The sequence below is a fragment of the Pseudomonas sp. I8001 genome, from assembly GCF_013385345.1.
Lineage (GTDB): Bacteria > Pseudomonadota > Gammaproteobacteria > Pseudomonadales > Pseudomonadaceae > Aquipseudomonas.
This window is the reverse complement of sequence record NZ_JACAQC010000024.1, coordinates 16,227-70,954: the sequence shown is the minus strand read 5'-3', so window position 1 is coordinate 70,954 and position 54,728 is coordinate 16,227. Positions and strand designations below refer to the sequence as shown.

59 protein-coding genes (1 of these 59 only partly in view) are annotated in these 54,728 nt (G+C 60.9%); 28 read left to right on the top strand and 31 right to left on the bottom strand.

What is annotated here, in order from left to right; genetic code table 11:
* Together HX839_RS16865 and HX839_RS16860 are read left to right on the top strand one after the other, a co-directional pair.
* Nucleotides 1-633 carry the 3' portion of an AzlC family ABC transporter permease gene (locus HX839_RS16865; protein ID WP_003212602.1) on the top strand. The gene continues 63 nt to the left of window position 1, outside the view, so only the last 633 of its 696 coding nucleotides appear in the window; its start codon lies off the left edge, out of view; the stop codon is at nucleotides 631-633.
* A complete protein-coding gene (locus HX839_RS16860; RefSeq protein WP_008432487.1) occupies nucleotides 630-941 on the top strand; it encodes an AzlD domain-containing protein in 312 nt (103 codons plus the stop codon). Before HX839_RS16865 ends, HX839_RS16860 begins: the two co-directional genes overlap by 4 nt.
* Nucleotides 942-1,093: 152 nt before the next feature.
* Here HX839_RS16860 and HX839_RS16855 read toward each other — a convergent pair whose 3' ends face one another.
* Nucleotides 1,094-1,354 carry a hypothetical protein gene (locus tag HX839_RS16855; RefSeq protein WP_003212600.1) on the bottom strand — a complete coding sequence of 87 codons (261 nt, stop codon included), beginning with the start codon at nucleotides 1,352-1,354 and terminating at the stop codon, nucleotides 1,094-1,096.
* A gap of 109 nt (nucleotides 1,355-1,463) precedes the next feature.
* Here HX839_RS16855 and HX839_RS16850 point away from each other — a divergent pair, with 109 nt between their 5' ends.
* Complete coding sequence (locus HX839_RS16850; RefSeq protein WP_087693907.1) at nucleotides 1,464-1,817, top strand: hypothetical protein; 354 nt, start codon at nucleotides 1,464-1,466, stop codon at nucleotides 1,815-1,817.
* Between the two features lie 141 nt (nucleotides 1,818-1,958).
* Here HX839_RS16850 and HX839_RS16845 read toward each other — a convergent pair whose 3' ends face one another.
* The 7 genes from HX839_RS16845 to HX839_RS16815 form a co-directional block, all read right to left on the bottom strand.
* Nucleotides 1,959-2,663: a YoaK family protein gene (locus HX839_RS16845; protein WP_177067374.1), complete on the bottom strand. Its 705-nt coding sequence runs from the start codon at nucleotides 2,661-2,663 to the stop codon at nucleotides 1,959-1,961.
* A 77-nt stretch (nucleotides 2,664-2,740) separates the two neighbouring features.
* Nucleotides 2,741-3,769 (bottom strand): DNA topoisomerase IB, encoded by a 1,029-nt coding sequence (locus HX839_RS16840; protein WP_008432490.1) that lies wholly within the window; start codon nucleotides 3,767-3,769, stop codon nucleotides 2,741-2,743.
* Between the two features lie 91 nt (nucleotides 3,770-3,860).
* Nucleotides 3,861-4,946 carry a molybdenum ABC transporter ATP-binding protein gene (gene modC / locus HX839_RS16835; protein ID WP_177067373.1) on the bottom strand — a complete coding sequence of 362 codons (1,086 nt, stop codon included), beginning with the start codon at nucleotides 4,944-4,946 and terminating at the stop codon, nucleotides 3,861-3,863.
* Nucleotides 4,946-5,626, bottom strand: a complete 681-nt coding sequence (modB, locus tag HX839_RS16830; RefSeq protein ID WP_003212595.1) for a molybdate ABC transporter permease subunit — start codon at nucleotides 5,624-5,626, stop codon at nucleotides 4,946-4,948. Before modB ends, modC begins: the two co-directional genes overlap by 1 nt.
* On the bottom strand, nucleotides 5,627-6,394 hold the full coding sequence (gene modA / locus HX839_RS16825; protein WP_003212594.1) for a molybdate ABC transporter substrate-binding protein: 768 nt from the start codon (nucleotides 6,392-6,394) through the stop codon (nucleotides 5,627-5,629). It abuts the gene before it with no gap.
* Nucleotides 6,395-6,511: 117 nt separating this feature from the next.
* On the bottom strand, nucleotides 6,512-7,576 hold the full coding sequence (locus tag HX839_RS16820) for a nitronate monooxygenase family protein (protein WP_177067372.1): 1,065 nt from the start codon (nucleotides 7,574-7,576) through the stop codon (nucleotides 6,512-6,514).
* Nucleotides 7,577-7,686: 110 nt separating this feature from the next.
* Nucleotides 7,687-8,565: an alpha/beta fold hydrolase gene (locus tag HX839_RS16815; protein ID WP_177020091.1), complete on the bottom strand. Its 879-nt coding sequence runs from the start codon at nucleotides 8,563-8,565 to the stop codon at nucleotides 7,687-7,689.
* Nucleotides 8,566-8,741: 176 nt separating this feature from the next.
* Here HX839_RS16815 and HX839_RS16810 point away from each other — a divergent pair, with 176 nt between their 5' ends.
* Nucleotides 8,742-9,326, top strand: coding sequence for an ABATE domain-containing protein (locus tag HX839_RS16810; RefSeq protein WP_177067371.1), 585 nt, complete (start codon nucleotides 8,742-8,744; stop codon nucleotides 9,324-9,326).
* Between the two features lie 6 nt (nucleotides 9,327-9,332).
* On the opposite strand, the gene ada is transcribed toward HX839_RS16810, so the two are convergent.
* From ada to HX839_RS16785, 5 genes are all read right to left on the bottom strand, one after another.
* Nucleotides 9,333-10,397, bottom strand: coding sequence for a bifunctional DNA-binding transcriptional regulator/O6-methylguanine-DNA methyltransferase Ada (gene ada / locus HX839_RS16805; protein ID WP_008432501.1), 1,065 nt, complete (start codon nucleotides 10,395-10,397; stop codon nucleotides 9,333-9,335).
* Nucleotides 10,398-10,473: 76 nt separating this feature from the next.
* Nucleotides 10,474-11,154 carry a DNA oxidative demethylase AlkB gene (gene alkB / locus HX839_RS16800; protein WP_087693902.1) on the bottom strand — a complete coding sequence of 227 codons (681 nt, stop codon included), beginning with the start codon at nucleotides 11,152-11,154 and terminating at the stop codon, nucleotides 10,474-10,476.
* On the bottom strand, nucleotides 11,144-11,860 hold the full coding sequence (locus HX839_RS16795) for a 2OG-Fe(II) oxygenase (RefSeq protein ID WP_177067370.1): 717 nt from the start codon (nucleotides 11,858-11,860) through the stop codon (nucleotides 11,144-11,146). Before HX839_RS16795 ends, alkB begins: the two co-directional genes overlap by 11 nt.
* 82 nt (nucleotides 11,861-11,942) lie before the next feature.
* Nucleotides 11,943-12,107 (bottom strand): hypothetical protein, encoded by a 165-nt coding sequence (locus HX839_RS16790; RefSeq protein ID WP_177019849.1) that lies wholly within the window; start codon nucleotides 12,105-12,107, stop codon nucleotides 11,943-11,945.
* A gap of 11 nt (nucleotides 12,108-12,118) precedes the next feature.
* Complete coding sequence (locus HX839_RS16785) at nucleotides 12,119-12,421, bottom strand: DUF1883 domain-containing protein (RefSeq protein ID WP_003212586.1); 303 nt, start codon at nucleotides 12,419-12,421, stop codon at nucleotides 12,119-12,121.
* Nucleotides 12,422-12,633: 212 nt separating this feature from the next.
* Here HX839_RS16785 and HX839_RS16780 point away from each other — a divergent pair, with 212 nt between their 5' ends.
* The 4 genes from HX839_RS16780 (at nucleotide 12,634) to HX839_RS16765 (ending at nucleotide 15,043) form a co-directional block, all read left to right on the top strand.
* Nucleotides 12,634-12,984, top strand: coding sequence for a hypothetical protein (locus HX839_RS16780; protein WP_003212585.1), 351 nt, complete (start codon nucleotides 12,634-12,636; stop codon nucleotides 12,982-12,984).
* A 194-nt stretch (nucleotides 12,985-13,178) separates the two neighbouring features.
* Entirely contained in the window at nucleotides 13,179-13,829 is a 651-nt protein-coding gene (locus tag HX839_RS16775; RefSeq protein ID WP_134326569.1) for a c-type cytochrome, read from the top strand.
* Complete coding sequence (locus HX839_RS16770; protein ID WP_003212583.1) at nucleotides 13,826-14,749, top strand: c-type cytochrome; 924 nt, start codon at nucleotides 13,826-13,828, stop codon at nucleotides 14,747-14,749. The genes HX839_RS16775 and HX839_RS16770 overlap by 4 nt, the downstream gene beginning before the upstream one ends.
* Nucleotides 14,750-14,812: 63 nt before the next feature.
* The gene (locus tag HX839_RS16765; protein ID WP_003212582.1) at nucleotides 14,813-15,043 is read left to right on the top strand and encodes a hypothetical protein; all 231 of its coding nucleotides are present in this window, start codon (nucleotides 14,813-14,815) and stop codon (nucleotides 15,041-15,043) included.
* Here HX839_RS16765 and HX839_RS16760 read toward each other — a convergent pair whose 3' ends face one another.
* On the bottom strand, nucleotides 15,044-15,328 hold the full coding sequence (locus HX839_RS16760; protein WP_003212581.1) for a hypothetical protein: 285 nt from the start codon (nucleotides 15,326-15,328) through the stop codon (nucleotides 15,044-15,046). It lies immediately after the preceding gene.
* Nucleotides 15,329-15,472: 144 nt separating this feature from the next.
* Entirely contained in the window at nucleotides 15,473-15,658 is a 186-nt protein-coding gene (locus HX839_RS16755) for a hypothetical protein (protein ID WP_003212580.1), read from the bottom strand.
* Nucleotides 15,659-15,965: 307 nt separating this feature from the next.
* Between HX839_RS16755 and galU the strand changes: the two genes are divergently transcribed.
* Nucleotides 15,966-16,805, top strand: coding sequence for a UTP--glucose-1-phosphate uridylyltransferase GalU (galU, locus tag HX839_RS16750; protein ID WP_003212579.1), 840 nt, complete (start codon nucleotides 15,966-15,968; stop codon nucleotides 16,803-16,805).
* Nucleotides 16,806-16,860: 55 nt separating this feature from the next.
* On the opposite strand, the gene HX839_RS16745 is transcribed toward galU, so the two are convergent.
* Nucleotides 16,861-17,628, bottom strand: a complete 768-nt coding sequence (locus tag HX839_RS16745; protein WP_102369013.1) for a helix-turn-helix domain-containing protein — start codon at nucleotides 17,626-17,628, stop codon at nucleotides 16,861-16,863.
* A gap of 133 nt (nucleotides 17,629-17,761) precedes the next feature.
* On the opposite strand from HX839_RS16745, the gene HX839_RS16740 reads away from it, so the two are divergent.
* Entirely contained in the window at nucleotides 17,762-19,900 is a 2,139-nt protein-coding gene (locus HX839_RS16740) for a TonB-dependent siderophore receptor (RefSeq protein WP_177067369.1), read from the top strand.
* 56 nt (nucleotides 19,901-19,956) lie between these two features.
* Nucleotides 19,957-21,315, top strand: coding sequence for a glutathione-disulfide reductase (gorA, locus tag HX839_RS16735; RefSeq protein ID WP_102369015.1), 1,359 nt, complete (start codon nucleotides 19,957-19,959; stop codon nucleotides 21,313-21,315).
* On the opposite strand, the gene HX839_RS16730 is transcribed toward gorA, so the two are convergent.
* Nucleotides 21,316-22,323, bottom strand: coding sequence for a DNA-binding protein (locus HX839_RS16730; protein ID WP_177067368.1), 1,008 nt, complete (start codon nucleotides 22,321-22,323; stop codon nucleotides 21,316-21,318).
* Nucleotides 22,324-22,484: 161 nt separating this feature from the next.
* Between HX839_RS16730 and HX839_RS16725 the strand changes: the two genes are divergently transcribed.
* The 3 genes from HX839_RS16725 to ahpF all read left to right on the top strand — a co-directional run bounded on the left by HX839_RS16725 (nucleotide 22,485) and on the right by ahpF (nucleotide 25,817).
* Complete coding sequence (locus tag HX839_RS16725) at nucleotides 22,485-23,411, top strand: site-specific integrase (protein WP_177067367.1); 927 nt, start codon at nucleotides 22,485-22,487, stop codon at nucleotides 23,409-23,411.
* A 149-nt stretch (nucleotides 23,412-23,560) separates the two neighbouring features.
* The gene (gene ahpC, locus HX839_RS16720) at nucleotides 23,561-24,124 is read left to right on the top strand and encodes an alkyl hydroperoxide reductase subunit C (protein WP_003173835.1); all 564 of its coding nucleotides are present in this window, start codon (nucleotides 23,561-23,563) and stop codon (nucleotides 24,122-24,124) included.
* 127 nt (nucleotides 24,125-24,251) lie between these two features.
* A complete protein-coding gene (gene ahpF / locus HX839_RS16715) occupies nucleotides 24,252-25,817 on the top strand; it encodes an alkyl hydroperoxide reductase subunit F (protein WP_177067366.1) in 1,566 nt (521 codons plus the stop codon).
* 63 nt (nucleotides 25,818-25,880) lie between these two features.
* On the opposite strand, the gene gloA is transcribed toward ahpF, so the two are convergent.
* Nucleotides 25,881-26,402 carry a lactoylglutathione lyase gene (gene gloA, locus HX839_RS16710; RefSeq protein ID WP_008432524.1) on the bottom strand — a complete coding sequence of 174 codons (522 nt, stop codon included), beginning with the start codon at nucleotides 26,400-26,402 and terminating at the stop codon, nucleotides 25,881-25,883.
* A 193-nt stretch (nucleotides 26,403-26,595) separates the two neighbouring features.
* Between gloA and HX839_RS16705 the strand changes: the two genes are divergently transcribed.
* Complete coding sequence (locus HX839_RS16705; RefSeq protein WP_177067365.1) at nucleotides 26,596-27,132, top strand: DUF4946 domain-containing protein; 537 nt, start codon at nucleotides 26,596-26,598, stop codon at nucleotides 27,130-27,132.
* A 170-nt stretch (nucleotides 27,133-27,302) separates the two neighbouring features.
* Here the strand turns inward: HX839_RS16705 and HX839_RS16700 are convergent, their stop codons facing one another.
* From HX839_RS16700 to HX839_RS16690, 3 genes are all read right to left on the bottom strand, one after another.
* Entirely contained in the window at nucleotides 27,303-27,668 is a 366-nt protein-coding gene (locus HX839_RS16700; protein ID WP_003212570.1) for a histone-like nucleoid-structuring protein, MvaT/MvaU family, read from the bottom strand.
* A gap of 196 nt (nucleotides 27,669-27,864) precedes the next feature.
* Nucleotides 27,865-29,409, bottom strand: a complete 1,545-nt coding sequence (locus HX839_RS16695) for an EAL domain-containing protein (protein WP_177067364.1) — start codon at nucleotides 29,407-29,409, stop codon at nucleotides 27,865-27,867.
* A gap of 124 nt (nucleotides 29,410-29,533) precedes the next feature.
* The gene (locus HX839_RS16690; protein WP_177067363.1) at nucleotides 29,534-30,406 is read right to left on the bottom strand and encodes a LysR family transcriptional regulator; all 873 of its coding nucleotides are present in this window, start codon (nucleotides 30,404-30,406) and stop codon (nucleotides 29,534-29,536) included.
* A gap of 77 nt (nucleotides 30,407-30,483) precedes the next feature.
* Here HX839_RS16690 and HX839_RS16685 point away from each other — a divergent pair, with 77 nt between their 5' ends.
* The 3 genes from HX839_RS16685 to HX839_RS16675 all read left to right on the top strand — a co-directional run bounded on the left by HX839_RS16685 (nucleotide 30,484) and on the right by HX839_RS16675 (nucleotide 34,124).
* Nucleotides 30,484-31,407: a DMT family transporter gene (locus HX839_RS16685; protein ID WP_087693894.1), complete on the top strand. Its 924-nt coding sequence runs from the start codon at nucleotides 30,484-30,486 to the stop codon at nucleotides 31,405-31,407.
* Between the two features lie 249 nt (nucleotides 31,408-31,656).
* Entirely contained in the window at nucleotides 31,657-32,733 is a 1,077-nt protein-coding gene (gene hppD / locus HX839_RS16680) for a 4-hydroxyphenylpyruvate dioxygenase (protein WP_003212566.1), read from the top strand.
* A 158-nt stretch (nucleotides 32,734-32,891) separates the two neighbouring features.
* Nucleotides 32,892-34,124, top strand: a complete 1,233-nt coding sequence (locus HX839_RS16675; RefSeq protein ID WP_256344718.1) for a dermonecrotic toxin domain-containing protein — start codon at nucleotides 32,892-32,894, stop codon at nucleotides 34,122-34,124.
* Here the strand turns inward: HX839_RS16675 and rarD are convergent.
* The 3 genes from rarD to HX839_RS16660 all read right to left on the bottom strand — a co-directional run bounded on the left by rarD (nucleotide 34,093) and on the right by HX839_RS16660 (nucleotide 37,101).
* A complete protein-coding gene (rarD, locus tag HX839_RS16670; RefSeq protein WP_023658818.1) occupies nucleotides 34,093-34,974 on the bottom strand; it encodes an EamA family transporter RarD in 882 nt (293 codons plus the stop codon). The genes HX839_RS16675 and rarD overlap by 32 nt on opposite strands.
* A gap of 137 nt (nucleotides 34,975-35,111) precedes the next feature.
* The gene (locus HX839_RS16665; protein WP_003212563.1) at nucleotides 35,112-36,122 is read right to left on the bottom strand and encodes an aldo/keto reductase; all 1,011 of its coding nucleotides are present in this window, start codon (nucleotides 36,120-36,122) and stop codon (nucleotides 35,112-35,114) included.
* 76 nt (nucleotides 36,123-36,198) lie between these two features.
* Nucleotides 36,199-37,101, bottom strand: coding sequence for a LysR family transcriptional regulator (locus HX839_RS16660; RefSeq protein WP_003212562.1), 903 nt, complete (start codon nucleotides 37,099-37,101; stop codon nucleotides 36,199-36,201).
* Nucleotides 37,102-37,201: 100 nt separating this feature from the next.
* Between HX839_RS16660 and HX839_RS16655 the strand changes: the two genes are divergently transcribed.
* Entirely contained in the window at nucleotides 37,202-37,906 is a 705-nt protein-coding gene (locus HX839_RS16655) for an SDR family oxidoreductase (protein ID WP_003212561.1), read from the top strand.
* A gap of 65 nt (nucleotides 37,907-37,971) precedes the next feature.
* Here the strand turns inward: HX839_RS16655 and HX839_RS16650 are convergent, their stop codons facing one another.
* Nucleotides 37,972-38,325 (bottom strand): hypothetical protein, encoded by a 354-nt coding sequence (locus HX839_RS16650; RefSeq protein ID WP_023658819.1) that lies wholly within the window; start codon nucleotides 38,323-38,325, stop codon nucleotides 37,972-37,974.
* On the opposite strand from HX839_RS16650, the gene HX839_RS16645 reads away from it, so the two are divergent.
* Nucleotides 38,291-38,578, top strand: coding sequence for a hypothetical protein (locus HX839_RS16645; RefSeq protein WP_177067362.1), 288 nt, complete (start codon nucleotides 38,291-38,293; stop codon nucleotides 38,576-38,578). The two genes, HX839_RS16650 and HX839_RS16645, sit on opposite strands and share 35 nt — an antisense overlap.
* Before the next feature lies 1 nt (nucleotide 38,579).
* Here HX839_RS16645 and HX839_RS16640 read toward each other — a convergent pair whose 3' ends face one another.
* Nucleotides 38,580-39,890, bottom strand: a complete 1,311-nt coding sequence (locus HX839_RS16640) for an MFS transporter (RefSeq protein WP_003212559.1) — start codon at nucleotides 39,888-39,890, stop codon at nucleotides 38,580-38,582.
* Between the two features lie 161 nt (nucleotides 39,891-40,051).
* On the opposite strand from HX839_RS16640, the gene HX839_RS16635 reads away from it, so the two are divergent.
* The 3 genes from HX839_RS16635 to HX839_RS16625 all read left to right on the top strand — a co-directional run bounded on the left by HX839_RS16635 (nucleotide 40,052) and on the right by HX839_RS16625 (nucleotide 42,986).
* Nucleotides 40,052-41,158, top strand: a complete 1,107-nt coding sequence (locus HX839_RS16635; RefSeq protein ID WP_003212558.1) for a sugar diacid recognition domain-containing protein — start codon at nucleotides 40,052-40,054, stop codon at nucleotides 41,156-41,158.
* A gap of 91 nt (nucleotides 41,159-41,249) precedes the next feature.
* Entirely contained in the window at nucleotides 41,250-42,395 is a 1,146-nt protein-coding gene (locus tag HX839_RS16630) for a glycerate kinase (RefSeq protein ID WP_177067361.1), read from the top strand.
* A gap of 78 nt (nucleotides 42,396-42,473) precedes the next feature.
* A complete protein-coding gene (locus HX839_RS16625) occupies nucleotides 42,474-42,986 on the top strand; it encodes a GNAT family N-acetyltransferase (protein ID WP_003212556.1) in 513 nt (170 codons plus the stop codon).
* Here the strand turns inward: HX839_RS16625 and HX839_RS16620 are convergent.
* Nucleotides 42,983-43,678, bottom strand: a complete 696-nt coding sequence (locus HX839_RS16620) for an aspartate/glutamate racemase family protein (protein ID WP_177067360.1) — start codon at nucleotides 43,676-43,678, stop codon at nucleotides 42,983-42,985. The genes HX839_RS16625 and HX839_RS16620 overlap by 4 nt on opposite strands.
* 126 nt (nucleotides 43,679-43,804) lie before the next feature.
* Between HX839_RS16620 and HX839_RS16615 the strand changes: the two genes are divergently transcribed.
* Nucleotides 43,805-44,299 carry a hypothetical protein gene (locus HX839_RS16615; RefSeq protein ID WP_003212554.1) on the top strand — a complete coding sequence of 165 codons (495 nt, stop codon included), beginning with the start codon at nucleotides 43,805-43,807 and terminating at the stop codon, nucleotides 44,297-44,299.
* A gap of 110 nt (nucleotides 44,300-44,409) precedes the next feature.
* Here the strand turns inward: HX839_RS16615 and HX839_RS16610 are convergent, their stop codons facing one another.
* Complete coding sequence (locus HX839_RS16610; protein WP_177067359.1) at nucleotides 44,410-44,631, bottom strand: cbb3-type cytochrome c oxidase subunit 3; 222 nt, start codon at nucleotides 44,629-44,631, stop codon at nucleotides 44,410-44,412.
* A complete protein-coding gene (ccoN, locus tag HX839_RS16605; protein ID WP_177067358.1) occupies nucleotides 44,631-46,058 on the bottom strand; it encodes a cytochrome-c oxidase, cbb3-type subunit I in 1,428 nt (475 codons plus the stop codon). The genes HX839_RS16610 and ccoN overlap by 1 nt, the downstream gene beginning before the upstream one ends.
* 208 nt (nucleotides 46,059-46,266) lie before the next feature.
* On the opposite strand from ccoN, the gene aldA reads away from it, so the two are divergent.
* The 4 genes from aldA (at nucleotide 46,267) to HX839_RS16585 (ending at nucleotide 51,935) form a co-directional block, all read left to right on the top strand.
* Nucleotides 46,267-47,691, top strand: coding sequence for an aldehyde dehydrogenase (gene aldA / locus HX839_RS16600; RefSeq protein WP_177008514.1), 1,425 nt, complete (start codon nucleotides 46,267-46,269; stop codon nucleotides 47,689-47,691).
* Nucleotides 47,692-47,767: 76 nt separating this feature from the next.
* On the top strand, nucleotides 47,768-49,078 hold the full coding sequence (locus tag HX839_RS16595) for a nitrate/nitrite transporter (protein WP_003212550.1): 1,311 nt from the start codon (nucleotides 47,768-47,770) through the stop codon (nucleotides 49,076-49,078).
* A gap of 1 nt (nucleotide 49,079) precedes the next feature.
* Complete coding sequence (locus HX839_RS16590; RefSeq protein WP_008432553.1) at nucleotides 49,080-50,297, top strand: mandelate racemase/muconate lactonizing enzyme family protein; 1,218 nt, start codon at nucleotides 49,080-49,082, stop codon at nucleotides 50,295-50,297.
* Nucleotides 50,298-50,324: 27 nt separating this feature from the next.
* Complete coding sequence (locus tag HX839_RS16585) at nucleotides 50,325-51,935, top strand: GMC family oxidoreductase (protein WP_177039956.1); 1,611 nt, start codon at nucleotides 50,325-50,327, stop codon at nucleotides 51,933-51,935.
* 114 nt (nucleotides 51,936-52,049) lie between these two features.
* Here HX839_RS16585 and HX839_RS16580 read toward each other — a convergent pair whose 3' ends face one another.
* Nucleotides 52,050-52,976, bottom strand: coding sequence for a pyridoxal-phosphate dependent enzyme (locus tag HX839_RS16580; protein WP_177027866.1), 927 nt, complete (start codon nucleotides 52,974-52,976; stop codon nucleotides 52,050-52,052).
* A 37-nt stretch (nucleotides 52,977-53,013) separates the two neighbouring features.
* Nucleotides 53,014-54,417 carry a sodium:solute symporter family protein gene (locus HX839_RS16575; RefSeq protein WP_008432557.1) on the bottom strand — a complete coding sequence of 468 codons (1,404 nt, stop codon included), beginning with the start codon at nucleotides 54,415-54,417 and terminating at the stop codon, nucleotides 53,014-53,016.
* Nucleotides 54,418-54,728: the final 311 nt, after the last annotated feature.

The following is a 54,728-nucleotide window of genomic DNA, read 5'->3' as shown; positions in this document are numbered from 1 at the left end:
CTGGCGTGTGCGCCGTGGGGATTGCTGGCCGGTTCGACTGCAATTGATGCCCAATTCACGCCACTGGAAGCCCAGGGGCTGTCGACCATCGTGTTTGCCGGTGCCGCACAATTGGTGGCCATCGGCATGGTCAAGAGCGGCGCCAGCCTGATTTCGATCCTGCTGACCACCTTGCTGCTGACCTCCCAGCATTTGCTCTACGGCATGCACATGCGTCCCACGCTGTCGCCGCTCAAGCCACGGTGGCGCATGAGCCTGGGCTTTTTGCTGACCGACGAATTCTTCGCCCTGGTCAGCCAGTACGACCGCCAGACCTTCAATCGCTGGTACGCCCTAGGCGTCGGCCTGACGTTCTATATCATCTGGAACGTCTTTACCTTCGCCGGCATCGTGCTCGGCAAAAGCATTCCCGGGCTGGATCAACTGGGCCTGGAATTCTCGATCGCAGCGACCTTTATCGCCCTGATCACCCCGGTAGTGCGCGACGTGCCGACCATCGTCTGCGTAGCCGTGTCGTTGCTGTGCTCGGTTTGGCTGAGCTACCTGCACTGGGAATCGGCGGTGGTGGTGTCCGGTGTGTTGGGGATGAGCGCAGGGTTTGCCTGCAAGCGGCTGGGAGTAGGGCAGCAATGATCTTCGTGATGATTTTTGGCATGGGTTTGATCGTGTTTCTCAACCGCTACCTGTTTCTCGAGCCGCGCCTGCCGGTGCGCCTCAATCGCGGGGCGCGGGAGTTTCTCGGGTTTGCCGTACCGGGGATGCTCACCGCCATCTGCGGCCCGATCATTTTCCTGGCTGATCACAAGCTCAACCTGAGTGTGGGCAACCCCTACCTGCTGGCCGGAATCAGCGCCGTGGCGTTGATGTTCTGGACCCGTAGCGTGCTGATCACCGTGTTGCTGAGCATGGCGCTGTTCTATCTGTTCCGCTGGCTGCTCTGACCAGCAAACTCCTGCTACGGGGGGAGCAAAACCAAGGCAAAAAAAAGCCTGCGGGAGGGCAGGCTGGAAGGGAGACTTCTTAAAAATGAGCCTGCCGACTATAGGCGGCGAGGTCTTCCTTCACAGTGAAACAAAGTTCATGAATCTGTCAGCTATTCGATAACCGGGGCGGCGGCTTTCTTGTTGGCTTTCGCCTCGGCCGCCAGGCATTCCAGGGCAAATTGCTCGGTGTAGGTCATCTGGATCGGGGTGCTTTCGCCCTTCACGGTGCGCTCGCCGTCAAGGATGTAGCGGATGCGCTTGTCGGTCACGCCGATGCGTTTGGCGATCCACGAAGGCGTCTGGCCGATGCGGCTGATCAGCTTGTCGGCGTAGTCGGTGGAGGGGTTGTAGCGCTCGGCATTGGGTGTCATGGGGTTTCCGGGTAAAAGCGGGTTCGTAAGTAGGCGGCAGGGTGACGCAATAATCCTTCGGTGTCGCCTGCTAATGGTACAGTCGCGTTTTTTCCAAGGAAGCTTCGGTATGCGGATGGTGGTAATTGGCGCTTTGGTCCTGGCATCGCTGGCCGGTTGCGCGGGCTCGAAGATGAAAGAGGCGCGTACCGGCGCGCCCTACAAAACCCTGGCCTCGGACAAGGCTCCGCTGGTGGTTGCCCAGTGCATCCAGTTCGGCTGGCAGGATGAAGCGGTGTTCGGGGTGGATGCCGGTGGTTTCATGGAGCCTGCACAGGCTGGTGGCTTCACCATCTACACCACGGCAGGTGACTATTTTGTCGACGTGCGCAGTGCCGGCGCCGGCGCCTCCGTCAACTATTACGCGGCCCAGGATGACTATCCGGCCAAGCGCCGCCTGGCGGCACTGGCGACCTGCCTGTAATCCATTCCGTTAGAAAAGTTCAGAAATGCCCTGCGGACAGTCCCGCAGGCATTGTTTTAGTATTTTCCCGCTCACCCGGCGTGACGGCTCTTTACCGGTACAGGGATGTCGAGGCCGGAGCGTCGGGAGGGCAGCTGTTTTCTAGCGGGGCATGTACCCCAGGTGCCAGCGCCGCGGAATCTTCAGCGACACCAGCCCCAACAGCGCCGACAGCACCCCGCTGACCAGCAGCGCACGAATCCCCATGTGGTGCTCCAGCAACGCACCGATCACCGCACCCACAAACATCCCGGCCCACGGGATCAGTTGCACGCGCCAGCCGTTGCGGCGTTCACCGAGGATCCAGCGGCCCAGTCCGCGACCAAAGCGTGACAGCGCCCCGGTGACATAGGTAAGCCCCACGGGCAACCCGTTCACTTCTTCGACGGCGGCATTCAACATGCCCATGGCGATGATCGCTGCCAGCAACGCCGGCAATTGATCGGCAAACGGCCAGGCCGCAGCCCCGCACAGCAGGGTGGCGATGCACAGCAACAAGGGCAGGGCGTGGCGCCGGCTGACGCGGCTGACCATCACGCCCAGCGCATTCCCGGCGATAAACGTCGCCACCAGCAACGTCAGGCGCCCGGTAAGGCCCAGGTCGCCTTCGCTGATCGCCACGGCGAGGCGCGTGGTGTTGCCGCTCATGAACGACACAAAATCCCCGCTGGCCATGAAACCAATCGCATCGGTCATGCCCGCCAGCACGGAAAGGCTGGCCACCAGCAGCAACCCGACACGCCCGCGCCATTTGTGGCGATGCAGCAAGGCGGCGTTGGTGTAGGGCTTCAGGGATGAAGGCAGCATGGGGCCGGGTTCCTCGGTGAGATTATCCGGCCACTACCGTAGGGCGCTTCGTGCTCCGCTGCAATGACTTGGCGCACTTACAGGCGTTCGGCCAGTTGCTCCAGAAACATCGCCAGCCCGACTTCCTCGGCTTTCAAGCCTTTGCGCACTCGGGGCTTGGGCAGTTTCGCCAGTTCGCCCAGGCTGAAATGCTCCAGCACCGCCGGGTGGATGTAGCACTTGCGACACACCGCCGGCGTGTTGCCCAGTTGCTTGGCAACGTTCTTGACCATCTCCACCACATGTTTCTTGGCGTCGGATTCCGGCTGCCACTCAAGCTCGCGCAGCACTGCCAGCGCCAGGGCGCTGCCGGCCCAGGTGCGGTAGTCCTTGGCGGTAAAATCCGCGCCGGTCAGGGTGTGCAGGTAGGCATTCACATCGGTGGAACTGACGGTATGGCGCTCGCCGTTCTCGTCCAGGTACTGGAACAGGTTCTGCCCCGGCAACTCCAGGCAACGCTTGATCACCGTGGCCAGGCGCCGGTCCTTGACGCTGATCTGGTGCTCGATGCCGCTCTTGCCGCGAAACTGGAACAGGATCTCACTGCCCTTGATATCCACATGGCGGGTGCGCAGGGTGGTCAGGCCGTAGGAGCGGTTGTCGCGGGCATATTGGGTATTGCCGACGCGGATCAGGGTGGCGTCGAGCAGCAGCACCACCGTGGCCAGGACCTTTTCCCGATTGAACCCTGGCGCCTCGATCTGTGCTTCCAACTGTTTGCGCAACTTGGGCAGCGCGCTGCCGAACTGTTGCAGCCGGGAGTATTTGTCGGTGTCGCGCACCTCGCGCCAGCGCGGGTGGTAGCGGTACTGCTTGCGCCCCCGGGCATCCCGCCCGGTGGCCTGCAGATGGCCGCGCGGGTCGGCGCAGATCCACACATCGGTATAGGCCGGCGGCACTGCCAGTGCGTTGATGCGTTTGATTTCGTCGGCATCGGTTATGCGTGTGCCGTCGGCCTTGAAGTATTGGAATTTGCCCCGCAGCTTTTTGCGGGAGATCCCGGGCTGGGTATCGTCGACGTAATGCAGGTCGCGGGGCAGGTCGGCAAGCAACGCAGGATCGGGCATGGCGCAAATTCCTTGGCAGGTATTTCTGATTGACCGCAGGGTTTTGCGGTCGTGCCAACAAGTTTGCTCCCCCGTAGCAGCTGTCGGGCAGTCAGGCCAGTACCGCCACCGCCTTGATTTGCGCCCACAGCGTCTGGCCGGGATGCAGCTGCAACTGGTCCCGGGAGTAACGGGTGATGCGCGCCAGCAGCGGCGTGCCGGCGGCGTCCAGGCTTACCAGCACGTGGGCTGCGTTGTCCGCCGGGATTTCCTGGGTCACCGTCACCGGCAGGCGATTGAGGATGCTGCTGTGTTCCTCGGCCTGCAGGCTCAAGCTGACGTCCCGCGCCTGGATCTTGAAACGCAACGGTTTGCCCAGCGCCAATGGTGCATGGGCCACGCGCATCTGCAATTGGCTCGCGGGCAATTGCAGGGTGAGCAACTGGTAGTGCGCGTCGTAGGCGCTGACGGTGCCGTTGATCACCACACCGGCGTCGTCGCCCAGGGCCATGGGCAGGTCCAGCCGGGCCAGGGTTTCGCCGATAGGACCGCTGGCCAGGGCCTTGCCGTCGCTGAGCAACACGATGTGATCAGCCAGGCGCGCCACTTCGTCCTGGGCATGGCTGACGTACAGCACCGGAATCTCCAGTTCGTCATGCAGGCGTTCGAGATACGGCAGGATCTCGCTTTTGCGTTTGCTGTCCAGCGCGGCCAACGGTTCATCCATCAGCAACAGGCTCGGGCTGGTGAGCAGGGCGCGGGCGATGCCGATGCGCTGGCGCTCACCGCCGGAAAGGTGCTGCGGATGGCGGTCCAGCAGGTGGCCGATGCCCAGCAACTCGGTGGCGTGGGCCATCTCCACGCGGCGTTGCTGGCGCGGGATGCGCTTGAGGCCGAACTCCAGGTTGGCCAGTACCGACAAATGCGGGAACAGGCTGGCTTCTTGAAACACGTAGCCCAGGGCGCGTTTGTGGGGTGGCACGAACAGTCCTTTGCGGCTGTCTTGCCAGACCTCGTCGTTGATTTGCACGAAACCCTCTTCAGCCCGCTCCAGCCCGGCGATGCAACGCAGGCAGGTGGTCTTGCCGGAGCCGGAATGGCCGTACAGCGCCGTCACCCCGCGACCGGGCAGGTGCAGGTCGACGTCCAGGGCAAACCCGGAATACTTCAGTTGCAGGCGTACCTCGATCATCGACATCAGCTCCAGCCCGCCTTGGTTTTACGGCTGGAGTAGAGCGCCAGCAACACCAGGAAAGAAAACACCACCATGGACCCGGCCAGCCAGTGGGCCTGGGCATATTCCATGGCTTCGACGTGGTCGTAGATCTGCACCGAGACGACCCGGGTCTTGTTGGGAATATTGCCGCCGATCATCAGTACCACGCCGAACTCGCCGACGGTGTGGGCAAAACCGAGAATCGACGCGGTGATAAACCCCGGGCGCGCCAGGGGCAGGATCACCGTGAAAAAAGTGTCCCAGGGATTGGCCCGCAAGGTCGCGGCCACTTCCAGTGGGCGAGTGCCAATGGCGGAGAAGGCGTTTTGCAACGGCTGCACCACGAACGGCATCGAATAGATCACCGAGCCAATCACCAGCCCGGCGAAGCTGAAGGTCAGGGTGCCCAGGCCCAGCCATTGGGTGAACTGGCCGAAGTAGCCGTTGGGGCCCATGGTCAACAGCAGGTAGAAGCCGATCACCGTGGGTGGCAACACCAACGGCAGGGCCACCACCGCGCCAATGGGGCCGCGCCACCACGAGCGGGTGCGCGACAGCCAGAGGGCTATCGGAGTGCCGATGATCAGCAGGATGACCGTGGTCAGCGATGCCAGTTTCAGGGTCAACCAGATCGCGGAAAAATCGGCACTCGACAGCGGCATTTACAGCTCGTAACCGTAGGACTTGATCACCGCGGCGGCTTTCGGACCCTTGAGGTATTCAACCAGGGCCTTGGCGGCGGCGCTGTCCTTGCCCTTGTTGAGGATTACCGCGTCCTGCTTGATCGGGTCATGCATCGACGACGGTACGATCCAGGCCGAACCGCTGGTGACTTTGCCGTCCTTGTAGATCTGCGACAGCGCTACAAAACCCAGTTCGGCGTTGCCGGTGGAGACGAATTGATAGGCCTGGGTGATGTTCTGGCCTTCAACGAGCTTGTCCTTGACCTTCTCGGTCAGGCCTTCCTTCGCCAGCACCTGGGTGGCGGCCAGGCCATAAGGCGCGGCTTTCGGGTTGGCGATGGACAGGTGCTGGAACTGGTTTTTCTTCAGCACTTCGCCCTTGGCATCGACGTAGCCTTCCTTGGCCGACCATAGCGCCAGGGTGCCGACCGCGTAGGTGAAGCGCGAGCCCTTGACGGTGTCGCCCTCGGCTTCGAGCTTCTGCGGGGTGGTGTCGTCGGCGCTGAGGAACACTTCAAACGGCGCGCCGTTCTTGATCTGGGTGTAGAACTGGCCGGTAGCGCCGTAGGCAGCGACCAGTTTATGGCCGGTGTCTTTTTCAAAGTCGGCGGCAATCGCCTGGATCGGTGCGGTGAAGTTGGCAGCCACGGCCACCTGTACTTCATCGGCATTCGCCGAGGAGAAGCCAAACGCGGCGATCAGGGTGGCGAGGGCCGTGGGGGCCAGGCGTGAGGCGCGAATCATCATCAAGAAGCTCCTTGGGGTTTGCGGCTTGTTAGGCAGAGGGGGACTACCGCTATGTATGGGAATATATAGCGGTTGGCCACTGCCGGTACAGCGCAAAGTTGTCCCGGGAGTTCAGGTTCAGCGTCGGCCGAGTTTTTCCAGGGTTTGCGCGGCCAGTTGCAGCGTCAGGTCATAGCTGGAGATGTCTTTGCCGAGGCGCAGCGCCTGGCCCGACCACAAGTTGCTGAAGCCGGCTTCGTCCTTGGCCTTGAGCGGCATCAACGCACCGCCGGACAGCGGGAACGCCGGCGCCGTGGGGTTGATCGCGCCCAACTCACGCATTACGCGGTTGATGATGCCCCGCGCCGGGCGCCCGGTGAACAGGTTGGTCAGCGCGGTTTCACTGGCCTGGGCAGTGCGCAAGGCGTGGTGGTGTGACTTCGAGACGGTGGCCTCGGGGGTAAACAGGTACGCGGTGCCAATCTGCACCGCTGACGCGCCAAGGGCGAAGGCCGCGACAATGCCCCTGGCATCCCCGATGCCGCCGGCCGCAATCACCGGCACGCGAACGGCATCGACAACCTGTGGCACCAGCGCCATGGTGCCGATCTGGCTATTCAGGTCGTCGCTGAGGAACATTCCGCGATGGCCACCGGCTTCGTTGCCCATGGCGATGATTGCATCGCATCCGTGCTGTTCCAGCCAGATGGCTTCTTCGACGGTGGTAGCCGACGACAGCACTTTCGCCCCGGTGGCCTTGACCCGGTCCAGCAGGGATTTTTCCGGCAGGCCGAAGTGAAAGCTCACCACTTCCGGGCGGAATTCTTCCACCACTTCACAGGCGGCGTTGTTGAACGGTGCGCGGTTGGAGACGGGCGTCGGCGCGTCAAAATCGGCGCCCAGCTCACGGTAGTAGGTTTCCAGCAGGTTCTTCCACTGAAGGTCGCGGTGAGCATCCGGCGTCGGTGGCTGATGGCAGAAGAAATTTACGTTCAGCGGCCGCGAACTGGCCTGGCGAATCGTGGTGAGTGCTTCGCGCAGTTGCTCGATGCTGAGCGCCGCCGCCGGCATCGAACCGAGGGCGCCGGCCTGATTGGCCGCAATCACCATGGCCGTGCTCGTGGCATTGGCCATGGGCGCCTGAATGATCGGTAACTCGATGCCCAGCAGGTCAAGAATTCGGGTGTCTGGCCAGGTGCTCATGGGACGCTTCTCCAACGGTGGAATGCTGTTCCGTCGTTTTAGCAGGGCCAGGCAGCACCAGGCCAGTCTGTATTATTCACTGGACGAATCCAGTGTTTCATGGGCGGTTATCAGTTGATGGCGTCACCCAGTACTGCATGAATCCGCTGGGCAATGTGCGCGGCGTGGGTTTCCAGGGCGAAGTGGCCGGTGTCGAGTAATTCCACCACGGCATTGGGGTTGTCGCCTTTGTAGGCATGGGCGCCCGGCGGGATGAAGAAGGGATCGTTCTGGCCCCAGATCACCAGCGCCGGCACTTGCGTGGCCTTGAAAAACGCCTGGAACGCCGGGTACAGCGTCAGGTTGTTGCGGTAGTCGAGGAACAGGTCCAACTGGATCTCGTCATTGCCGGGACGCTGCATCAGGAGCACGTCGAGCATGTAGGACTCCGGCGCCACCAACTCCGGTTGCGACACGCCATGCAGGTACTGATAACGCGTGCCTTCCAGGCTGATGACCGCGTTGCGAATCACCTCGCGATTGGCCTGGCTCGGCTCGGCCCAGTAGGCCCGGATCGGAGCCCAGGCGTCACCCAAACCTTCCAGGTAGGCATTGCCGTTTTGCGATATCAGCGCGCTGACCCGTTCCGGGTGGGCCACGGCGAGGCGCAGGCCCACCGGTGCGCCGTAGTCGAACACATAGAGGGCATAGCGACTGAGGTTCAGGGCCTCGACGAAGTGGCCAACGGTGATCGCCAGGTTATCGAAGCTGTAGTGGTAATTGCGTTCGGCGGGGACTTCAGTGAAGCCGAAGCCTGGCAAGTCCGGGGCGATGATCCGGTAGCGGGTGGCAAGCAGCGGGATCAGGTCACGGTACATATGGGACGAACTGGGAAAGCCATGCAACAGCAACAACACCGGCGCGGACGGGTCGCCCGCTTCACGGTAGAAAATGCGCACACCATCGGCATCAACGTGCTGATAGCGAACAACCGGGGCTGAAATCGACATGATCGGAGTCCTCTTTGTAACTGGTTAAATTGATTTGGTGGGTTACTGGATTTGCAGGCTGCGCTTGAAAATGTAACCTGTCAAATTAATTTAATAGGTTACTGATCGACGAATTTAGTAACTATTCAAAAGCGTAATCAGCGGTTACGATGGCGCGGACTTGAAGAGGATTTGCCATGCCCGCCATCACCCCATCCCCGTTGGAACCCTACGTTCTGGCTGATCATCCCGTGCTGGACATGCTCAATACCCGGGCGAATGTCGACGGTGTGCCCTTTGAATTCTGGCAAGGCGATGCCGATGTCGAGCGCTGGCTGGTGCGGCTTGGCTGGGCCGAGGAGGGCGCAGTACCGGTATTTGAGGAGGGGGCACTGCTGGGCGCGGCGCGGGGATTGCGGGAAGTGATCCGCGTGTTACTGGAACAGCGCAAGGCCGGCCAGCAGGGCGATCCCGCCGCGCTGAATGCGTTCCTGCGCAAGGCGGTCAGTCACCCGCAACTGGCTTGGCCGGCGCCTGGCGAGTTGCGGCTGGAGCGCCAGCGCAAGGTGCAGACTGCCGAGCAGTTCCTGGCGCCGATTGCCGAAGCCGCCGCGACGTTACTGGTGGAAGGGGATTTCGGCCTGGTCCGCACCTGCGAACATCCCGAGTGCGTGCTGTGGTTCTACGACCGCACCAAGGGCCACAAGCGCCGCTGGTGCAGCATGGCGCTGTGTGGCAATCGGCATAAGGTGGCCGAGTTTCGCAAGCGCAAACTGGTGTAGACGTCCTCAGGATTCTGCCGGGCTTTCGCGCTCCAGCAACTGCCGCTTACGCTCGACACCCCAGCGGTAGCCCGACAGATTGCCGTCGGCGCGCACCACGCGATGGCAGGGAATCGCCACCGCCAGGCTGTTGGCACCACACGCCTGGGCCACGGCGCGATAGGCGGTCGGCGCGCCGATGCGCTGGGCGATCTCGGCGTAGCTGGCGGTGCACCCCACCGGGATTTCCCGCAAGGCTTGCCACACGCGTTCCTGAAACGCAGTGCCGCGCAAGTCCAGGGGCAAGTCCAGGCCCAGGGCCGGCGCTTCGATAAAGCCCACCACCTGGGCGATCAATTGTTCGAAGTCGTGATCGGCACCCAGCAGATTGGCGCGGGGAAACTGGTCCTGCAGGTCGCGCACCAGTTTGTCCGGGTCATCCCCCAGCAGGATCGCGCACACACCGCGATTGCTCTGGGCCACCAGAATGGCGCCCAATGAGCATTGGCCAACGGCAAAGCGAATATCCGTGTTGGTGCCGCCGGCTTTGTAGTCGCGGGGCTTCATGCCGAGCAATTGGTCGGCAGCCTCATAAAAGCGGCTGTTGGAATTGAAGCCGGCGTCGTACAGCGCATCGGTCACCGAGTGCTGGTCCTTGAGGCCGTCCCGTACCTTGCGCGAGCGATGAGCGCTGCCGTAGCGCTTGGGCGTCAGGCCGGTCACCGCCTTGAACACCCGATGAAAATGGAACGGGCTCAAGCCGGCGAGGGCGGCCAGATCTTCAAGGGGCGGCAGGGTTTCGGCCTGTTCGATGTGCCGACAGGCCGCTGCCACCAGTTGCGCATGGCGTGCGGCCACCTGGGTCTGGTCCCCCGACGCGCGCTTGTTGGGCCGGTAGCCCGCCGCTTCAGCCTGTTGCGGGGTGTCGAAGAACTCGACGTTCTCCGGGCGCGGGCGCCGTGCGGAACTGCTGGGGCGACAGTACACACCGGTGGTTTTCACACCATAGACGAAGGTCAAGTCGGCCTTGGCGTCACGGGCGACAATCGCGGCCCAGCGGGGGTCTTGTTCGGTGGCGTGGCGCGCGGTCATGGTGGTGGCTCCTGGTTGAAGAATGCCAGGTTAGTCCCGTGGGGCATTCCCATCACTCCGATGCTTGCGGTCAAATTCATCCGGCCGTGCGAAACGTCAGGTTGATGCGCTGCGGCCCCATGACCGGATGCGTGCCGGGCTTGATCGGCATCACGCCGTGAAAGCGCAGGCGGTCCACGCCGCCCCACACCACTACGTCGCCATGGAACAACGAGACTTTTTGCGTCTTGTCGCTGCGCTCATGGCCGCCGAACAGGAAGATCGCCGGTAAACCCAATGACACCGAGACCACCGGGGCCGCATAGCGACGCTCGTTCTTGTCCTGGTGCAGGGACATTTTCGCGCCTGGCACATAGCGGTTGATCAGGCAGGCATCCGGCTCAAAATCGTCGAAACCTGCATCTGCTGCCGCCATCACGGCCAGTTCGCGCAATGCGGCCGGAAGGGCTGGCCAGGGTTGTTGGTTATTCGGGTCAATCGGGGAGTAGCGATAACCGGTGGAGTCGGTCGTCCAGCCCAAGTCACCGCAACTGCTTAACGCCGCCGACATGGTAAAACCACCGGGCGTGACCATTTGCCGGAAGGGCGATTGAGCCAATACCCGTCGCAGTTCCGGTAGCAAACGCTCGACCCAGGGCAGGGCATAGCCCCTGAGGACGTAGGATTGTTCACCGATTTGCTCGCGCCCCGGGGGCTGTTGCAGCGCCTCATCGGCGAACAAATCGGCGGTTGATCCGGGAAGGGTCTTACTGCGCATCGTGAAAAATCACTCCCAAGGTATGCCGGGTACCACTGTGCAGAACACTGACCCCATGGCGCAAGGTCACCCGATGAAACCCCCTCACACTCGGCATGGGTCGCTGATTGACCGCGAAGATTACCGCGTCACCCTGGTTAAGAGGGACGACCTGGGCCCGGGATTGCATTCTTGGCCGCTGCTCCGTCAGCACCAACTCCCCGCCACGAAAGTCCTCTCCCGGCTGCGACAACAGGATGGCAACTTGTAGGGGAAACACATGTTCCCCGTACAGATCCTGATGCAGGCAGTTGTAGTCGCCTGGACCGTATTGCAGCAATAACGGGGTAGGGCGTTGCTGCCCGGCTGCGTGGCAGCGGGCAATGAAGTCGGCATGGTGCGCCGGATAGGTGATCGGCAGGTTCATCTGTTCGTTCCAGCGATTGGCCTGGGGCGCCAGGAACCCATACAGCTGTTCACGCAGCGCGCGGATCGGCGCTGGCAGCGGGTAGCGGAAATATTTGTATTCGCCCCGGCCAAAGCCGTGCCTGGCCATCATCACATGGGAGCGAAACAGTTCGGGTCGGGGGTAGTGGCCGCTCAGTTCAGCGCATTCCTGCTGATCCAGCAGGGCCGGAATCAGTGCGTTACCCTGTTCATCAAGGGCTTGCTCGATGGCGGCCCAGTCCAGCTTGGCCAGGCGTTCATGCAGTGGAGTGGAAGGCATCGACAAGTTCCTGTGGCAGCGCATTAGGGCTGCCAGTCTAGAAAGTCGTCAGCGTCAGAACACTCCGATGCTTGCGCTCGAATTACAGCGCCTTGCTCACATTGATGTCGGTAATCTCATCGCTGGCATCGTGGATTTTCTCCAGGGCTTCCTTGGCTTCCTCCACGCTGCCTGCTTGCAGTTGGGCGAACTCGAAGCGGCGCTCACCGTTGAGTTTGTACTTGATCACATATTTGGTGGTAGTCACGGGCATTCCTGTCAGCTCAGTTTCGAATTGGTGCGGCGCACAATGCGGATCTTGTGGGACAAGGTCGGCTTTTTGGTCACGCTGATGGCGCGGCGGGTCACGACGTCCAGGGTGATGTTCCAGAACCCGGTGCTGGGCGCAGTGATTTTTGCCGGGAACTTGTCGAACGCGCCGCCGTGGTAAGTATGGCGGCCGCCGTTCTTGAAGCTGCGAAAGTTGGCATCGCTCATCAGGCGGATGTTGCAGGTTTGCGAGCATTCAATGACGACAATATCTCCTTCATTGAGGTGCTCACGCTGGTGGATGAATTTCATAAGGTGTCTCCAGAAGGGCTTTTTCTGAAAAATCAGAACGATACGTAGGTTAAGATGGAGTTTATCAGCCCCAGCACGTTTATTATCGGACCGTCGTCGACGACTTCGACAATTTAAAACAGTTATTTACCGAGTTATCAGGGATAAATCCTACGTGGGCGGGAGAAAAATACCTTCTTCGCTGTCGTAGGGTCTTTATCGGAGGTTTTTATATGAAGTGGAGTGTGTTGGTTCTGGCCCTGGCGTTGGGTGGATGTGCTTCGGTGGCGGATATCAAGCAGACCCCACCAACGCTGGCAGTGATCTCCGGGAAAAAACCACAGGAATACGCGGCGTGCGTTGTCCAGAAATTGTCTAAAACCCGCAGGCCTTCGCAGATCGAGCCTCACAAGGATGGTGTTCAAGTTATCGTACCGCAGAAGTTTTCTGCCGACCCGTCGGCCATTTTTGAAATTGAAGAGCGCTCCAGCGGGAGCAGTATCAAGCTCTACGAGAGCATGTCCAATGTGCCTATTCGTCCAGGTGACGTGAAGGCTGCGGGGGAAGCGTGCATTTCCGGCTGAGTCTTTAGCCGCCCACCTCGAATCCGATCAAGAAGCCCGTCCCTGCTGCCGCAGCGTCGGGCTTTTTTGTGCGCGAGGTTTAGTACGCCGTCCTTTACTCGCGGATGAGTGTTGTCGCGATCGGGCCATTGCCCTACCATTTGTAGGCTTATGCCTAATTCGCCTAAGCATATAACTATAAAAATGGAGTCGTGATGATGTCTCTGGAACGAGTTCTGATGGGTAGCGCGTTGTTGCTGATGTTGGGCAATGCCCACGCGCTGGAGGGGAAAAACGTTTATATGCAGGGCGGCTCGCAGCCGGGAGCTGCGCCGTGCGTGGCCTGCCACGGGGCTGATGGCCTGGGGCTGGCAGCCGCGGGTTTTCCGCGTTTGGCCGGTTTATCGGCGGTGTATTTGCGTAAGCAGCTGCAGGATTTTAAAAGTGGCGCCCGTAACAGCCCGGTGATGCAACCGCTGGCCAACGCCCTCACGGAAGAGGAAGTCAGCGCTGTAACCCGGCAGCTGGCGGCAATGCCTGCGCCCGCACCTGTGCCGGTGCACCGCAGCGAGATGCCTACTGACGCTGCGCAAAAGATTGCCCTGCAAGGCGCGTGGGAGCGCCAGATTCCGGCCTGTGTCAGCTGTCATGGCCCGGCCGGCGTGGGCGTCGGCGACGGGTTTCCACCCCTGGCCGGACAATCTGCGGCCTACCTCGCGGCGCAGTTGAACGCCTGGCGCAGCGGCACGCGCCATAACGATCCGAATGATCTGATGGGCCATATCGCCAAATCCCTCAGCGCTGAAGAAGTGCAGGCCGTGGCCACCTATTTTGCCTCGTTGAGCGGCCAGGAGGCCAAGCCATGAAGCGCTTCTTGTTTGCTCCGCTGCTGGGAAGCCTGATCGGCGTACCCGTCCATGCCGCCCCTATTGCCATGGAAGACCAGTCACAGTTGCAGCCAGCCGGCGCTCATGGGGCTGCCGTGCAGTTCCAGCCGCCCAAAGAAAGCGAGCTGCCGGACAACGCCTACGGCAAGCTGGTGAAACAGGGCTACGCGCTGTTTGTCGACACCAAGCGCCTGGCGCCGCAATTTGTCGGTAATGGCCTCAATTGCAGCAATTGCCACCTGGACCAGGGTCGCCTGGCCAATTCGGCGCCGCTGTGGGGTGCCTACCCGATGTACCCGGCGTATCGAAAAAAGAACGACAAGGTCAACACCTTCGCCGAGCGTTTGCAGGGCTGTTTCCAGTTCAGCATGAATGGCGGCACGCCACCGGCTGCAGACAGCCCGGAGATTACCGCGCTGTCGGTGTATGCCTACTGGCTGGCGAGCAAGGCTCCCTTGGGCGTCGAACTGCCGGGCCGTGGCTACCCGGACGTGCCGGCACCCGCCAAGGGTTACGACCTGGCCCAGGGCGCAGAGGTCTACAAGGGCCAGTGCGCGGTGTGCCATGGCGCCGAAGGCCAGGGCCAGAAAGTGGGCGACAACTACGTGATGCCGCCGCTCTGGGGTAAAGACTCCTACAACTGGGGCGCCGGGATGCATCGAATCAATACGGCAGCGTCCTTCATCAAGCACAACATGCCCCTGGGCCAGGGCGGTAGCCTGACCGACCAGCAAGCCTGGGACGTGGCAGCCTACGTCAACCGTCACGAGCGTCCTCAGGACCCGCGCCTCGTGGACGGCTCCGTGGAGAAAACCCGGGTGAAGTTCCATGCCAATGACGGCGTCAATCTTTACGGGCAGACGGTCGATGGCGTACTGATCGGTCAAGGCATCCGTTAAACTGTCGATAACCCATAAAAAATGCCGCTGAATCAGCGGCATTGTCTTTTCGGAAACTCAGTCATGAAACGTGAGCAAGTCAGGGAACAGCATGCAGGGGGGCATATTTCTGCGACCCATGTGATTCAAAATCCCGCGGATACGGGCGAGTGGATCGTGTTCTTCAAGAAGAGTGGCGGTCGCAGTTACTTCCTGGTGGATGACCAGGATGAAGTCGAATCCTTCTCCCGCCTGGACGACTTGATCGAGACCATTCGCGGCCTGGGCATCAAGTTCGCCGAAATTCACATGTAGTTATTTGCAGACCACCGTCACGCTGCGGGTCTTGTAGTTGCCGACATCCTTGCCCAGGGTCTTGTCGCTTTCTTTCAGGGCCGGTGTGCCTTCGGTGCCGACAATCCGGTAGCCGGTGCCCGCGCAGGACGCATCAGCCTTTTCATAACAGCTGGCCCAGGAGTTGGCTTCGCCGGAGCAGTCGATGGCCAGTCCTTGTTCGCCGTTCTTCAGGACCGTGTCGGAAGTGGTGGTGCAGCCACCGGTAAGCGCCAGTACCGCAATCAGTGCCAGGATCTTGTTCATGTAGGAGTCGTCATCAGGGTGTTGGAGGGGAGCGCTGACACTGTCGTGGGGCGTTACAGGCGAGATTATAGCGAACCGCCATCAACGTACAGACAAACACAAAAAAGCCCCGTCAAACGAGGCTTGATTGGCGTTACCGCGGTGTTACTTGGTTTTCGGACGCTTGCTCGACGCGTGGCCGGCCTCATCCACAAACACTTCGGCCACGGCACAGGCTTGAGCTTCGGTCGCGAATGCGCCGGCAACGCTGTCGCCATGGAAGTTGATCAAGTGCCAGCCGTCCGCTCGCTTGGTGATCAGGTAGCCGTTCACGCCTTTTGGTTCTGACATCTATCAATCTCGTTGTCTGGTTCAAGGGCGTAATGATAGCGCCAAACGGCGTGGGGCGGCGCAAGTTGTTGCAGGTCAGTGCCGATCGTCATAAAGCGTGCTAAAAAGGTTGGAGCCCTTTGAATGACGGGCACAAGCCGACGATTTCTAACAGCGGCGAAGGTACTTGATTGAATGCCGGCGGAACTTACGCCGACATTTTTTCTCTATGTTGACATCGCAACGCCAGCAGGACCCATTGTAAGGTGACTGCGGCCTGATTAGACTGCGCCGAATTTCGTACGCACAGCCCTTTGTAAGGACTCATATGATCAAGAAATGCTTGTTCCCAGCAGCCGGTTACGGCACTCGCTTCCTGCCAGCGACCAAGGCCATGCCCAAAGAAATGCTGCCGGTGGTGAACAAGCCACTGATCCAGTATGGCGTGGAAGAAGCACTGGATGCCGGCCTGAACGAAATCTCGATCGTGACCGGCCGTGGCAAACGCGCCCTGGAAGACCACTTCGACATCAGCTACGAGCTGGAAAACCAGATCAAGGGCACCGACAAGGAAAAATACCTGGTCGGCATCCGTAAGCTGCTCGACGAGTGCTCGTTCTCCTACACCCGCCAGACCCAAATGAAAGGCCTGGGGCACGCGATCCTGACCGGTCGTCCGCTGATCGGTGACGAACCGTTCGCCGTGGTACTGGCCGATGACCTGTGTGTAAACCTGGAAGGCGACGGCGTCCTGACCCAGATGGTCAAGCTGTACCAGAAGTACCGTTGCACCATCGTCGCGGTTCAAGAGGTCGATCCTCAGGAAACCAACAAGTACGGCGTGATTGCCGGCGACGATATCGGTGATGGCCTGATCCGCGTACGCGACATGGTTGAAAAGCCAGCGCCGGAAGATGCTCCGTCGAACCTGGCGATCATCGGCCGCTACATCCTGACCCCTGACATCTTCAAGCTGATCGAAGAAACCGAGCCAGGCAAGGGTGGCGAGATCCAGATCACCGACGCCCTGCTGAAGCAGGCAAAAGACGGTTGCGTGATTGCCTACAAGTTCAAGGGTCGTCGTTTTGACTGCGGTGGCGCCGAAGGCTACATCGAAGCGACCAACTTCTGCTACGAGCACTTCTACAAGACTGGCAAGGCTTACTGATTCATCGTTGCCAGCCCGTTGAAAAAGCCTGCGAGTCGAAAGACCGCAGGTTTTTTTATGCCTTGCCCAAATAGCGGCTGGGGGCTTCGCCCAGTACCCGCTTGAACATTGCACCAAACGCATTGCCGTTGGCATAGCCCATGTCCCGTGCAATAGCCCCCAATGGTCGGCCCTGGGCTAACTGGCAAACGGCTTCGGCAATCCGTAGCTGCTGGCGCCATTGGTTGAAGCTCAGCCCGGTTTCATCCCGAAACCGCCGGCGCAGGGTGCGCACGCTGGCGCCGATGGATTCACTCCAGTCTTCCAGGGTGGCCGGGTTCGCCGGGTCTTCCAGAAGCATTTCACACACACTGAGCACGCGTTTGTCCCGGGGCAATGGCAGGCTGCAGCCTTCGGTTTGAGTCGCGGATATCAACTGGTGCAGCAGCAATGGCGTGAGCAGGGCAGTGTGGGCGTCGGGTGCGAGCATGCCCAGAATCAGCTCCCGCAGCAGCGGCTCCACCCTGATCAATCGGCAGGATTGCCACGCCGTGGGTAATTGATCGCTTTCCACGTACAGTGCGCGCATCGCAACCTCACCGACCATGTGCAATTCATGGTCGACACCCGGCGCAATCCAAAAGCCGTATGCCGGCGGGACGGTCCAGGCGCCCATGCGGGTCAGCACCCGGATCACGCCTTGGGTGGCGTGCACCAGTTGGCCATATTCATGGCTGTGCCAAATCTCCCGTGCGCCATCGACATAGTCATGGGCCCGAACCCGCAATTCCTCGCTGGTGCTGCGAGCGGGCGCCCCAAAGCGTTTACGCCAGATGTTGTCCAATCAAGAATGATTCCTGAGATGTAGGTTGGAACGGTCATTAATTGACCCGTGCGCGTAGAAGAATGACCGGATCTTTAACGCGATTCAATATTAAATAAGAACGATTAACAAAAAGACTTTTCAAGGAATCGTCATGTCCGGTGCGTTGTCTTCTCCTCCGTTTTACCTTTCCAGGCTGGCGCTGGTGGTGTTGGCGCTTGCTCCTGTTGTGTGGGCCGATGACGCGCCCATCGTGTTGAAGGACACCGCGGTGACAGCCGCCGAGGCCGAGCCGGCAGACGGCGTGGTGCCAGGCTATGTGGCGCGCAACACCACCGTGGGCACCAAAACCGGCGCGCCGATCGTGGAGACGCCGCAATCGATCTCGGTGGTCAGCCGCCAGCAGATGGATGACCAGGCGGCGCAAACCGTCGACCAGGCATTGCGCTACACACCAGGGGTTTACTCCCAGGATAACGACCTGCGGTTTGACCAGTTGAGCATTCGCGGCTTCGATGCCGACTCCTACCTCGACGGGCTCAAGCTCAATCGCACGACCTGGTTCGCTACGCCTCGGGTCGACCCTTGGTTTCTGGAGCGCATCGACGTGCTGCGCGGGCCAGCTTCCGTGCTGTACGGCCAGAGCGGGCCGGGCGGCCTGGTGGACATGCAGAGCAAGCGGCCGACGGATGAGCCACTGCACGTGTTGCAAATGAGCGTGGGCAATGACAACCGCTATCAGGCCGGCTTCGATTTTGGCGGGCGCCTGGACGAGCAGGGCGATGTGACCTATCGGCTGACCGGGCTGGGCCGCATGGCCGATACCCAGACCGATCACATCAAGGACCAGCGCATCGCCATCGCGCCGGCCATCACCTGGAACATCGACGACGACACCAGCCTGACCCTGCTGGCCAACTATCAATACGACCCGGAAGGTGGGCTGTTCAACCCGGTACCCGCGTATGGCACCGCGCTGCACAACCCGAATGGGCGCTTGCGCCCCGATGATTACCTGGGCGACCCGGACCGCGATCGCTTCAAGCGCAATCAGTTTTCCCTGGGCTACGCGTTCAGCCACCGGTTCAACGACACCTGGAGCTTTCGCCAGCACCTGCGCTATATGCATGATGACGTCGACTACTACCAGACTTCCCTCACCGGGCCGCTGGACGCCAACCTTGCCACCGCGCCGCTGTGGGCCAACGTCAATCATGAGCACCTTGGCCAGTTCGCCCTTGATAACCAGTTGCAGTCCGACTTCAGCACCGGCCCGGTCAAGCACACTGTGCTGATGGGGGCGGACTTCCAGCGGCTGTTGCAGACCATCAACCGGGGCGGTCAGTATTTCCCGAGTGCGATCAATATCTACAACCCCGACTTCAGCGCCTTGCCGAGGGTGCCGGTGTCCATCAACCAATACACTACCCAGAGCCAGTTTGGCGTGTACCTGCAGGACCAGCTCAGCTTCGACCATTGGCGCTGGCTGATCGGTGTGCGGCAAGACTGGGCGCGTACCTACGACAATCAGGACAGCGCGTTGACTGGCGCCAACCTGAGCAACACGCGCCAGCACGACGAGAAACTCACCTGGCGTTCGGGCCTGAGCTACGTGTTTGATAACGGCGTTGCGCCGTATGTCAGCTACAGCGAATCGTTCCAGCCGCAACTGGGCACTGACCGGCTGGGCGCGACATTTGTGCCGACCACCGGCAAGCAGTACGAAGCCGGCGTTAAATACCAGCCTGTGGGCTCCCGCAGCCTGTACAGCGCGGCAGTGTTCGACCTGCGTCAGCAAAACGTCCTGACCACCGACGATGTCGACCCCAATTTTGCCACGCAGAAAGGCGAAATCCGCTCCCGCGGCATCGAGCTGGAAGCCCATGCCGAGGTCACCTCGAACCTCAGCCTGATCGGTTTTTACACCTGGATGGACCAGAGCATCCTCAAATCCAATGACGGCGACCAGGGCGAACACCCGACCGGCATCCCGGGCAAGAGTGCCTCGCTGTGGGCGGACTACACCTTCCACGACGGCCCGCTGCAGGGCGTCGGTTTCGCGGCGGGTGCGCGCTACTTCGGGCCGAGCTACGGCAGCGCCGACAACACGCTGGAGGTGTCATCGCGCACGCTGTTTGATGCCGCGGCGCACTATGACGTGCAGAACTGGCGCCTGGCCCTCAACGCCAGCAACCTGTTCAACAAGGAATACCTGGCCTACTGCAGCAACGGTTTCCTTTGCTACTGGGGCGCAACCCGTTCGTTGCAGGCCAGCGCGACGTATCGCTGGTAAGGCGCTGACCTCTGGCGCGGCAGCAGGTATGCTGTTGTCCTGCCGAGGAGAGTGAAATGGCCTACGATTTTGACCTTTATGTAATTGGTGCCGGTTCCGGCGGTGTGCGCGCTGCACGATTCGCTGCGGGTTTTGGCGCCAAAGTGGCGGTGGCTGAAAGCCGCTACCTGGGCGGTACCTGCGTGAATGTGGGCTGCGTACCGAAGAAACTGTTGGTGTACGGCGCGCATTTCGCCGAAGACTTCGAGCAGGCCAGCGGTTTTGGCTGGTCCCTGGGTGAAGCGAATTTCGATTGGGCGACCCTGATCGCCAACAAGGATCGTGAAATCAACCGTCTCAATGGCATCTACCGCAACCTGCTGGTCAACAGCGGCGTGACCCTGCACGAAGGGCATGCGCGGCTGGTGGACCCGCACCAGGTAGAAATCAACGGCGAGCGTTTTACCGCCAAGCACATTCTGGTGGCCACCGGTGGCTGGCCGCAGATCCCGGACATCCCGGGGCGCGAGCACGCCATTGGCTCCAATGAGGCGTTCTTCCTCAAGGAGCTGCCCAAGCGTGTGCTGGTAGTCGGCGGTGGCTATATCGCCGTCGAGTTCGCCGGGATTTTCCATGGCCTGGGCGCACAGACTTCGCTGCTGTATCGCGGCGACCTGTTCCTGCGCGGTTTTGACGGCTCGGTGCGCACGCACTTGAAGGAAGAGCTGACCAAGCGCGGCCTGGACCTGCAGTTCAACGCCGACATCGAGCGTATCGACAAACAGGCCGATGGCAGCCTCAAGGCCACCTTGAAAGATGGCCGCGTGCTGGAAGCCGATTGTGTGTTCTACGCCACCGGCCGGCGCCCGATGCTCGATAACCTGGGGCTGGAAAACACTGGCGTCAAGTTGGACAAGCGCGGCTTTGTCGAAGTGGATGAGCTGTACCAGACCGCCGAACCATCGATCCTGGCGATTGGTGATGTGATCGGCCGCGTGCAACTGACGCCAGTGGCCCTGGCTGAAGGCATGGCCGTGGCACGTCGCTTGTTCAAGCCTGAGCAATATCGTCCGGTGGACTACGCGATGATCCCGACGGCGGTGTTCAGCCTGCCGAATATCGGCACCGTGGGCCTCAGCGAAGAGCAGGCCCGTGAAGACGGGCACAAGGTGCAGGTGTTCGAAAGCCGCTTCCGGCCGATGAAACTGACCCTGACCGACTGCCAGGAAAAGACCTTGATGAAGCTGGTGGTCGACGCCGAGACCGACAAGGTCCTGGGTTGCCACATGGTCGGCCCCGACGCTGGCGAGATCGTGCAGGGCCTGGCGATCGCGCTTAAGGCGGGCGCGACCAAGCAGCATTTCGATGAAACCATCGGCGTGCACCCAACAGCGGCGGAAGAGTTCGTCACCATGCGCACGCCAGTGGCGCAGTAATCAGCCCTCGGTAGTTGCTTCCGGCACCGTCGCAACGACGGCTGCCAGGCGCAGCGCATCAATACTGGCCTGGGCCTTGACCAGGTCCAGTTCCAGGGTTTTGTTGGTCTTCTGATGCTCGGCCAGCGCTTCCTGGCGCGCCTGATTCTCCAGTTGGGCAACCCGCAAGCGCTCCTGCAACAGGGTACGCTCGCTGTCGATCACACTCACTTGCTCGCTCAATTGACGCTGCTGTTCGCGGTCCTGGCGAGCCTGTTCCTGCAGTGCGCTCAATTCCTTCACGGTCACTCGATGCTCGATCAGCAGGCGCTCGTTATCGCGGTGCAACTGAGTGATTTCATCCTGGCGCACCATCGCGCTCTGCTGGGCCTGGCGCAGTTCTGCCTGGACCTGCTGCAACTGGCCTTCATGGCGACGCTGTTCCTGTTCACGCTGGTCCTTGATCGCATTGCGGTAATGCTCCAGGGCGTCCCGGGCATGCAGGTGCTTTTCTTCCAGTGAGCGAATCTGCTCGTCCTTGTCGTTGATCCGCAACTCGTAATCGCTGCACGCCTGGCTCAGCCCGGCGTTGCGGGTTTGCTCGGTTTGCAGGCTGGAGCGAGTGCTTTGCAAGGCCGCGCTTTCATCGGCCAGGGCGGCGGACTGGATATCGAACTGCTGCTTGAGCTGGGAGTGGGCCGCTTCCAGCTCCTCAACCTGGGCGAGCAGGGCGGTTTTCTGCTGCTGGAACTGCGCCAGGGCCAGGTCGATAGGCTCCTGGGCCTTCTCCTTCAGGCGCTGGGCCAGTCGCGCCACCAGTTCACTCAGTTCGTCGTCAATGGGCGCTTCGGTGATGGTCTGGCGGGTTTCGCTTTCGTCCAGCTCCTTCAGATAGCGATGAATCGTGGTTTTCGAGCCGGTATTGCCCATCTCGATGCGTACTGCATCGATGCTCGGGTTTTCGCCACGGGCAAGGATCGCCAGGCGTGCCGTTTGAACTACTGCTTTATTGATGCCGCCGCGAGCCATGGAGTCTCCGTCGATTTGGTACTGTGGTACGTAGTATGTATATACGTACTATATCACGATTGTTTTAAAGTCGAAATTGATGATTTATCAGATGGGATATTGGCGTATTATCCCGTGTGATACAGGTTTTGAAATGGACAACGCCCAATGGCAGTACAGGCATGAGTGAGCTGGACCGTTATCTGAATGCGGCCACCCGCGATAACACCCGCCGCAGCTATCGAGCGGCAATCGAGCATTTCGAGGTGAATTGGGGTGGATTCCTGCCGGCGACCAGCGACAGCGTGGCGCGCTATCTGGTGGCGCATGCGGGCGTGCTGTCGGTCAACACGTTGAAGCTGCGTTTATCGGCGCTGGCCCAGTGGCACACCAGCCAGGGGTTTCCTGATCCGACCAAGGCGCCAGTGGTGCGCAAAGTCCTGAAAGGCATTCGCGCCCTGCACCCGGCTCAGGAAAAACAGGCGGAGCCATTACAGCTGCAGCACCTGGAGCAGGTCATCCAGTTCCTCGAACAGGAAGGCCACGACGCCCGAGGCGCAGAAGACCATCCCCGATGGCTGCGGGCCAAGCGTGACGCAGCGTTGATCCTGCTGGGTTTCTGGCGTGGCTTTCGCAGTGATGAGTTATGCCGGTTGAATATCGAGCACGTGCAGGCGGTGCCCGGTTCGGGCATCACCCTGTATCTACCGCGCAGCAAAAGCGATCGGGAAAATATCGGCCGCACGTACCAGACGCCGGCGCTGTTGCGGCTGTGCCCGGTGCAGGCCTACGGCGAATGGCTCAGCGCTTCAGCGCTGGTGCGCGGCCCGGTGTTTCGCGGCATTGATCGCTGGGGCAACCTGGGCGAGGAGGGCTTGCACGCCAACAGCGTGATCCCGCTGTTGCGCCAGGCGCTGGAGCGTGCCGGGATTGCGGCCGATCAGTACACCAGCCACTCCCTGCGCCGGGGCTTCGCTACCTGGGCTCATCGCAGTGGCTGGGACTTGAAGTCGTTGATGACTTACGTCGGCTGGAAAGACATGAAATCGGCCATGCGCTATGTTGAAGCGACGCCCTTTCTCGGCATGACCCGGGCATCCCTCGAGTGATTCAAGGTTTCTTCTATTAATACAGTCTCTTGATAGTGAAAACCAATCGTCAGCATCAGGTTTGCCAATGAGCCATCGGCCGGGAGAGTGGGTAGGATTCACCTCATCAACTTACTAAGCCCTTCTACAAACCTGACGGAGAGTCAACGATGCCTATCATCAACAGCCAAGTAAAACCGTTCAAAGCTACCGCCTACAAAAACGGCAACTTCGTAGACGTGACTGACGCTGACCTGAAAGGCAAATGGTCTGTCGTGTTCTTCTACCCAGCCGACTTCACCTTCGTCTGCCCAACCGAACTGGAAGACCTGGCTGACAACTACGCCGAATTCCAGAAACTGGGCGTCGAAATCTACAGCGTTTCCACCGACACCCACTTTGCCCACGCTGCCTGGCACAACACCTCGCCAGCCATCGGCAAAATCCAGTACACCATGATCGGCGACCCGACCCTGACCATCTCCCGCAACTTCGACGTGCTGATCGAAGAAGCTGGCCTGGCAGACCGTGGCACCTTCGTGATCAACCCTGAAGGCCAGATCAAAATCGTTGAACTGAACGATGGCGGCGTTGGCCGTGACGCTTCCGAGCTGCTGCGCAAAATCAAGGCGGCCCAGTACGTTGCTGCTCACCCGGGCGAAGTCTGCCCAGCCAAGTGGAAAGAAGGCGAGGCCACCCTGGCTCCGTCCCTGGACCTGGTCGGCAAGATCTAAGTCTGTGAAATGCCAAGGGCGGGTTACCGCACCTAAGTAAGCTGCATCCGCCCTCGAAACGCCCGGGCGAGATTCGCTCGGGCGTTTTTTTGTCTGCAATAAACCGAATTAATAGGAAATCGCCCGTATGTTGGACGCCAATCTTAAAGCTCAGTTGAAGTCATACCTGGAACGGGTCACCCAGCCGATCGAGATCGTCGCCTCCCTCGATGACGGTGCGAAATCCCAGGAAATGCTTGCCCTCTTGCAGGATGTAGCCAGCCTTTCGACGCTGATTACCCTGAAAAGCGATGGCAATGATGCGCGCAAGCCATCGTTCTCCATCAACCGCCCGGGTGCCGATATCAGCCTGCGTTTTGCCGGCATCCCAATGGGCCATGAATTCACTTCGCTGGTGTTGGCGCTGCTGCAAGTCGGCGGCCACCCCTCGAAGGCCAGTGTCGAAGTGATTGAACAGATTCGCGCCCTTAAAGGCGAGTTCAGCTTCGAGACTTACTTCTCGCTGTCGTGCCAGAACTGCCCGGACGTGGTCCAGGCGCTGAACCTGATGGCAGTATTGAACCCGAACATCCGCCACGTCGCCATCGACGGTGCGCTGTTCCAGGCAGAAGTCGATGATCGTCAGATCATGGCCGTGCCCAGCGTTTACTTGAATGGTGTGAACTTCGGCCAGGGCCGCATGGGCCTGGAAGAAATCCTCGCCAAGCTCGACACCAGCGGTATCGAAAAAGCCGCCGAGAAAATCAGCGCCAAAGATGCGTTCGACGTACTTGTCGTCGGCGGTGGCCCAGCGGGTTCGGCAGCGGCTATCTACGCTGCACGTAAAGGCATCCGTACCGGTGTTGCAGCCGAGCGCTTCGGCGGGCAGGTGCTGGACACCATGTCGATCGAGAACTTTATCTCGGTACAGGAAACCGAAGGGCCGAAACTCGCCAGCGCCCTGGAGGCCCACGTGCGTCAGTACGACGTGGACATCATGAACCTGCAGCGTGCTACTGCGCTGATCCCGGCGAAAAACAACGGTGAGCTGCACGAAATCCGTTTCGAAAGCGGTGCGACCCTCAAGTCCAAGACCGTGATCCTGGCCACCGGTGCCCGCTGGCGTGAAATGGGTGTACCGGGCGAGCAGGAATACAAGGCCAAAGGCGTGTGCTTCTGCCCGCACTGCGACGGCCCGCTGTTCAAGGGCAAGCGCGTGGCGGTGATCGGCGGCGGTAACTCCGGCGTTGAAGCAGCCATCGACCTGGCCGGTATCGTCAGCCACGTGACCTTGCTTGAGTTTGACAGCAAGTTGCGCGCCGACGCCGTGTTGCAGCGCAAGCTGTACAGCCTGCCGAACGTTGACGTGATTACCAGCGCGCTGACCAGTGAGGTCAAGGGGGATGGCCAGAAAGTTATCGGCCTGGCCTACAAGGATCGCGACAGTGGCGAATTCAAGACTATCGACCTGGAAGGCATCTTTGTACAGATCGGTTTGCTGCCCAACACCGACTGGCTCAAAGGCACTGTGGAATTGACTCCACGTGGCGAGATCATCGTCGATGCACGTGGTGAGACTTCGCTGCCAGGTGTTTTTGCCGCCGGTGACGTAACGACTGTGCCGTACAAGCAGATCGTGATTGCAGTAGGCGAGGGCGCCAAGGCTTCCCTGAGTGCTTTCGATCACCTGATCCGCACTTCCGCCCCGGCGTAAATTCCGGCCCGGAAATGAAAAACCCCATGAGTGATCATGGGGTTTTTTATTGCCGGCGGAACCTTACAGCGGCGTTGGCTGAATGATTTCAACCCAGTACGCATCCGGGTCTTTCACGAAGGCCAGGCTTTTCATGCGGCCGTCACTCAGGCGCTTCTGGAAGTCGCAGCCCAGTTCTTCAAAGCGCGCGCAGGCAGCAACGATGTCCGGCACCGAGATGCAGATATGGCCAAAGCCACGCGGGTCGGTGTTGCCGTTGTGGTAGGCAAAGTCCGCGTCGTTTTCGGTGCCGTGGTTGTGGGTCAGTTCGAGGATGCCCGGGATCGACTTCATCCACTGGGTGCGGGCGGCAGCGTCGGCCGGAATCTGGGCCTTGTCGACCAGGGCCAGGAAGTACAGGCTGAATTCGGCTTCCGGGAAGTCACGTTTTTCAACCAGGGAAAAACCCAGTACGCGGGTGTAGAAATCCAGCGACTTGGTGATGTCCTTGACCCGCAGCATGGTGTGGTTGAATACGAAGTTCGTGGTGGCGGCGTCAGGCTGGGCGGTGACGCCCGGGAAAGTGTTCAGTTCGTGCAGGCTCATGGGCCCTCCAGAGAAAAATGGGGCAAACGTGGCTCCGGTTGGAGCATCCCTTGGCTTGCGGCTGGCATCCGTGCAGCCGGTCCATGATACGCAGCCCTGCCGGTTGCGCCAAATGAAAAAGGTCACGCAACCCTTGCGGCCAGCGGGTGCAGGGGCCCAAACTTTGTCGCTTGAACCTTGAGTGTTTTTCGTAATGACCGGATTTCGCGCACCGTTGTTGAGTACCCTGGGCCTGTTGCTGGGCAGCACCGCTGCATGGGCGGCTGACCCGGAAATTCATTGGCCCAGCGGCTGGCAGGTAGAGGAAGTGGCGCCCGACGACCAGGCCCCGGCGCAACCGTCGGCGGTGTCCCGCCAGCGGGCCATAAAGAATGATGAGAATGGCGCGACCTTGATGGTCATGGAGTTGACGGGCACGCCAATCGAAGCGGGGCATACGGTCAACCTGCAAGGTGTGCTGCTGGAAATGCGCAAATCCATCCAGAAGGACTTTGCCCAGGGTGGTTATCAAAGTGTGTGCACCAAGATGCACTCCACAACATTGAGCCGGCTTGAGGCATTGGAAACTACCTGTGTAATCACCGAGAACGGTCGGCATGTGCTGTCGCAAACGTTGGTGGGGGCTGTCGATACCGATAAGGCCTATGTTTTTTCATACGCAGGCCAGGCCGACGCTTACGAATCAAGCAAGGATGAAGTCAGTTCGGTGCGTGACAGCCTTAAACTTTGAGCGTTGTAGGCATCGCGACAAATAAGTCGATTTGAACAAAGTGAAATGTTTTTTAAAGTTCGTTTTTGAAAGTGCCAGCGTCCTGATTTGTTTCACTATCGATGCCTGTAAACAAAAAAGCCCTGCATGTGCAGGGCTTTTCTTAGTGCGTTTGTACTAGCCGCAAAGCATTAGCCGCGAAGCCAGGAGTCTACTGTGGCTGCGCCGTACTGTTCTTTCCACGCCTTCAGGCCGCGATGGTTGCCGCCCTTGGTTTCGATCAGTTCACCCGTGTGCGGGTTGTGGTAAACCTTGACGACGCGGGCACGGCGCTGTTTGGGTGCGGCAGCGACGGAAGCGCCGGACTTGCCCGGGTTAGGATCCAGGATGGAGATGATGTCGCGCAGGCTTTTGCCGTAGGTCTTCATCAGCCCTTGCAGCTTTTCTTCGAATTCGATTTCTTTCTTCAAACCAGCATCGTTCTTCAGGGATTCCAGCTGGGCAAGCTGCTCTTGAAGGGCTTTTTCTGCTGCGCGAAATTCGGCGAGTCTGGACAAAATCTATACTCCAATAGTGTATTTGGCTGATATCTACTGCAAACAAAGCGATAAGCCAAGAGCCTTAAGGCGACTCAATGAAAGTGGCCTTCCTGCCAATTCAGCACAGGCAGGAAAAATTGTAGTAGTTAATCAGTCATGAGTAAATCATGTCTTTTGTATAAATAACAATATTTCCGTTGAAGTGGCTGGCTATTCAATGGCTGTTCAGGAATCTAATGAACTCGTCGCAAGGTACAGGCTTGCCAAACAGGTAGCCTTGCAAGAAATCAACGCCTTGGGCCGCCAGATAGTGGCATTGTTCTTGTGTTTCGACGCCTTCGGCAACGATGCCCAGGTCCAGCTTGGCAGACAGTTCAATGATGCTGTCGAGTATATGCCGCGAGAGTGCATCAACACCGATCATTGCCACGAAGCTTTGATCTATCTTCAAGTAATCGACATTGAAGTTGCGCAAATAACCCAGGCTGGAGTGGCCGGTGCCAAAGTCGTCGATCGCGATCATTACCCCCATTTCATGCAGCGCCTGGAACAGCTGGCGGGTGATATCCGTGGGTTCGATCAACTCGCGCTCGGTCAACTCCAGGACCAGGATCACCTTGCCCGGCGGGAAGGCAGCGAGGAACTCCCGGCAGTCCTCCACCAGCTCTAGGTCGTGACAATGGCGAGCGGTAATGTTGATGCCCACGTGAAAATTGTCGGCAAACTGCGCGGTGTGGGGCGCCAACTGTGCGGCGGTCTGGCGCATCAGGGCGCGGGTCATCGGTACGATCAGGCCCGAATGTTCGGCCAGGGGAATGAACAGGTCCGGGCGCACCAGGCCTTCCCTGGGATGATTCCAGCGCATCAGCACTTCACAGCCGGCCCACTGCCGGATGTTGTCGCCACGCACCACTGGCTGGTAATAGGGCACAAATTCATTGGCGCCCAGGGCCCGTTGCAGTTCCAGGGTCGGTGCCGATGAGCGCTTTTGCAGCCAGTGGGCGAGGATGCCTGCCAGCACGCCGAAAAACACCACCAGAACGAACAGTGCAGGATACCGCGCCTGCATGTAGCGCCAGGTTTCACCCTCCGGCATCCCGGCTTCCACGCTGTAGGTATACCGTGTGGAGTCGAGATGATGATGCGCGACGGAAAATGTCGGCAGCGTTGTGCTGTGCACCTTGCCATCCGCCGCCAGCCAGTTAGGCCCCACCTGCAACACCAGGTCGGTATATCGGCTGATCAGGCGCAAGGCGTTTGTCAGGTGGTAGCCATCGATGGAGGCAAAGGCCCCCCGGTCTCCCTCGGTGAGGCGATAAACAAGCAATGCGGTGTCGGGTGTTACCGGGTTGCCTTTCATCAGCCAGAGACGGCCGCCGACGTAGTCCTCAGGGTTGACCGGTGACTGGTAGTTGCCACCAAACAACGAGCTGCAATAGATGTTGCGCTGCCAGGACAAGGTGGTGGCGCGCACGAACGGCCGGCGGGTGACCTGTTCCCGCAGCTTCAGTTGAGTCGGGTTATCACATTCATGGCCGGCCAGTGGCAGCAGGTCCTGGGCGGCGAGGGCGGTGTTGTCGAGCATCAGGTCAAACTGGCGCACGGCCTCCTGGGCGGTTTGCGCGGTGCTGTGCTCGAGGGTGCGCCCGGCTTGCCAATACAGGATAAGCACACCCAGCAAAATGGGCAGCGCGCCGCTGAGCAGGGTGATCAGGTGGCGAGTGGAGGCTTTTCGGGGGCCTTTGACGGTCAGTGGCATTTGCGCAGCCTGTAGCGGGAGAGGGCAATAGGACGCTCAAATGCGGTCGGGACAACCTCGGTGGCCTTCCAACAAAGCGTATCGGTATTGGCCATGATAGATGGCGGCAGGCGTCTGTGCATGTTCAATAAAGCTTCAACCGTGTGGCCAGTTGAATAAATGCCAGGGTTGCCGGCGAGGACTGCCGACGGTCCAGTACCGCCAGCCCCACCTGGCGTTTGACGGCAGGCTTGAGCGGTTTGATCAGGTAATCCGCCTGCGTGGATTCAGGCAGCGACAACTCGGCAACAATGGTCACGCCGTCGCCCCGGCGCACGGTGTCCAGGGTGCTGAGCAGCTGTGAGCAGCGGTAACGCACATCCGGCTGCAACCCTGCACCGACGAACAGCCTTGAGACCAGTTCGGCCGAACCGGCCTGGGTCAGGATAAAAGGTTCACCACACAGCGCTTTCAGGCTGACACTTGGCTGCGCGCCCAAGTGATGCCCCAAGGGCAGCAGCGCGACCAGTTGGTCCTCAATCAACGGGAACGTATCGAAGCGCTCTTCAGGCAGCACCACAAACCCAACGTCGACGCGCCGCTCTTCCAGCCACTGCGTCACCTGGCGATCGGGGCCTTCGTCGACATGCACCTCGATGCCCGGATGCTGCTCGCGAAAATACTGCAGGATCGCGGGCAACAGGCGAATCGATGAGGTCGGCCCGAACGAGCCGATGCGCAGCGTGCCGCGCTTCATCCCGCGGGCATCGGCGGCTTCCTGTTGCAGCGTGTTGGCCAACCCGAGCATGGCCCGGGCGCGCAACAGCAGTTGTTGGCCGATATCGCTGAGTTCGACCTGGGACTGATGACGTCGGATCAACTCCACACCCAGTTCCTGCTCCAGGGATTTGATCGCATGGGACACCGCCGATTGGCTGATGCCCAGGCGATTGGCGGCGCTGGTGAAACCTTGCAGTTCGGCCACCAGGGAAAAGATTTCCAGTTGGGTAAGGGTCATGAGTATTTACTCATTTTACGATGATCGGGGATTAGCCAAACAATAAGCCAATCCCGTGTCTTGTGAGTAGAAATCTGATGAACCCGAGCCCTGACCGTCTGACGTATCTGAAGCTGGCGGCCGTGACCATGATCTGGGGCGGCACCTTCGTTGCCGGGCGCTATCTGGCGGCAGGCCTGGACCCACTGTTGGCGGCGACCGTGCGCTTTGCACTGGCCAGCCTGGCGCTGCTGGCCTTCCTGGGCGTTGCGCGTATTCGCCTGGTGCGTCCGACCACCGCGCAATGGGTGCAATTGATGGTGCTGGGCTTTTTCGGGATCTTTTTCTACAACCTGTGTTTTTTCTACGGCCTGCATTACATCAATGCGTCCCGGGCGTCGTTGATCGTGGCGCTGAATCCGGCAGTGATTGGCCTGGCCTCGTGGCTGCTGTTCAAGGAACGCCTGGGCTGTTTCAAGCTGGTGGGGATCGCGCTGTGCCTGGGTGGCGCAGGGCTGGTGATCGTCAGTCGCAACCCGCAGTTGCTGCAGGGCACGGCAGATGCGTGGGTCGGTGACCTGCTGATTTTCGGCTGCGTGGTGGGGTGGGGCGTGTACTCGCTGTTTTCCCGGAGTCTCAACCAGCGCCTGGGGCCGTTGCAAACCGTGACCTGGTCGATCCTGCTGGGCACGCTGATGCTGACGATCACCACGCTGGTGACGGGCCGACTAACGGTGGCCGCATTGGGCCGGATTGATCTGCCCCAACTGATGAGTTTGCTGTACCTGGGCGTGCTGGGCTCGGCACTGGCCTACATCGGCTACTACGATGGCCTGCGCCGCATTGGCGCCACCCGTGCGGGTGTATTTATCGCCCTCAATCCGCTGACGGCAGTGATCTGCGGCGCATTGCTGCTTGGCGAGCAACTGACCGTGCCGATGCTGCTGGGTGGGGCGGTCATCCTGCTGGGCATCTATCTGTGCAACAAACCCCTTGCGCGGGCCAGGGCAATGGGGATTTGATAAGACTACGGACAAATCTGTTTACGCTGTGTAGAATCGATTTACGCATACAAGAATAAGGACTTGCGCTAACGCAAGCCTCGCCCGTCAGAGACTGATGTAACCATGAAGCTACTCGGGTCCCCCCTCATCTTTGGTGACTTCCTCGCCCGCAGCGTGCGGGGTATCTCCTGTGCGCCACCCGCTGACCTCATCCTTGCTCGCAAATAAACATTTGTTAATTACAAGAATGATGATGAGGCACCGAAAATGGCAGACCTGTACGAAAACCCAATGGGCCTGATGGGCTTTGAGTTCATCGAATTCGCATCGCCAACCCCGGGCACCCTGGAGCCGATCTTCGAGATCATGGGCTTCACCAAGGTCGCGACCCACCGTTCCAAGAACGTACACCTGTACCGGCAGGGCGAGATCAACCTGATCCTCAACAACGAACCCAACAGCATCGCCTCCTACTTTGCGGCCGAGCACGGCCCGTCGGTGTGCGGCATGGCGTTTCGCGTCAAGGACTCGCAACAGGCCTACAACCGGGCCCTGGAACTGGGCGCCCAGCCTATCCATATCGAAACCGGCCCGATGGAGTTGAACCTGCCGGCGATCAAGGGCATTGGCGGCGCGCCGCTGTACCTGATCGACCGCTTTGGTGAAGGCAGCTCGATCTATGACATCGACTTCGTGTACCTCGAAGGTGTCGAGCGTAACCCGGTGGGCGCGGGCCTCAAGGTCATCGACCACTTGACCCACAACGTGTACCGCGGCCGCATGGCCTACTGGGCGAACTTCTACGAGAAGCTGTTCAATTTCCGTGAGGCGCGCTATTTCGACATCAAGGGCGAATACACCGGCCTGACCTCCAAGGCCATGAGCGCACCGGACGGCATGATCCGCATCCCGCTGAACGAAGAATCGTCCAAGGGTGCCGGGCAGATCGAAGAGTTCCTGATGCAGTTCAACGGCGAGGGCATCCAGCACGTTGCCTTCCTCACCGATGACCTGGTCAAGACCTGGGATGCGTTGAAGAAGATCGGCATGCGCTTCATGACCGCGCCGCCAGACACCTATTATGAGATGCTCGAAGGCCGCCTGCCGAACCACGGCGAGCCGGTGGATCAACTGCAGGCACGGGGCATCCTGCTGGACGGCTCGTCAGTGGCGGGGGACAAGCGCCTGCTGCTGCAGATCTTCTCGGAAACCCTGATGGGCCCGGTGTTCTTCGAGTTCATCCAGCGTAAGGGTGACGACGGCTTTGGTGAAGGCAACTTCAAGGCACTGTTCGAATCCATCGAGCGCGACCAAGTGCGTCGTGGTGTGTTGACCGCTGACTGATCGCCTGGGCGATACACAAAAAAGCCCGACCGGGATTGCACCTGGCCGGGCTTTTTGTTGCCCGGCAGAAACATCGGGACACAGGCGGTTGCCAGCGGCCAGGAACGGAATTCACTGCCAGCGTTACTCAGTGTCATATGCCCAGTTGAGGTTCATGTATGACAGTCATTGCGCACACCGGTAGTCCACCTCCAGGTTTGAATCAGGCAGCAGCCGTCAACGACGAACCGGCCATCAGTCCCTTGGCCCCAACTGCTCCCTCCCCATTAAGTCCTGCCACTGTCGCCCGCGTGACGTTTTCCTCGAACGTGGAATGGAGCAGTGCGCAGGGCGAGCTGACCGCCGCAGGCGTCGAACTGGCCAATGCCGTATTGGCCCCGGGTACCTCTTCAACCGTCGGCGCGCAGGTCTGCACGTTCGCGGTGGACGGGATCCAGTCGAGCGACATTCTGGTGGTCAAACGCGTACCCGCCTCTGAAACCGGAACGAATATCCTGTTGTACATTCCTGACGAGGAGGGCAATTCGTTCTTCGAATTCAATAACCTTGAAGAAATGAACGCCTGGCTCAAAGAGGTCGCCACCGACCCTGACACGTTGGATGTATTTGCCGGGCATTTTTCCCGCAATGCACCTGCCGATCAGACAAAGCGGGTAAAAGACACGATGACGCGCTTCGCCGCAGGCGATATCAATGCCGTGGTCGGGCCTTTTGGCTACGAAAAGGGCGATATCTTCAATCGCCTGGACAAGCACACAAGCGTGCCGCCGGTACCGGTCAACGGGCTGACGGGGACCTACCTGAAAGTTGAGACCCGTGATGGCCGGGTGACTTTCGCAGGCACACGTCCGGACGGAGAAACCGTACTCTATCAGTACGATGCCTACGGCAACTTCCATGGAGGAGGTAACAAGGGCAACTTCTACTTTGTGAAAAACGGCCTGAACAATGACCAGCCGCTGTCGCCTGTCTCGCGAGAGCAATACTTGAAAACGGTCGTCAGTGTCAGCCTGGATAATGTGGGTGCCAACGATTTATGGGGGCTGTTCGACGAGTTCATCCGCCAACTGAAGAACCCGGGTTCAGGCATTGGGACGGCCTTGATCGCACTGGGCGTGCCTGAGGATGTGGCGCAGTCCATCGAAAAAATCGTCAAAAACCCCGTCACCGGCACCTTGCTTGAACTCAACCATGGCAACCGGCTCGGTAAGCTGTTTGGCGTTGAAAAGGCGCAAATGGACGCCGCACTGACGCAAATAGGCGACGAAATCCAAGGCAGGATTCCGTATTACGGGGCCATCCGAGGGGGGTTGTCGCAAACGGCTGTAATGCTCGAAATGGCAGCAAAAAAAAGCGCTGTCAGGCCTTCTGCTGACGCACCAAATGCTTGAAGCCTTCAAACACCAGCACCATCACCGCGAGCCAGATCGGAAGATACGTCAGCCATTCCCCCGCCTTGATGCTTTCGCCCAACAACAAGGCCACGCCGAGCAGCAGCACCGGTTCTACATAGCTGAGCAGCCCGAACAGGCTGAAGGCCAACAAGCGGCTGGCGACGACGTAGCACACCAGCGCCGACGCACTGATCAAGCCCAGCATCGGGATCAAGGCGTACAAGCCCTTGTGGGCGTCGAGCACGGCAAAACCCTGTTCGCCGCTTTGCACGAACCACAGTGCCACCGGCAACATCAGCGCCATATCGAGCCACAGCCCGCCGAGGTGGTCGGTCTTCAGGCGTTTGCGCAGTACGAAGTAAACCGGGTAGCCGATAATCACTACCAGGGTTGCCCAGGAGAATCCGCCCACCTGATACAACTCGTTCAGCACACCAGCACCGGCGAAGAACACCGCAATCTTTTGCAGGCGTGACAATTGTTCGCCATACACCAGCCGACCGGTCAGCACCATCGTCAATGGCAGCAGGAAATAGCCCAGCGATACATCCAGGCTGCGACCGTTGAGCGGCGCCCACATGAACAGCCACAACTGCACCCCCAGCAAGGCCGAAGACACCACGACCCCGCCGATCAGCGCGGGTTTGGCCGCAACCAGCCGAACCAGTTCCCACACCCGTCGCCACTCGCCGCTGACAATCATGAACACGGTCATGCAGGGCACCGTCAACAACATGCGCCAGCCGAAGATCTCCAGGCCGCTCAAGGGCGTAAGCAGCGACGTGAAGTAATACATCACGGCAAACAACACCGAGGCCAAGACCGATAACACAACACCTTTAGACACACTGTCCTCACGAAAGCCGATTGATACAAAAGAAGGGGGGATTTCAGGGAGGGAATATAGTGCTTTTGAGGTGAGATGTTTGCTCTGTTTTGGAGCGGTTTATGGGAGGATTTCTCAGGTCCCCCCATAAAAGGGACTTATGGCCGGGCAACTCGCCCCGACACAAAGTGGCTCACATCATTGAACCCTGGCGTCGACGCATGCCCTGGCGTGACCAGCGAGTCGATGAATGCTTCGTCCTCCGCCGTGATCTTCACCTCCAGCGCGCCGGTGTAGGCATCCCACTGCGCCTCGGTGCGCGGCCCGACAATCGCCGAACTGACCGCCGAGTTGTTCAGGACCCAGGCAATCGCGAACTCGACAATCCCCACGCCACGGCCCTGGGTGTATTGCTGGATCTGCTGGGCGATGCGCAGGGATTCAACGCGCCATTCGGTTTCCAGGATGCGCTTGTCCTGGCGCCCGGCACGGCTGCCGGCTTCAGGCGTTACGTCCGGCGCATATTTGCCGCTGAGCACGCCACGGGCCAGCGGGCTGTAAGGCACCACGCCCAGGCCATATGCGGCGGCGGCGGTGATCTGCTCCACCTCGGCCTGACGGTTGACGATGTTGTACAGCGGCTGGCTGATGATCGGTTTGTCCACCCCCAGGCGCTCGGCCACGCGGATCACTTCGGCGATCCGCCAGCCGCGGTAGTTGGAAAGGCCCCAGTGGCGGATCTTGCCCTCGCGGATCAAGTCGCCAATCGCTGAAACCGTGACTTCCAGTGGCGTGTTGTGGTCTTCGCGGTGCAGGTAATAGATGTCCAGGTAATCGGTGTCGAGGCGCGTCAGGCTGGCTTCCAGCGCATTGAAAATCCGCTTGCGACTCAGGCCGCTGCGGTTCGGCAGGCCATCCGCCGGGCCGATGCCGACCTTCGAAGCCAGCACCCAATCCTGGCGCTGGCGGGCGATGGCTTCGCCGACGATTTCCTCGGAGCGCCCGCCGGTGTAGACGTCGGCGGTGTCGATAAAGTTGATGCCTTGATCCCAGGCCTTGTCGATGATGCGCAGCGAGTCCTCGGTGTTGGTCTGCTCGCCAAACATCATGCTGCCCAGGGTCAGTGCGCTGACCTTCAACCCGGACTGGCCCAGTGTGCGGTAAATCATCGTGAACACCTCAAAAGGGGGAGACAGGCCCTATCCAATACCAGAGAGCAAGGCTCTGGAACAAGCCCCGCGACGGTTATTGCGGTAATAGTTCGGCGCAGCGCAGTTGCAGGAAGCGGTGCAGTACCTTGACCCGCTCCGACACCTGCAACCGATGGGGACACATCAGATTGAACGGGGTCGGTTCGCCTTGCCAATCGGTGAGCAACGGCACCAGGCGCCCGGCCTTGATATCGCGCGCTACATCCAGACGCGCTTTATAGGCGATGCCGTGCCCGGCCAATGCCCAGCGCCGCACGATCTCGCCGTCATCACTGAGGTAGTCGCCGCCGACCTCGACTTCCTGCAGCACCTCGCCCTGGCGAAAGTACCAGGTGTTGTTCGCCCGACCCTGGCGCATATAGCGCAGCGTGCTGTGTTCTGCCAGGTCCTGGGGGAGGCGTGGCGTACCGTGGCGCGCGAGGTAGTCGGGGCTGGCGCACGCCACCCGCGTGTGGTCGGGCACCACCGGCAACGCGACCAAGCTGGAGTCCCGTGGTACGCCGAAGCGCAGGGCGATGTCGACGGTTTCGCGGAACAGGTCGGCATTGCTGTCATTGAGCAGCAACTGAAGGCGCACGTTCGGGTGTTCGAGCTTGAACTCATCCAGCCAGCCCAGCAGCACATTGCGCCCGAAATCCGAGGGCGCGGCCAATTGCAGTAATCCGCTGAGGCTCTGGCCTTGCTGCTTGACCGCCTGTTCGCCTTCCGACAGCGCCTCCAGGGCCACGCGCACACTGTCGAGGTAGCGCCGGCCTTCTTCGGTCAGGCGCATGCTGCGGGTGGAACGCGCCAGCAGCCGGATGCCCAGGCGGGTTTCCAGGCGCTTGAGGGCAATGCTCGCTGCGGCCGGGGTCAGGCTGAGGCTGCGGGCAGCTGCCGACAGGCTGCCGGTGTCGGCGGTGCGTACGAACACTTCAAGGTCGAGGATTGAGCTCATTTGTAAAAATCCTTTAAAGATCTTGTCGTTTTACCGGGATTTTTCAACGATTGCCAAGCTGGGAAGATGAAAGCTCATTTTCTCAGCCAGGTATTTCCCCATGACATCTCCCCTCAACGGCACAACCATCATCGTCATTGGCGGCAGCAGCGGCATTGGTGCCGCGGTGGCCAAGCAGGCCGTGGCACGCGGTGCCCATGTGGTGCTGGCCGGGCGGCGCTTGTCTTCAACCGTGGAGAACGGGGTGCGCAGCGAGCAGGTGGACGTGACCGACGCAGCCTCATTACAGCGCTTGTTCGAAACCGTGGGGCCGTTTGACCATCTGGTCTACACCGCAGGGCCTGCGGTGCAGGCCAAGGCCCTGATCGAGACCGACCTGAACCTGGCGCAAGACAACTTCAACGTGAAGCTCTGGGGGTCGCTGCGGGCGATCCAGTCGGCGCTGCCATTTCTCGCCGAGCGCGGCAGCATCACCCTGACGTCGGGGCAGTTGGGGCGCAAAACGGTTGCGGGGCAATTCATCAAGACCGGCATCAATGCGGCGACCGAAGCGCTGGGCAAGCAACTGGCCAAGGAACTGGCGCCACGGCGGGTCAATGTGGTCAGCCCGGGGGTGATCGACACCGAGGCGTATGCCGGGTTGTCCGATGAGCAGCGACTGGCAATGTTTGCCAAGGCGGGCGGGGCGTTGCCGGTGGGGCGCGTGGGGCAGGCCGAAGAAGTGGCTGCCGGGTATGTGTTGGCGATGGAGAACGGGTTTATTACCGGTAGCGTGATTGATGTCGACGGCGGCGGATTACTCTAAAGGCAGCTGAATAAAAAAGGTCCCGCTTTCAGGCGGGACCTGCATTATCAGTAATAGGGCCGTGCTTAATAACGTGGCACCGGAACCGGTTGTGGCGGGTAGTAATAGCCTGGAGGCGGCGCCTGGTAATAGACCGGCGGCGGCTGTTGGATGTACACCGGCTGCGGTTGCACGTAAACCGGTTGCTGCTGCACATAGACCGGAGGCTGGGAGTTGGCGACCACCGAACCCACTACGAGACCGCCGACAACCGCACCCAGCAAAGCCGGGCCACCCCAGCCCCAACCACCGCCATGCCCGTACCCATAACCGTGACCCCAGCCATAGCCATATCCTCCACGGGCTTCTGCTTGCCCTGCGATGGCGAGGGTGGCAATGAGCAACATGGCTACTTTCATTTTTGAGAGTCGACTGATCATGATAAGTCCTCTACGTATGCACCGAACCGGTCTTGATAATATCCCCGGGCATATGCTTCAGACAGCGGTTTCGGACGGGATGATGGGGTACGAAAGTAAAGGCTGGGTAAAGGTTGTAGCCTATTTGTTACCTGGAATGGGCGTAAAGGTTAATACGGCTGTCAGGCAGTTGTTTGCCTATAAAAACACGCCTTTATATGAGCAGATAGATGACCGGCGCCGCCCTCGATATCGCGGCACCGGTCAGCGCTGATTCAAGCCTTGAGTGTGCGCGTCATGCGCAACGCCAACACACTGCCCGCGACGATCACCGCCGCCAGCAGGTACAGCGCCAGGTCCGTAGACCCGGTGGCATCTTTCACAAACCCGACGATATACGGGCTGAGGAACCCCGCCATCTGGCCCATGGAGTTGATCAACGCCAGACCGCCCGCTGCCGCACCTGCGCTGAGCATCGCGGTTGGCACCGGCCAGAACATCGGCAGGCCGGTGAGGGCACCCATGGTAGCGATGGTCAGGCCGAGGATCGCAATGGCCGGCGTGGTTGCAAAGTTCACCGCAATCACCAGCCCGATCGCGCCCATCAGCATCGGCACCACCAGGTGCCAGCGACGCTCCTTGCGCAAGTCGGCAGAGCGGCCCACCAGCAGCATGAACACCGCCGCCAGCAGGTACGGGATCGCACTCAACCAGCCAATCACCAGGTTATCGCTGAAGCCCATGTTCTTGATGATCGATGGCAGCCAGAAGTTGATGGCGTACACACCGCTCTGGATGCAGAAGTAGATCAGGCCGAACGCCCAGATCGCCGGGTTCTTGAACACTTCCAGCAGCGAGTCGCTGGTGGTCTTCGGTTTGTTGGCCAGGTCGGTCGCCTGGTCGGCTTCCAGCACCGCGCGCTCATGGGGCGTGAGCCACTTGGCGTTGGCAAAGCTGTCGCTGAGCAGGAAGTAGGCGAGGGCGCCGAGGATCACCGTCGGCACGCCTTGCAGCAGGAACATCCACTGCCAGCCCGCAAGCCCGCCCTGGCCGGCGGCGAAGTGGTTGAGGATCCAGCCGGAGAACGGGCTGCCGAGCAGGCCGGATACCGGAATCGCCGACATGAACAGCGCCATGATCCGCCCACGGCGGAAGGTCGGGAACCACTGCGAGAGGTACAGCACCACGCCCGGGAAGAACCCGGCTTCAGCGGCGCCGGTCAGCAGGCGCAAGCCGTAGAAGTGCGTCGGTGTGGTAACGAACAACAGGCAGGTGGACAGGGCGCCCCAGACGATCATCATCAGCGCAATCCAGCGCCGTGGACCGAATTTGGTCAGCGCCAGGTTGCTCGGCACGCCGCACAGCACGTAGCCGATAAAGAAGATCCCGGCACCGAGGCCGTACACGGTCTCGCTGAATTTCAGGTCGTCGAGCATCTGCAACTTGGCAAAGCCGACGTTGACGCGGTCGAGGTAGTTGAACAGGTAGCAGATGAAAATGAAGGGGATCAGGCGCAGGGTGATGCGCTTGTATACGGCGTTTTTATCGTCATCGGTGGCCTGGGTAACAGCGGCGCTCTGTGACATGGCAGTCTCTCTTTATTATGATTTTTCGCGATGCGAGGGTAACGTTGATCGCCCAACGAGTCTCGGCCACCTCAAGGGGTGCTGTCTTTGTGCTCGCGCACAGTGAAGCATGGTTTGCGCTGTGCCTATGAACAACCGGTTTTTTTCAGGAATTTAGCCCCATGTTCGAGCTGGATCATGACCTGGCGCAGGATATCGTCAATCGCACCATGGCGATCCTGCCCTATAACGTCAACGTCATGGACAGCCAGGGCCTGATACTGGGCAGCGGCGAACCCGAGCGGATCAACACCCGCCACGAAGGCGCGCAGTTGGTGCTGGCCAACGGGCGGGTGGTGGAGATCGACGGCCAGACCGCCAAGCACCTCAAGGGCGTGCAACCCGGGATCAACCTGCCGCTGCTGCACGACCAGCGCCTGATCGGCGTGCTGGGCATTACCGGTGAGCCGGAATTGCTGCGCACCTATGCCGAACTGGTGCGCATGACCGCCGAAATGCTGGTCAGCCAGCGTCACCAGCAAGCCGAGCAACAATGGCGGCGCCAGCGCTGCGATGATCTGCTGGCACTGCTGCTGGCCGAGACCGGTGATTCGCCGCGCCTGGTGGATGAAGCCCAGCAACTGGGCCTCAAGCCGCAGCTGGCGCGCACGCCGTACCTGTTCGAGCTGGGCAGCGGCCAGTCGGCCGAGGCCTTGAGCGCCTGGCTGACCTCGCGCTACCCCGACAGCTGGTGCGTCAGCTCCGCGCAGTTTTCCCTGCTGTGGTGCCGGCCGGCGTCGGTGCAAGTCGATAACCCGCGCCTGCTGGAAAAGCTCGACGGCCTGGGCTGGAACATCCTGCGGGTCGCCGTCGGGGGGCAAGCGGACGGGCTGGCCGGCCTGCGCCGTTGTTACCGGCGAGTCGGCGACCTGCTCGCCTATGGCCGTGATGTGCTGCCCGAATCGCGGTTGCTGACCCTCAATCGCTACCGCCTGCCGGTCATGCTCTGGCGCCACCGCAACGACGACGCCCTCGATGAATTGCTCAACCCGCTGCGCAAGGTACTGGCCAAGGACAGCAACGGCCAGTTGCTGGCGACCCTGCGCAGCTGGTGCGACCACGACGGCCAAAGCCAGGCGTGCGCCGATGCCCTGGGGATCCACCGCAACAGCCTGCGCTACCGCATGGAACGCATCGCCGAGCTGAGCGGCGTCGACCCGCTGACCCTCGACGGCATGCTCGCGTTGTACCTCGGCGTGCAGCTATTGCCGCAAGCATTGTCCAAATGAACAACAAACCCCAGCCACTCTTGTGCAATGGACCGGCGTTATTGCCGGTGCCAACTGGCAGCATGGGCGTTATAAAAACCGGAGAAAGCCCATGAAAATCATCATCGCCCCCGACTCGTTCAAGGACAGCCTGAGTGCTGAAGGCGTGGCGAATGCCATTGCCGAGGGGTTGGCCAGCGTGTGGCCCAACGCCGAGCTGATCAAGTGCCCGATGGCGGACGGTGGTGAGGGCACGGTGGAATCGGTACTCGCCGCCTGCCAGGGCGAGCTGCGCACCAGCCGTGTGCAAGGGCCATTGGGCGGCAGTGTCGACGCGCATTGGGGCTGGTTGGCCGAGAGCCACACCGCAATCATCGAAATGGCCGAAGCCAGCGGCCTGCAACTCGTGCCACCGGGTCAGCGAAATGCGTGTTCCAGCAGCACCTTCGGCACTGGCGAACTGATCCGCGCCGCCTTGGATGCCGGCGCCCAGCGCATCATCCTGGCCATTGGCGGCAGCGCCACCAACGACGGCGGCGCCGGGGCGATGCTAGCCCTGGGTGTGCAGTTGTTTGATGCCGAGGGAGCAGCGCTGCCCCTTGGCGGCCTGGCGCTGGGCAAGCTATCGCGCATCAGCCTTGAACAACTGGATCCCCGCCTGAACGAAGTGCGCTTCGAAATCGCCGCCGACGTGAACAACCCTTTATGCGGTCCTCACGGGGCCTCGGCGATTTTTGGCCCGCAAAAGGGCGCCACTCCCCAGCAAGTCGAGCAACTGGATGCGGCCCTCGGCCATTTTGCCGATCACTGCGCCAGGGTATTGCCCAAAGACGTACGCGACGAACCCGGCAGCGGCGCCGCCGGTGGCTTGGGTTTCGCCGCCAAGGCGTTCCTTGGCGCGCAGTTTCGCGCGGGTGTTGAAGTGGTCGCAGAGCTTGTTGGGCTTGAGCAAGCCGTGCGTGGCGCCGACCTGGTGATCACCGGCGAAGGCAGGTTCGATGCCCAGACCCTGCGCGGCAAGACCCCGTTTGGCGTGGCGCGGATCGCCAGGCAGCAAAACGTGCCGGTGATCGTGATCGCCGGCACCCTGGGTGATGGCTATGAGCAGATGTACGCCCACGGTGTGGATGTCGCGTTCGCCTTGCCGTCCGGCCCGACTACCCTGGAGCAGGCCTGCAGCGAGGCACCGCGCCTGTTGCGCGAGCGCGCCTCGGACATCGCGCGGGTCTGGAAATTGGTGGCTTCGCGTTCCCGATGAGTGCAGTGCAGGGCTCGCCATTCTGAGGCTTTGCCGCCTACACTGGTCGGCCACGTGTTTTTCAAAGGACGAAACACCATGCACACACCTGAACCCAAGATCGTTATCACGCGCTTCACCGAGGCCCACCTTGAAGGCGTCGCTGCGCTCTACAACGACCCGGCTGTCTGCCGTCAGGTGCTGCAAATGCCTTTCCAGTCAGTCGAGGCCTGGCGCAAACGCCTGGTGCAGGACAACGAGCGGCGGCTACAGCTGGTGGCGCTGCATGCCGGTGAAGTGATCGGCCAGCTGGGTTTGGAACAGTATTTGCGCGTGCGCCAAAGCCACGTCGGTTCATTCGGCATGGGCGTCGCCACCGCCTGGCAGGGCAAGGGCGTGGGCTCCCGGCTGCTGGGCGCGGCGCTGGAGGTGGCGGATAACTGGATGAACCTGCACCGGGTGGAACTCACGGTGTACGCCGACAACGAAGCCGCCCACCGGCTGTACCACAAGTTCGGCTTCGAGACCGAAGGCCTGCTGCGCGACTACGCCGTGCGTGACGGCGCATTCGTCGACACGCTGACCATGGCGCGCATCCGCAAGCCGGCCTAGTCGTCCTGCAACGCAAACGCCACCGCAGCCTGCGCATGCAGCTCGGTGGTGTCCAGCAAGGGCAGGTCGCTGTGCTGCGGCTTGATCAACAGGCTGATTTCCGTACAGCCGAGGATGATGGCCTGGGCGCCACGGGCGGCCAAAGACTCGATCACCCGCTGGTACACCTCGCGCGATGCGTCGCTGATCACCCCGACGCACAACTCTTCGTAAATGATCCGGTGCACGGCCTGGCGCTCTTCAGCGTCCGGCACCAGCACGGTCAGCCCCTGTGCCGCCAGGCGTGACTTGAGAAACTCCTGCTCCATGGTAAACGCGGTACCCAGCAGGCCAACGGTCAGGGTGCCAGCTTCCACGGCCGCCGCGCCGGCAGCGTCTGCAATATGCAGAAACGGTATCGACACCGCCGCTTCAATCCGCGGCGCTACCAGGTGCATGGTGTTGGTACACAGCACGATGCACTCGGCGCCACCGGCTTGCAGGCGGCGGGCGGCGTCTTCGAGGATCAGCGCCGCGTCGTCCCAGCGCCCGGCGTGCTGGGCCTGCTCCACCGGGCCGAAGTCGACGCTGTACATCAACAGTTGTGCCGAGCGCAGAGGCCCGAGCTGGTCGCGCACGTTCTGGTTGATGATGCGGTAATACTCGGCGCTGGACTCCCAGCTCATGCCGCCGATAAGGCCGATGGTGCGCATGCGATGCTCCTGAATTGGACGGGCGAGGGCACCACATTACCCGCGCGCTGCGCTTTAGTCATACGCCGGTGTGCGGCATCTGCCATGATCAAGGCTCGCAACATGGGTCACCCAAGGAACACGGCAATGGACGATGTACAACAACTGGGCGAGATGCTGCGTCATTACGCCGACAGCGAAGCTCACAAGAAACAGCAGTTCGAAGTGCAGTCGGCCCATTGGGCGCAGAAGATCGGCGAGTTGTTCGGCCAGATCGAGCAGTGGCTTGCGCCTGTGAAGACGGTCGGTTTGCTGGAAGTGCAGCGCGAGGCGTACGTGGCTTCCGGCCCCAGCGTGCCGGTGGAGACCTCCACCTTCAAGACCGAGAAACTGACCATCCATATCGCCGGCAAACCGGTGGAGTTCGTGCCGGATGTGATGGGCGCCGGCGGTTTGATTTCGCTGTCGGTGATGGGCTTGACCGCCGCCCGCTACGGCAGCATTTCCCTGGTATTGCTGCCGGGGAAAAACGACTGGCTGTGGAAGAAAACCAACGGTTTGAAAGACCCGGATACGTTCGGCTTCGATGCCAACTTCCTGGCGTTGCAGTTGCAGAGCCTGATTCCCCGCGAACGCGGCTAGTCGCTCAATGTGGTGCTTGTGTGGGAGCGGGCTTGCTCGCGAAAGCGGTGTGTCAGTCGCTGTATATGTTGACTGAACCACCGCATTCGCGAGCAAGCCCGCTCCCACAATTAGATATCTATATTGCCCCAGTCCTGCTTTGTTTCCTCAGGCGCCACCGCGTTGACCCGCTTGCCCGTGGCCCGCTCCACCCGCCGCGCCACTTCCGGGTCATCGGCGAACGGCATCAGGCTGGCCTCATCCAGGCTCTCCTTCGACTGGCCCCGCAGGCAATACTCCACCGCGCCATACAGGCCGATCACCGCCGCCAGGTTCAGCACTATCTCCCACATCAGGCGATCTGCGCGTCAAGCTGCGCCACCTTCAAATCCGCCACTCGTACCGTGCGCCAGGTGTTGTACGCCATCAGCAACATGCCGCTGAGGAAGAACACCCCGCCGACGAATCGCACCACAAATCCCGGGTGGCTGGCCTGTAACGCTTCCACAAACGAGTAGGTGAGGGTGCCGTCATCGTTCACCGCCCGCCACATCAGGCCCTGGGTGATGCCGTTGACCCACATCGACGCGATGTACAGCACCGTGCCAATGGTCGCCAGCCAGAAGTGCATATTGATCAGCCCCACACTGTGCATCTGCGCGTGCCCGAAGATTTTCGGGATCATGTGGTACAGCGAGCCAAATGTGATCATCGCCACCCAGCCCAGGGCGCCGGCGTGAACGTGGCCGATGGTCCAGTCGGTGTAATGGGAGAGGGCGTTGACGGTCTTGATCGCCATCATCGGCCCTTCAAAGGTCGACATCCCGTAGAACGCCAGCGACAGCACCAGGAAGCGCAGGATCGGGTCGGTGCGCAATTTATGCCAAGCCCCGGAAAGCGTCATCATGCCGTTGATCATCCCGCCCCAGCTCGGCGCCAGCAGGATCAGCGACATCGCCATCCCCAGCGACTGCGCCCAGTCCGGCAGCGCGGTGTAGTGCAGGTGGTGCGGACCGGCCCAGATGTACAGGGTGATCAGCGCCCAGAAGTGCACGATGGACAGGCGATAGGAATACACCGGCCGCCCGACCTGCTTCGGCACGAAGTAGTACATCATCCCCAGGAAACCGGTGGTCAGGAAGAACCCCACGGCGTTGTGCCCGTACCACCACTGCACCATCGCGTCGGTGGCCCCGGAATACACCGGGTAGGACTTGAACCAGTCCACCGGGATCGACAGGTGATTGACCACGTGCAGCATCGCGATCACCACGATAAATGCACCGAAGAACCAGTTGCCGACGTAGATGTGCTGGGTCTTGCGCTGCACCACAGTGGTGAAAAACACGATCGCATAGGCCACCCACACCACGGTCATCCACACCGCGCCGCTGAACTCGATCTCGGCGTATTCCTTGGTGGTGGTGTAACCCAGTGGCAGGCTGACCAGCATGATCACGATCACCGACTGCCAGCCCCAAAAGGTAAAGGCAGCGAGCTTGTCCGAGTACAGCCGTACCTGGCAGGTGCGCTGTACTGCGTAGTAGCTGGCGGCGAATTGCGCGCTGCCGGCAAAGCCGAAAATCACCAGGCTGGTGTGCAGCGGGCGCAGGCGGCCGAAGGTGGTCCACGGCAGGTCGAGGTTCATCTCGGGCCACACCAGTTGCGAGGCGATCCACACGCCCATGGCCATGCCGACCACGCCCCAGACGATAGTTGCAATGACGAATTGACGCACGACCTTGTAGTTGTAGGCCTGTGCGGTTGATGGTGGTTGCATGCTTAGTCCTCCCACGGTTCCAAGTGGGCGGCACTGTAGGAAGTATGGGTAGAACAATACAGACTCAGACCCGGGTCATTAATACGGATCAGCCACTAACCTGCATTTTTCGCACGTTACCCCCGTCAATAAATCGTTTGTCCAACCCCCGCCCAATGACAAAACTGCAAGTCACTCGCAAAACAACAACGATTGGGCAAAAAACCATATGCAAATCGAGCGCAACTTTTACAACGGCCACTTCGCCGAACCTGCCAGCACCGCCCAAATCGCGGTCTACAACCCCGCGACCGAGGCCCAGGTAGGCCGGGTGTCCGCCGCCACCCCTGATGAAGCCATTGCGGCCGTCGATGCCGCCGCCAGCGCACAGAAAACCTGGGGCAAGCTCACCAGCATCCAGCGCGCCGAACACCTGCGGGCTTTCGCCGCCGCCCTCGAAACCTGCGCTGAAAGCATAGGCCGGGCGCTGGCCAGCGAATCCGGCAAAAGCCTAGACGACGCCAGCAACGAAGCGCGCTACGCCGCCCAGATCACCCGCTACCACGCCGAATGGGCACGCCGCATCGAAGGCGAAATCATCCCCAGCGACACCCCGGACGAAAACCTGTTCCTGCAACGCGAGCCCATTGGCGTCGTGGCTTGCCTGATTCCGTTCAACTACCCGGTCTATACCCTGCTGCGCAAAATCGCCCCGGCGCTGATTGCCGGCAACACCGTGGTGGTGCGCCCGAGCAACAACACGCCGTTGTCCGCCTTTGAAATCGCCCGCGCCGTCGAGCAGTCGGGCATGCCGGCCGGCGTGATCAACATCCTGACCATGGACCACGCCACCGCCGCCGCCCTGTGCACCCACAAGGCCGTGGGCCTGATCACCCTGACCGGCAGCGTCAACGCCGGGCGCATCGTGCTCGACTACTGCAAGGCCAACATCGCCAAGCCGTCCCTGGAGCTGGGCGGCAAGACCCCGGCGATCATCGAGGCCGACGCCGACCTGGAAAAAGCCGCCAGCGACATCATCGCTTCCAAGACCACCCACTGCGGCCAACTGTGCACGGCCGTCGAGCGGGTGTATGTGCAGGAAAGCGTCTATGACCGATTCCTGGCCCTGCTCAAGGCCAAGATCGGCGCCGTCAAATTCGGTGACCGTGCCACGGATGCGGGCCTGATGGGCCCACTGGTCAACGCCAGCTCCCGGCAGAATATTCACGCCATGGTCGAGCGCGCCATCGCCGACGGTGCTGTACTGGAAACAGGCGGCGTACTCCCCGACGGCCCGGGCCATTTCTACCCGCCGACGCTGCTCAGCGCCTGCCGCCAAGACATGGAAATCATCCAGGAAGAAATCTTCGGCCCGGTGCTGCCGGTGCTCAAGTACCGCGATATCGACGAAGCGCTGGCCATGGCCAACGATCACCAGTTCGGCCTGTCGTCGGTGCTCTATACCGAGAACTACCGCACGGCCATGAAAGTCGCCAACGCCATTGAGGCCGGCGAGTTGTACGTCAATCGGACCCCGGCCGACCCTTACCAGGGTTTCCACGCCGGCTGGAAACGCTCAGGGCTGGGCGGCGATGACGGCAAGCACGGGATGCTTGAATTCACCCAGACCCGTTTGGTGGTCATGAAGTACTGATTCACCGATCACCGGCTTTACCTTAATAAAAACAATTATCGGGGCACCTGCTCAGTGGGTGCCCGAGGTCTACAAGATGTCCAAGCCTGCACCCGTTGCCCAGGGTTTCGATGCCGTGTCCGCGGCTAAAAGCGACAAGGCCAGTCGCTACTTCCAATTGATGTTGCTGGTACTGGCTGCCGGGGCGATCTACCCGATCCTCTACCTGCGCCAGGTCTACCAGACCACCATGCTCGAGGTGTTCCAGATCAACCACAGCCAGCTGGGTTATCTGTACTCGATGCTCGGTACGATCTTCCTGCTCAGCTACCTGCCGAGCGGCTGGTTGGCCGATCGCCTGCCGCCACGCTTCCTGATCTTCTTTTCGCTGGTGGCCACCGGGGCCCTGGGTATCTGGTACTCCACCGTGCCGTCGATGACCGGCCTGATGATCATCTTCGGCTGCTGGGGCCTGACCACTGGCCTGACCTTCTGGGCTTCGGTGCTCAAGCGGGTGAAGATGATCGCCCATCACAGTGAGCAGGGCCGCTTCTTCGGCATCCTCGACGGCGGCCGTGGCCTGGTGGAAGCCTTGCTGGCGACCGTGGCCCTGGGGCTGTTCGCCTACGCCACCGAGACCCGCAGCCAAACTGCGGCCGAAGGCTTCAAGCACGTGGTGTACCTGTATTCGTTCGTGTGTATCGCCATTGGTTGTGTGCTGGTGCTGCTCAAGGACCCCAAGTCCATGGCCGAAACTGCGGCGGTGGAGAAGGGCAAGTTCAACCTGATCGCCGACCTCACCACCCTGGTGAAAATCCCCGAGCTGTGGCTGGTGACCGCCATCGTGTTCTGCGGTTACCACATGTTCTGGGCCACCTACAGCTTCTCCGATTACCTGCAAGGCAGCGGCATGACCGCCGTGATGGCCGGCACCATCACCACCATCAAGTTGTGGATGCGACCCATCGGCGGGATCGGCGGCGGCTGGCTGGGGGACAAGTTTTCGAACATCTCGGTGCTGATCGTCGCGCTGCTGCTGGTGACCCTGGCGATGGTTGGCCTGATCGTGTTCCCGGCCATTGGCAGCCTCGGCTTGCTGATCGGCACGGTGATCTTTATCGGCCTGATGACCTACGCGATTCGCGGCCTGTATTGGGCGATCCTCGACAGCTGCGACATCCCGCTGCGCATCACCGGCCTGGCCATCGGCATCGTCTCGGTGGTGGGTTACCTGCCGGACACCTTTATCCCGCTGATCAATGGCTACCTCACCGACACATACCCGGGGCAGGTCGGCTACAACCTGTACTTCGGCTACATCGCCTTCATCGGCGTGCTCGGGACCCTCGCGGCCCTGACCTTGCGCGCCCGGATCAATCGTAAAAAATTCAACCAGACAGGTGCCTGAGATGAAAATCGTCGCCCTTGAAACCCATATTGTCGCCGTACCGCCGCCGCACATCGGCGGCATGTATTGGCTGTTCGTCAAACTGAAAACCGACTGCGGCATCGAAGGCGTGGGCGAGATCTACGCCGCCACCTTCGGCCCCAAGGCCATGCTGCCGATCATCGAGGACGTGTTCGAGCGCTACCTGCTCAACCACGACCCGCACCACATCGAGCGCTTCTTCCGCCAGGCGTACTCCAGCGGTTTCACCCAGCGCCCCGACCTGACCATGATGGGCGTGGTCAGCGGCCTGGAAATGGCCTGCTGGGACATCATCGGCAAGGCCGCCAACAAGCCGGTCTATGAGTTGCTGGGGGGCAAGGTCAACGAGCGCCTGCGTTCCTACACCTATCTGTACCCGGTCAACAGCAAGGGCGAGTACGACTACGACGACCCGGACCTGGCCGCCGAATGCGCGATCGAGAACATGAACAAGGGCTTCACCGCCGTGAAGTTCGACCCGGCAGGCCCGTACACCGCGTACTCCGGCCACCAGATCTCCCTGGAAGTGCTGGAACGCTGCGAAACCTTCTGCCGCAAGATTCGCGAGGCGGTGGGCGACAAGTGCGACCTGCTGTTCGGCACCCACGGGCAGATGGTGCCGTCGTCGGCGATTCGCCTGGCCAAGCGCCTGGAGAAATACGACCCGCTGTGGTTCGAAGAACCGGTGCCACCAGGCCAGGAAGAGGCCATGGCCCAGGTCGCGGCCAAGACCAGCATTCCCATCGCCACCGGCGAGCGCCTGACCACCAAGTACGAGTTCTTCAAGCTCTTGCAGGCCGGTGGTGCATCGATCCTGCAAATGAACGTGGCCCGCTGCGGCGGCCTGCTGGAAGCCAAGAAAATCGCGAGCATGGCCGAGGCCTACTACGCGCAGATCGCCCCGCACCTGTACAACGGACCGATCGGCGCAGCAGCGAGTTTCCAGTTGGCCACGTGCACGCCGAACTTCCTGATCCAGGAAAGCATCATGACCTGGGGCGGTTTCCATGCCGAAGTGCTGACCAAGCCGCTGCAATGGGAGGACGGCTACATCATCCCGTCCACCGAGCCGGGACTTGGGGTGGAGCTGAACATGGACGTGGTGCGCAAGCACACGCCGTACACCGGCGAGCGGCTGCACCTGCAAATGGCGCCCACGCCTGCTGACGTGAAAGACACTTCGCCCGCCAAGGGCTAAAAAAAACGACTTATGCGGTAACCGTGAATGACATACGACTACATCATCGCCGGCGCCGGCGCCGCAGGTTGCGTCCTGGCCAACCGACTCTCCGCCTCGGGCGAGCATTCGGTATTGCTGCTGGAAGCCGGCGGCAAGGACAGCTCCTGGTGGTTCAAGATCCCGGTCGGTTTCGCCAAGATGTACTACAACCCGACCTTCAACTGGATGTACTACAGCCAGCCGCAAAAACAGCTGGCCGACCGTGCCATCTATGCCCCGCGGGGCAAGGTGCAGGGCGGTTCCGGCTCGATCAACGCCATGATCTACGTGCGCGGCCAGGCCCATGATTTCGATGACTGGGCGGCCAATGGCAACGACGGCTGGGGCTTCAAGGACGTGCTGCCGTACTTCCGCAAGCTGGAAAATCACCCCCTGGGCGACACCGAATACCACGGCAGCAGCGGCCCCATCAGCATCACCCCGATGAAGGGCCAGACTCACGCCATCTGCGATGTATTTCTCAAGGGCTGCGAGCAATTGGGCTATGGCCTGAGCGATGACTTCAACGGGCCGAACTTCGAAGGTGCGGGCCTCTACGACGTCAACACCCGCAACGGTGAGCGCTGCTCCAGCAGCTTTGCGCACCTGCACCCGGCGTTGGGTAGGCCGAACCTGACCGTGGAGTTGCATGCGCTGGTAGACCGCGTGCTGTTCGACGATCAACAACGCGCCACCGGCATCAGCGTGACCCAGCACGGCGTGGTTCGCACCTTCAGCGCGCGCAAGGAGGTGATCCTGTGCGCCGGGGCGGTGGATACGCCGAAGATCCTGCAACTGTCGGGTGTGGCGGACAAGCAATTGCTCGCCGAACACAACATCCCGCTGGTCAAGGACCTGCCTGCAGTGGGGCAGAACCTGCAGGACCACCTCTGCGCCAGCTATTACTACAAGGCCAATATCCCGACCCTGAACGACCAGCTCAGTTCGCTGTTTGGCCAGTTCAAACTCGGCCTCAAATACCTGCTGACCCGCAAGGGCGCGCTGGCCATGAGCGTCAACCAGGCCGGCGGGTTCTTTCGCGGCAACGAAGGGCAGGCGCACCCCAATCTGCAGCTGTACTTCAACCCGCTGTCGTACCAGATCCCGAAAAACAACAAGGCCAGCCTCAAGCCCGAGCCGTATTCAGGCTTCCTGCTGTGCTTCAACCCGTGCCGGCCTACCAGCCGCGGGACGATCCGCATCGCCTCGAAAAACCCACGGGACGCGGCCTTGATCGACCCCAACTACCTGAGCACCCAAAAGGACATCGACGAGGTGATCCAGGGCAGCCGGCTGATGCGCAAGATCATGCAGGCTCCGGCGCTCAAGGGCGTGACGGTGGCCGAGGTATTGCCGGGGCCGGCGGTGCAAACCGATGAGCAGATGCTGCAGTACTTCCGCGAGAACAGCGGCTCGATCTATCACCTGTGTGGCTCTTGCGCCATGGGCTCGGACCCGCTGGTGTCGGTGGTGGACAAGCGCCTGAAGGTGCACGGGATGCAAGGGCTGCGGATTGTCGATGCGTCGATTTTCCCCAACGTGACCTCGGGCAATACCCATGCGGCGGTGTTGATGGTGGCGGAGAAGGGTGCGGATCTGATCCTGCAGGATGCCTGAGGCCACCACCGATAAAATGTGGGAGCGGGCTTGCTCGCGAAGGCGGTGTGTCAGGCGCTGGATATGTCGACTGAACCACCGCCTTCGCGAGCAAGCCCGCTCCCACAGGGGGATTTAATTCGGTAGAGAGACCGTGTTCTGCCACTGGGCAACCGTTTCGGCACTGATGCTTACCCCACCACACACAATCACCACCACATCCTCAATCCCGGCAATCGCCCCATGCTCCAGATACGCCACGGCCAACGAAACCCCACATGCCGGTTCCACCAACTGGCGTAAATCATCGGCGTACCGCGCCACGCCCATCATCGCGTCGGCATCACTCAACACCACGCATTGATGGGCAAACCTGCCGATATGCTGCACCGGCCACGCCGCCACCTGGGTCGCGGCCAACGACTTGGCCACGGTATCGATCTTCGCCAGCCGCACGGGCTTTCCAGCCTCTACGGCAGCAGCAAACGAAGCCGCGCCCGCCGTTTCACACGCAATCACCTTGCAGCCGAACCGCCCATGACGCTCCAGGCCCGTCAGAACGCCCGCGAGCAGTCCACCGCCGCCCACCGAGGTCACGATGGCGCCCACCTGAGGGCAGTCCTCAAGAATCTCATCGATCATGCTGCTGTGGCCTTCCCACAACAGCGGGTGATCAAAGGCCGGCACATACAGCGCCTCAGGTGATTCGGAGAGTTGCAGCGCCAGCTCATTGGATTGATCCCACAGATCACCGTGCACCACCACCTCGGCCCCGGCCTGGCGGATGCGTGCGCAGGTGGCTTCGGGGGTGGTGGTCGGCACCACGATCCGCGCCTGTAACCCCAGGCCGCGCGCCGCGAAGGCCGTGGCCAGCCCGGCATTGCCGCCGGAGGGGCATACCACCGTGGTCTTGCCCTGGCTCGCCGCGTAGGCGCACAGCGTGGTCATGCCGCGCAACTTGAACGAGCCACAGGGTTGCAGGTTCTCGAGCTTCAGCCAGACCCGCCGGGTAGCGGTAGACAAGCCGGGGTGCAGGATCAACGGGGTGCGAATCGGCAGCATTTCACAAGTTCCTTTTGGGTGAGGCTGCCATCCTACCTCAGCTCGTGGCTGCCACCAGGGGTTCGGCCGGTGTCCTGCGGCGCGTCACATGGCTGATGCCCATGATGATCAACGGCGTGAACAGGGCGATGTAGGCGTTGTCGATGCCCCACGGATTACCGGCGAGGAACCAGCCCACGGTCGCGAGCAACGAGGCAATGATGCTCAGGAATGCCCCGGCCGCCGTGCCGAATTTCGGCGCGTAGAACACCATCAACACCAGCACGGCCAGGGAGGCGCGTAACGCCTTGCCGAGGAAGGCGATCATCAGCACCTTGTCCGAGGTCAGTGCCAGGGCAATCGGCAACAGGCCGACAGCGATGGTCGCCAGGCGCACGAAGCGCAGGGACTTGGCGTCGCTTTTTTCCGGGTTGAACCATGGCTCGTAGAAGTCCCGCAGCAACAACGTCGCCGAGCCCATGCTCACCGCCGAAATGGTGCCGAACAGCGAGCCGGCAAGGCCTGCCACCACCAGCCCGGCCGTCAGTTGGTCCATGCTGGCGATCAGGGTGGGGAAGGCTTGCAGGGAGTCGACATGGGGGAACAGCACCGCGCTGCACATACCGATCAGTGCTGCGCCGATGCCGAACGGCACCATCAGCACCGCCACGTAGAAACAGGCGCGCTGGGCCTTGCCTGCATGGCTGACGGTGTTCACCGCCTGGATTACGTATTGGGTGGAGAAGATCGAACCGATCCCGGCGATCATCCAGGCGATGATCTGGCCCCAACCCACGGCGGTCCAGTCAAACATGCTGGCGGGCAATTGCGCTTGCAGCTGGCCGATGCCGCCCACCTGCTTCAAGCCGAACCACAAGGCCAGGCCGACGCCCAGGTATTTCAGGGCGGCGTGGACGAAGTTGGTGTAGATCACTGAGCGCATGCCGCCGATGCTGACGTATGCCACCGAGACTACGCCGACGATCACGATCGCCAGGGTTCGGTCTACTTGCATCACGCTGGCCAATACGGCGCCGCCGCTGGCGTAGATCGAGACGGCGACGATCTCCAGGGCAAAGATGGTGATGATCGACGTGGCGAAGCGGGTGCGTTGGCCGTAGTTGCGCGCGAGTACGCCGGAGATGGTGTTGTCGCCCAGGTCCTTGTATTTGCGCGCCAGTAGCCAGGCGAAGAGTACGAAGCCCAGGGCCAGGGCGAACAGGTTCCAAGCGGCGGAGATGCCGACCTTGAAACCGGTTTGGGCGGTGCCGATGCTGACTGCGGTGCCGATAAATTCCGAGAGCATCAGGAAGCCGATCAGGAACGCCGGGAAGTGGCCGCCGCCGGTGGTGTAGTTGTTGGCGCTGCGGGAGTGGCGGCGGACGCCGTAGCTGATCAGTGCCAGGCTGAGCATGTACAGGCCGGTGATGGACAGTACGATCCATGAGGAGTGGGTGGGCATTTTTTATACTCTTTAGGTATTTTTGTAATTGTGGGTAGTTTCCTCTGCTGGTTTTGCTTTCGTCTAATATCGGGTTGGTATGGTTTGATACTCTTTTGGTATGGGTGTATATCCGTTATCTGGGTAACGGCTACCTATGGTTTCGCTCTTACAGCGAGGGCCGCCGCTGCGCAATACCTGCGTTCGGCCTCGGGCTTATTGGGGCAGTCAGATCAAGATCAAAAGCAAGAACACGGCGGCCCGAAAGCCGACCTGAGTGTTAAAAGCCAAGCGCTTTTCTGTAGGAGCCGGCTTGCCGGCGATGCAGACAC

Bases quoted from the DNA above. Each gene is read 5' to 3' on its own strand.
- modC (WP_177067373.1), bottom strand. From the start codon at position 4,946: ATGTCGATGATCGAGGTACGCCTGCAACTGAAGTATTCCGGGTTTGCC.
- HX839_RS16725 (WP_177067367.1), top strand. From the start codon at position 22,485: ATGAGTGAGCTGGACCGTTATCTGAATGCGGCCACCCGCGATAACACC.
- HX839_RS16620 (WP_177067360.1), bottom strand. From the start codon at position 43,678: ATGCGCACCATCGGCCTTATCGGCGGCATGAGCTGGGAGTCCAGCGCC.
- modA (WP_003212594.1), bottom strand. From the start codon at position 6,394: ATGATGATTCGCGCCTCACGCCTGGCCCCCACGGCCCTCGCCACCCTG.
- HX839_RS16775 (WP_134326569.1), top strand. From the start codon at position 13,179: ATGATGTCTCTGGAACGAGTTCTGATGGGTAGCGCGTTGTTGCTGATG.
- HX839_RS16770 (WP_003212583.1), top strand. From the start codon at position 13,826: ATGAAGCGCTTCTTGTTTGCTCCGCTGCTGGGAAGCCTGATCGGCGTA.
- HX839_RS16695 (WP_177067364.1), bottom strand. From the start codon at position 29,409: ATGCCACTGACCGTCAAAGGCCCCCGAAAAGCCTCCACTCGCCACCTG.
- ahpC (WP_003173835.1), top strand. From the start codon at position 23,561: ATGCCTATCATCAACAGCCAAGTAAAACCGTTCAAAGCTACCGCCTAC.
- HX839_RS16780 (WP_003212585.1), top strand. From the start codon at position 12,634: ATGAAGTGGAGTGTGTTGGTTCTGGCCCTGGCGTTGGGTGGATGTGCT.
- gorA (WP_102369015.1), top strand. From the start codon at position 19,957: ATGGCCTACGATTTTGACCTTTATGTAATTGGTGCCGGTTCCGGCGGT.
- HX839_RS16850 (WP_087693907.1), top strand. From the start codon at position 1,464: ATGCGGATGGTGGTAATTGGCGCTTTGGTCCTGGCATCGCTGGCCGGT.
- HX839_RS16845 (WP_177067374.1), bottom strand. From the start codon at position 2,663: ATGCTGCCTTCATCCCTGAAGCCCTACACCAACGCCGCCTTGCTGCAT.
- HX839_RS16660 (WP_003212562.1), bottom strand. From the start codon at position 37,101: ATGAGCTCAATCCTCGACCTTGAAGTGTTCGTACGCACCGCCGACACC.
- galU (WP_003212579.1), top strand. From the start codon at position 15,966: ATGATCAAGAAATGCTTGTTCCCAGCAGCCGGTTACGGCACTCGCTTC.
- HX839_RS16625 (WP_003212556.1), top strand. From the start codon at position 42,474: ATGCACACACCTGAACCCAAGATCGTTATCACGCGCTTCACCGAGGCC.
- HX839_RS16590 (WP_008432553.1), top strand. From the start codon at position 49,080: ATGAAAATCGTCGCCCTTGAAACCCATATTGTCGCCGTACCGCCGCCG.
- HX839_RS16650 (WP_023658819.1), bottom strand. From the start codon at position 38,325: ATGATCAGTCGACTCTCAAAAATGAAAGTAGCCATGTTGCTCATTGCC.
- HX839_RS16595 (WP_003212550.1), top strand. From the start codon at position 47,768: ATGTCCAAGCCTGCACCCGTTGCCCAGGGTTTCGATGCCGTGTCCGCG.
- HX839_RS16615 (WP_003212554.1), top strand. From the start codon at position 43,805: ATGGACGATGTACAACAACTGGGCGAGATGCTGCGTCATTACGCCGAC.
- HX839_RS16640 (WP_003212559.1), bottom strand. From the start codon at position 39,890: ATGTCACAGAGCGCCGCTGTTACCCAGGCCACCGATGACGATAAAAAC.
- HX839_RS16755 (WP_003212580.1), bottom strand. From the start codon at position 15,658: ATGTCAGAACCAAAAGGCGTGAACGGCTACCTGATCACCAAGCGAGCG.
- HX839_RS16760 (WP_003212581.1), bottom strand. From the start codon at position 15,328: ATGAACAAGATCCTGGCACTGATTGCGGTACTGGCGCTTACCGGTGGC.
- HX839_RS16815 (WP_177020091.1), bottom strand. From the start codon at position 8,565: ATGTCGATTTCAGCCCCGGTTGTTCGCTATCAGCACGTTGATGCCGAT.
- HX839_RS16685 (WP_087693894.1), top strand. From the start codon at position 30,484: ATGAACCCGAGCCCTGACCGTCTGACGTATCTGAAGCTGGCGGCCGTG.
- HX839_RS16575 (WP_008432557.1), bottom strand. From the start codon at position 54,417: ATGCCCACCCACTCCTCATGGATCGTACTGTCCATCACCGGCCTGTAC.
- HX839_RS16645 (WP_177067362.1), top strand. From the start codon at position 38,291: ATGGCTACTTTCATTTTTGAGAGTCGACTGATCATGATAAGTCCTCTA.
- aldA (WP_177008514.1), top strand. From the start codon at position 46,267: ATGCAAATCGAGCGCAACTTTTACAACGGCCACTTCGCCGAACCTGCC.
- HX839_RS16610 (WP_177067359.1), bottom strand. From the start codon at position 44,631: ATGTGGGAGATAGTGCTGAACCTGGCGGCGGTGATCGGCCTGTATGGC.
- gloA (WP_008432524.1), bottom strand. From the start codon at position 26,402: ATGAGCCTGCACGAACTGAACACTTTCCCGGGCGTCACCGCCCAGCCT.
- HX839_RS16855 (WP_003212600.1), bottom strand. From the start codon at position 1,354: ATGACACCCAATGCCGAGCGCTACAACCCCTCCACCGACTACGCCGAC.
- HX839_RS16655 (WP_003212561.1), top strand. From the start codon at position 37,202: ATGACATCTCCCCTCAACGGCACAACCATCATCGTCATTGGCGGCAGC.
- HX839_RS16705 (WP_177067365.1), top strand. From the start codon at position 26,596: ATGACCGGATTTCGCGCACCGTTGTTGAGTACCCTGGGCCTGTTGCTG.
- HX839_RS16585 (WP_177039956.1), top strand. From the start codon at position 50,325: ATGACATACGACTACATCATCGCCGGCGCCGGCGCCGCAGGTTGCGTC.
- HX839_RS16820 (WP_177067372.1), bottom strand. From the start codon at position 7,576: ATGAGCACCTGGCCAGACACCCGAATTCTTGACCTGCTGGGCATCGAG.
- HX839_RS16665 (WP_003212563.1), bottom strand. From the start codon at position 36,122: ATGATTTACCGCACACTGGGCCAGTCCGGGTTGAAGGTCAGCGCACTG.
- alkB (WP_087693902.1), bottom strand. From the start codon at position 11,154: ATGCGCAGTAAGACCCTTCCCGGATCAACCGCCGATTTGTTCGCCGAT.
- HX839_RS16730 (WP_177067368.1), bottom strand. From the start codon at position 22,323: ATGGCTCGCGGCGGCATCAATAAAGCAGTAGTTCAAACGGCACGCCTG.
- HX839_RS16840 (WP_008432490.1), bottom strand. From the start codon at position 3,769: ATGCCCGATCCTGCGTTGCTTGCCGACCTGCCCCGCGACCTGCATTAC.
- HX839_RS16795 (WP_177067370.1), bottom strand. From the start codon at position 11,860: ATGCCTTCCACTCCACTGCATGAACGCCTGGCCAAGCTGGACTGGGCC.
- hppD (WP_003212566.1), top strand. From the start codon at position 31,657: ATGGCAGACCTGTACGAAAACCCAATGGGCCTGATGGGCTTTGAGTTC.
- ccoN (WP_177067358.1), bottom strand. From the start codon at position 46,058: ATGCAACCACCATCAACCGCACAGGCCTACAACTACAAGGTCGTGCGT.
- HX839_RS16580 (WP_177027866.1), bottom strand. From the start codon at position 52,976: ATGCTGCCGATTCGCACCCCGTTGATCCTGCACCCCGGCTTGTCTACC.
- HX839_RS16675 (WP_256344718.1), top strand. From the start codon at position 32,892: ATGACAGTCATTGCGCACACCGGTAGTCCACCTCCAGGTTTGAATCAG.
- HX839_RS16765 (WP_003212582.1), top strand. From the start codon at position 14,813: ATGAAACGTGAGCAAGTCAGGGAACAGCATGCAGGGGGGCATATTTCT.
- HX839_RS16690 (WP_177067363.1), bottom strand. From the start codon at position 30,406: ATGACCCTTACCCAACTGGAAATCTTTTCCCTGGTGGCCGAACTGCAA.
- HX839_RS16860 (WP_008432487.1), top strand. From the start codon at position 630: ATGATCTTCGTGATGATTTTTGGCATGGGTTTGATCGTGTTTCTCAAC.
- ada (WP_008432501.1), bottom strand. From the start codon at position 10,397: ATGACCGCGCGCCACGCCACCGAACAAGACCCCCGCTGGGCCGCGATT.
- HX839_RS16810 (WP_177067371.1), top strand. From the start codon at position 8,742: ATGCCCGCCATCACCCCATCCCCGTTGGAACCCTACGTTCTGGCTGAT.
- HX839_RS16740 (WP_177067369.1), top strand. From the start codon at position 17,762: ATGTCCGGTGCGTTGTCTTCTCCTCCGTTTTACCTTTCCAGGCTGGCG.
- ahpF (WP_177067366.1), top strand. From the start codon at position 24,252: ATGTTGGACGCCAATCTTAAAGCTCAGTTGAAGTCATACCTGGAACGG.
- HX839_RS16630 (WP_177067361.1), top strand. From the start codon at position 41,250: ATGAAAATCATCATCGCCCCCGACTCGTTCAAGGACAGCCTGAGTGCT.
- HX839_RS16635 (WP_003212558.1), top strand. From the start codon at position 40,052: ATGTTCGAGCTGGATCATGACCTGGCGCAGGATATCGTCAATCGCACC.
- HX839_RS16785 (WP_003212586.1), bottom strand. From the start codon at position 12,421: ATGAAATTCATCCACCAGCGTGAGCACCTCAATGAAGGAGATATTGTC.
- modB (WP_003212595.1), bottom strand. From the start codon at position 5,626: ATGCCGCTGTCGAGTGCCGATTTTTCCGCGATCTGGTTGACCCTGAAA.